This window comes from Volucribacter psittacicida, from assembly GCF_004339025.1.
Classification (GTDB): domain Bacteria; phylum Pseudomonadota; class Gammaproteobacteria; order Enterobacterales; family Pasteurellaceae; genus Volucribacter; species Volucribacter psittacicida.
Genome location: NZ_SMFT01000003.1, coordinates 171,793 through 229,463 on the forward strand (window position 1 = coordinate 171,793; position 57,671 = coordinate 229,463).

The following is a 57,671-nucleotide window of genomic DNA, read 5'->3' on the forward strand; positions in this document are numbered from 1 at the left end:
ATTTGCATTCTGGAACTTATCAAGTTCATATCAGAAAAGGGTTTACCTTAATTGAATTAATGATTGTGGTGGCGATTATTGCCATTTTAGCCACTATTGCCATTCCCTCATATCAAAATCATACCAAAAAAGCCGCAATATCTGAGTTATTACAAGCGGTTGCCCCTTATCGCTCCGAGGTGGAGCTTTGTGTTTATACCACTAATGATGTGAAAAAATGTACCGCAGGGCAAAATGGCATTCAAGCTAATTTAACGGAAAGTAAAAGCCGTTATTTATCGAGTATTACAGTGAATGGAGGTACAATTACCGTAGAGGGTAAGGGAAGTCTGGAAGGCATTGGATATACCTTAACTGTCCAAGGCGATTTAAGTAAAGGTATTGCTTGGACAACAGCTTGTCAAGGCGATAAAAGTTTATTTCCAACGGGCTTTTGTGGCGATTAATATCTCGTTTTTGGAGGAAATATGCACTATCCAGAGGTTAGGGAATACCCGAAAAAACTCCCTGTTATAATCAGCGTTGATGGAAAACAGTTTGAAATTTCAGCTGAACAATGGCAACAAAATAAACAGCAACACGCCTTATTATTACGTTATCTTGCCTTGCCATTACAGCAAGATGAACGTTGTTTATGGTTAGCCATTGATAATTTGACGAATTTATCTGCTTGTGAAGCCTTTTCTTTTTTGAGTGGGAAAATGGTTGAGCCTGTGTTACTAACCCCAACACAATTAAAAGCATTATTGCAACAATTAACACCACAACAGCAAATTGCGGAAAGTCATCAGGCTCAACTCACTTATCATCTCAACAAAGATGATGAACATACCGCAGCACAGGAAGGCCCCGTTATTCGCTTATTAGAAACCTTGTTACAACAAGCCATTGAACAAAAAGCCTCAGATATTCATATTGAACCCCAAGCGGATTGTTTACGCATACGTTTTCGTATTGATGGTGTCTTGCAAACACAACCCAATTTACCCTTGAATTTTGCTAATCAAATGATTTCTCGCTTAAAATTATTGGCAAAATTAGATATTAGTGAAACACGTTTACCTCAGGACGGTAGGTTTCACTTTGATAGTGCATTTGTGGATAAATTAGATTTACGTTTATCCACCTTGCCAACCTGCCTAGGGGAAAAAATCGTATTACGTTTACAACAAAATAAACCGACACATTTTTCCTTTGCAGAATTGGGGATGAATTATTCTCAGCAACAGCAATTTGAACAAGCCTTATCGCAACCGCAAGGTCTTATTTTGGTAACAGGCCCAACGGGCAGTGGCAAAAGTCTTTCTTTATATAGTGCGTTACAATGGCTTAATCAGAGTGAAAAACACATTCTCACTGCCGAAGATCCTATTGAAATCGTACTTGATGGGATCATTCAAACACAAATTAATCCATTGATCGGATTAACTTTCAGTAAATTATTACGCACCTTTTTGCGTCAAGATCCTGATGTTATTATGTTAGGTGAGATTCGTGATGAAGAAAGTGCAGCGATGGCTATAAGAGCCGCACAAACAGGGCATTTGGTTCTTTCTACCTTACATACTAATGATGCCCCCTCTGCCATTGCCCGTTTACGTCAACTTGGTATAAAGCCCTATGAAATCAGCCATAGCCTTTTATTGATCGTTGCTCAACGTCTTATCCGTAAACGTTGTGGGGTATGTGAACAAACAAGCGCTTCAGCTTGCCATTGTTATCAAGGATATGATGGACGAACAGGAATTTATCAATTTTTAGTTCCTAAAAAACAATCAACACAAACCATTGATTATCAATTAGATTTTGAAACATTAAGGCAGAGTGGATTAGCCAAAGTAAAACAAGGTATCACAGATTTAGCCGAGTTAAATCGTGTGTTAGGGGAGGACTATGTCTAAAGAAAAATTGTTTTATTGGCGAGGGAAAAACCGATTACAACGGCAACAACGGGGGATCATTATTGCTGAAACCGCCCAAATGGCGGAGCAAATACTCTTCCAACGAGGAATACAGCAGATTAAATTACAACGTAATTGGCAACTCAGACATCGCATTAATCATAAAGAAATTTGTGCTTTATTAACACAATTAGCCACCTTATTAAAAGCCACTATTCCACTTAACCAAAGTTTACATTTATTATGGCAATATTGTGAAAATTTGGCATTATATCGCTGGCTAAAATTGATTATTAACGATATAGAAAATGGTTATTCCTTTTCACAAGCCCTATCTCAACATCAATCTTATTTTACCGTCCAAGAACAACAATTAATTAAAGCTGGCGAAATGACAGGACAGCTAGTAGATGTTTGCCAACAAATTGCCTTGCAACGCCAGCAACAGCTGAGATTGCAACAAAAAATGCAGAAAATCTTACTTTATCCAATGGTAGTGCTATTACTTTCTTTATCATTAACCTTATTGCTCTTATGGTTTATCGTGCCACAATTTGCCCAAATGTATGGAGAACAAGCCGAATTACCCCTATTTACACAGTTACTTTTAGCGGTTTCTCATTATTTACAACAATATGGTTTGATCAGTTTATTGCTCATCTTGCAATTAGGGGCATTAGCCCATAATGTTTTAAAATCCTCTTTATGGTTTTACCATAAGAAAATGATCTTTTTATCCTCTATACCTTTGCTAAATCATCTATTGTCATTAGTAAGAACCATCAATTTTTGCCATGCCTTGGGATTAATGCTACAAGCAGGTATTCCTATTCAACAAGCATTACAATCTTTCTTACCTTTATCCATAAACACAACAAGCAAGCAAGTCGTCACGCAAAAAGATCCTGTTTTAGCCAATGAAGTACAACATATTTTGCAATCTTTACAGCAAGGGTATTGTTTTTCGGAAAGTATTAACGAAGGATTTTTTCCTCAACAAGCATTAAAAATGTTACAAATTGGCGAGAAAAGTGGCAAGTTGGTATTTATGTTACAACAAATTACCCAACATTATCGTGAACAAATAGAACATAAACTGGATTTACTCGCACAATTACTGGAACCATTATTAATGTTAATTATTGGGAGTATTATCGCCATTATTATGCTGGGTATGTATTTACCGCTATTTAATATGGGGAATATGCTATGAATTTAATCTTTGCGGGGCTTTGGGGTGGCATTATGGGGATTATTATTCATTATTTATGCCAAAGTTTTATGTATCGGCTTAAATATGAACTTTCCCAAAGTTACCAACTGCTTTTTGAACATAAAAATGATTTATCAATACAACATAGATCATTATCGTTTTCCCACTCTTTAAAGTGCGGTCATTTTTGGCTTTATTTTTTCAGTTTTGCTTGTCTCTTTATCTTATTTTTTCTCCTTATCGAACCTTGGCAATATACCATCATTTATTGTTTATTTATTAGCATAACAGGTGCAATCAGTATCATTGATTGGCAACATCGTTTAATTTCTCTTTCTTTATGCCAATGCTTACTTTGGTTGTCACTTATTGTGGCTTGGTTAGAATGGCATTTTCTCTCTCTCGAGCAAGTATTAACCAGTATTATGCTCGGTTTTAGTTGTTGCTATTTACTTTATTATCTCAGCAGATGGATTTGGCAAAAAGAAGCCTTAGGACGGGGAGATTATTGGCTTGTGGCAGGATTGGTAGGTTTTATTCCTTATTCGGAATTACCCTTATTTTTCTTTATAGCAAGTTCTATGGGATTAAGCTATGCTTTTTATCAATACCTCAGAGGCAATAGATTAACAGAAATTCCTTTCGCTCCTTTTTTATCTTTATCGGCAGCATTTTTGTTATTTTTTAAGCTATAGTGATTTCAAGGTGAAACCACAATATTTAGGTATGGCTATAATGAAAAAAGCACGTCAACCTCAGTTATAAAATGAGCTATAGTCGTCCCATTTTAAAATCATACGCTGTTGGTACACTTTGTTTTATTTTAAATTGAAACGACTATATTTTATGAAAGGCCTTTATTTTGTTGATACTTTTCCTATCACAACGGTAATAACTAAAACAACAAAAGCAGGCAGTAACCAAGCTAATCCATTACTATATAAAGGAAAAATAGTTAAATGCTGGTTTACTTCTTCTGAAATAACGCCTAATTGATTTAATGCATCAATCGAACTAAAAATAAAGGTAATGGCAATGACAGATTGATAGCTTAGCTTAATGGAAGGCAAGCGAGAGCGTAATAATTGTAACACCACAAGCATAATTGCCACAGGATAAATCAATAATAACGCTGGAATAGTAATACGTAATAAATTATCTAAACCTGTTTCGGAAATAATGGTTGTCATAATGGTAAAAACAACAACCCAAAACGGATAGGTTAAACGGGCTGAGAATTTAGAAAAATAATCCGCACAAGCACTGGTTACACCAACAAGTGTTGTTAGATTAGCAAGAATAACAATGCCACTCATAATCCATACGCCATAGGTGCCAAATAATGCATCAATGTAACGAGAAAATATTTGCCCACCATTAGTCGCATTAAACGCAACTTGCTCACTGGTTGCCCCTAGGTAAAAGAGAGAGAAGTAAAGCCCGGTGAGCAATAATACAGAAATTGAGCCAGCAATAAGGGTATATTTTAGAATTTTCGTTTTGTCAAAAACCCCTTTTGCCGCTAATGCACGAGCAACGATACCTCCAAAAGCTGTTGCAGCTAATACGTCCATCGTTTGATAACCACTAATTAAACCTGCACTAAAGGCTTTACCTTCCGCATGGCTTGCACTAGGCTCAACAATATCTGATAAGGGAGCACCAATCACGCCAATGGCGACTACAATCAGCAAAATAAGTAGGGCTGGTGTCATATATTTACCAACGGTGGTAATAATTGTGGTACGTTTCAGCATAAAAAACATACCAATAAGATTAAATACCGCTGCAAAAATAAAATGGTTATAATGGGATTGTTCTACAAGATTTAAAGGTTGCCACCCCATTTCATAAGCTACATTGGTTACACGAGGCATAGCAAAAGTAGAACCTATGACTAAATAGAGAATGACCCAAAAGGCAACTTCAACCCATTTCGGTAAATCGTGAGATAAAACTTCACCACGCCCAATCAAGGTTACGACCACAAGGGTAATAAATGGCATAAGTACACCAGTGAGAACAAAGCCTGATGCAGAGGTTAGCCAGTTACCACCAGCTAAAAACCCTTCCATTGGTGGAAAAATAATGTTACCTGCACCGAGAAAGAGGGCAAAAATCATCATGCCCAAAATAAGAATATCTTTACCTGAAAGCATATTGGTTCCTATGTTGTGATTGACAGAAAAATATAATGAATAATTAGAAAATTCCCATACAATAACACAGAGAAAGGGATTTAAATAGAGGAAAATCTGAAAAAAATCTGAATTTTGACTATATTATCTTTTTTCTTAAATAGAGCTGCCACATCAATCCAATATTTACTGCAAACATTGTTTGGTATAAATACAGTGGAGGAATACCAAGAAAGAGTTTATAGTAAAGATGAATTTTATGATGTTTGAGTCAAGAGGATGATTTTTAAATTAAGTGCTCGGTAAACCAAAGTGCGGTCAAAAAATAAAATTTTTTGACCGCACTTTATCTATTGACTAGGGTTAAGCAAAGGGATCACGCAGGATAATGGTCTCTTGGCGATCTGGACCTGTGGAAAGAATATCCACAGGAACTCCCACAATTTCTTCAATACGTTTAATATAGTTTAAAGCCGCTTGAGGTAAGTCTTCACGTTTAGTCACTCGGAAGGTGTTTTCTTTCCAGCCCGGCATGGTTTCATAGATTGGTTCTACCCCTTGCCAATCTTTGGCAGCAAGTGGTGAGCATTCAACAATGTCGCCATTTGGCATTTTATAGCCGACACAAATTTTTAACTCTTCAAAACCGTCAAGTACATCAAGTTTGGTCATACAAAAACCAGAAATTGAGTTGACTTGCACCGCACGACGTACGGCTACGGCATCAAACCAACCGCAACGGCGAGGACGTCCTGTTACCGCACCAAATTCATTACCTTTGCGTGCAATTTCAGCACCAACTTCATCAAATAATTCTGTGGTAAAAGGTCCACTGCCTACGCGAGTACAATAGGCTTTAATAATACCTAATACATAATCAATATTACGCGGCCCAAAACCTGCACCTGTTGCCACGCCACCCGCAGTGGTGTTAGAGCTTGTTACAAAAGGATAGGTACCATAGTCAATATCTAACATGGTTCCCTGTGCCCCTTCAAAGAGAATATTATCACCATTTGCTCGAGCATTATGTAGAATGCTTGCGACATCGGCGGTCATACTTTTGATTAGTTCTGCCACAGAGCGAACTTGTTCAAGGATTTTGTGATAATCTACAGGATCAACTTTATAGTATTGGGTTAATTGAAAATTATAATAATCAACAATGTCTTTTAGTTTTTCAGCAAAGCTGTCTAAATTAAATAAATCTCCCACGCGTAAGCCACGGCGAGCGACTTTATCTTCATAAGCTGGACCGATACCACGTCCTGTTGTACCAATTTTGTTTTTACCTAACGCATTTTCACGAGCATGATCCATTGCCACATGATAAGGCAGGATAAGTGGACAAGCCTCGGAGATAAGTAGGCGGTCACGTACATTAACACCACGACTTTCTAATTCGCCCATTTCTTGCAATAAGGCTTCTGGCGATAATACCACGCCATTGCCGATTAAGCAGGTAACATTATCACGTAAAATACCCGATGGAATTAAACGTAATACGGTTTTTTCTCCATTAATGATTAGCGTATGTCCTGCATTATGCCCACCTTGATAGCGAACAACGTAATTGACACGATCTGTTAGTAAGTCAACGATTTTACCTTTACCCTCATCACCCCATTGTGCACCAAGGATAACGACACTTTTGCCCATAATAAGCCACCTACCTTAATATTGGTTTTATAATCAGAATAAACAGCTTGTTACTTTACTATTTTCCGTTGAGGATCTCAATGTTAAAAAAGAAGTTATTGTCTATATTAAGTATATTATCTTTATTTTTACCTATAAATTTAATTGTATTATAAAAGCATTTCCCTTATGGCTAAAAAAAGGGTACTATTAGCGCCTCATTTTTTAGTGAGTAAGATATACTTAAAAATGGTATATAAAAAAGCTGAAACGCTTTTTTTAATAAGTAGCGAGTCAATGCCCCATGGCATCTTATTGTTTTATCGAATAAGAAAGCTTAGGCTTTCCGCAAGGCAGCGACTTATTTTTTTCACCTCAAATTTAGAAGGTTTGTAAATAATGACAACAACTCCTGTCATGCCAATTAATCAGGCAACTAACGATTATTATTTATCCCGTCAAAACAAAATGGAATCTAATGTGCGTAGTTATCCTCGCAAATTACCTTTAGCTATTGCAAAAGCACAGGGCTGTTGGGTAACAGACGTTGAAGGTAATGAATATCTTGATTGTCTAGCGGGAGCGGGAACTTTAGCGTTAGGGCATAATCATCCTGCCGTTATTCAAGCTATCCAAGATGTATTAGCGAGTGGTTTGCCTTTACATACGCTTGATTTAACAACACCATTAAAAGATGCGTTTACAGAAGAATTATTATCTTTTTTCCCGCAAGATCAATATTGTTTGCAATTCTGCGGTCCATCGGGAGCAGATGGGACAGAAGCGGCAATAAAACTCGCCAAAACTTATACAGGGCGTGGTAATGTTATTGCTTTTTCTGGTGGCTATCATGGTATGACGCAGGGTTCGCTTGCTATGACAGGGAACCTGAATGCAAAAAATGCGGTACAAAATATGATGCCGGGGGTGCAATTTATGCCTTACCCACACGAATACCGTTGTCCTTTAGGTTTAGGCGGTGAAGCGGGCGTTGATGCATTAACCTATTATTTTGAAAACTTTATTGAAGATGTTGAAAGTGGTGTGGTGAAACCTGCTGCGGTGATCCTTGAAGCGATTCAAGGGGAAGGCGGTGTGGTTACTGCGCCTGTGAAATGGTTACAAAAAATTCGTGAAGTAACGAAAAAACACGGCATTGTGTTAATTTTAGATGAGGTTCAAGCAGGTTTTTGCCGTTCAGGTAAAATGTTTGCTTTTGAACACGCTGGCATTGAGCCTGATGTGGTTGTGATGTCAAAAGCGGTTGGTGGTAGTTTACCATTAGCTGTGTTAGCCATTCGTAAAGAATTTGATGCTTGGCTACCTGCAGGGCATACAGGAACCTTCCGTGGCAATCAATTAGCGATGGCGACAGGTTATGCCTCATTAAAAATTATGAAAGAACAAAAATTAGCAGAAAATGCTGAGCAACGTGGTGCTTATTTGAAAACTGAATTACAACAATTAGCAAAACAATATCCTTGTATTGGTAATGTGCGAGGCAAGGGATTAATGTTAGGTATTGAAATTGTTGATGAGCGTCAAGCTGCTGATCGTATAGGGTCATACCCTGCGGACGGTACCTTAGCGGCTGAAATCCAAAAAGCCTGTTTTAATTATAAGCTATTATTAGAACGTGGTGGACGTGGAGGCAATGTGGTGCGTTTGCTTTGTCCATTAATTATCACACAGCAAGAATGTGAAGAAGTGATTAAACGCTTTGCTCAAGCTGTCGCAAGTGCGTTAAAAGCAACAAGAGGCTAATTTATTATCTTATTTGATGAAGTTAAAGGTGGGAGATTCCACCTTTGTTTCTATAGTCGATTCACTTTAAAATAATACGGTGTTGGCACACCTTGCCGTACTTTTGTACTGTCTTCGGTGTGCCGTCTTGTCTGATTTTAAATTGAACGACTATATGTTTCTCCTTTCAATAATGATTTTCACAAGGAAAAGAACAAATGATTGATTTTTCCCAACATAAACAGGCTTTACTTTGTAATGATCCACAATCCATTAGCGATTATGAAAAAGCGATGCAACAAGCAGTTAATGCCGTTAGCCAATGGTTACAAAATGACAAAATGTACACAGGCGGTAGTGTTAGCCAGCTTCGTCAGCAAGTGAAATTTACCCCATCGGCACAAGGTCAAGGGCTAGAACAAGCCTTACAACAATTAACCTCATTATTTTTAAATCAAAGTTTAAAAGTACATCACCCTCATTCCCTCGCTCATTTACATTGCCCAACCATGGTGGCAAGCCAAGTGGCAGAGGTTTTTATTAATGCTACTAACCAATCTATGGATTCTTGGGATCAAAGCCCTGTCGCCTCATTAATGGAAGTGGAGTTAATCCGTTGGTTACGCCAAAAAACAGGTTATGCGGCAGGTGATGCAGGGGTATTTACTTCTGGTGGCACCCAATCAAACCTTATGGGGTTATTATTGGCACGAGATGCTTGTATTGCTAAACATTGGCAAACTGAGGAAGGCAAGGCTTGGTCGGTACAACAAAATGGTATTCCTGCTGAGGCTTTGCAAAAAGTTAAAGTGGTTTGTTCTGAAAATGCCCATTTTTCGGTACAAAAAAATATGGCAATGATGGGAATGGGCTTTCAATCAGTCGTCACTGTGCCAGTTAATCAACAAGCACAAATTGATGTCGTTGCCTTAGAGCAAACCTTACAACAATTACACAATGAAGGAAAAATTGTGGCCTGTGTGGTGGCAACCGCTGGAACAACAGACGCAGGGGCAATAGATCCTATTGGGAAAATTCGTCGAATCACCGATCAATATGGAGCTTGGTTACATATTGATGCGGCTTGGGGAGGCGCATTATTATTATCCCAAAAATACCGCCATTGGCTAGATGGCATCGAATTGGCGGATTCCGTTACCCTTGATTTCCATAAACATTTCTTACAAAGTATTTCCTGCGGTGCATTCTTGCTTAAAGATGGCAATAATTTCCGCTTTATCCATTATGAAGCCGAATACCTAAATTCCGCTTATGATGAAGAATATGGCGTACCTAATTTAGTGGCAAAATCTTTACAAACCACTCGCCGTTTTGACGCCTTAAAATTATGGTTCACCATTCAAGCCCTAGGCGAAGAATTGTATTCTTCCATGATTGAACATGGCATTACGTTATCACAACAAGTCGCAGATTATATCCAGCAAAGTGATGAGCTTGAAATGTTAGTTGAGCCACAATTTGCTTCCGTTTTATTCTGCGTCAAACCTAATGATTACCCTCAACAATGGTTAGATAGCCTTAATCAAAATGTGGCTGACGAATTATTTGCCCGCGGAGAAGCGAATATCGGCGTGACTAAAGTGAATAATCAACAAGCCTTAAAAATGACCTTATTAAGCCCCGTAATTACGCTTGATAATGTTAAAGCCCTACTTGCTCAAGTAAGCGATGAAGCCAATCGGATAAAAGATAGTATTGCGGCTGGCACTTATACGCCACCAATTGCTTAGTGGCTTATAGCTTTTATTAATAAAAGTGCGGTGGTTTTTACAATGTTTTGTTTAGCCACCGTTTTAAGTTGTATAGCCATCCTATTTTAAAGTGAGACAACCACATTTTATTAAACAGGATAATGCAGATAACCAAGTTGTTGTGAAACGGTTTTGCCTGCTTGATGAAGCAGGTGGACTAAATCGCTAAGTTGGGTTTGGTCAAAACGTACGGTTGGAAGAGAAATAGAAATACCAGCGATAATCTTGCCGAAGCGATCATAAATAGGCACAGCAATACATTTAATGCCTTGTTCTTGTTCTTCATTATCTAGTGCATAATGTTGAATTCTCACTTGATCGAGTTCTTGTTGTAATTGATCAATATTGGCCAATGTGTTTGGTGTATGTGGAATAAATTCAACCCCTTTGAGTTTTTCTACTACTTTTTGATTGCTATATTGCGAAAGTAAGATTTTACCAATGGCGGTGCTGTAAGCGGGATTTCGGCGACCAATACGCGAATACATACGCAAATTATAGTTTGAATCAATTTTATGTAGATAAATAATTTCCTGCCCATCTAGTGTTCCTAAGTGTAAGGTTTCGTTGGTTTGTTTGGCAATAATATTCATTGCTTGATGAGCAAGTTCAATTAAATCGGTATATTCTAAGGCTTTTGAGCCTAATTCAAACAGTTTTAAAGTTAAACCATATTTTTCATTATCATCAGTTTGGCGAACAACACCAAGATTTTTCATGGTTTGTAAAAATCGGTAGGTGGTGCTTTTTGACATCATTAATTTGGTAGCTAAATCGGTAATGCCGATTTCCTTCTGTTCTGCAAGAATTTCTAAAATATTAAAGACTTTAAGTACAGCTGCGACATTTTCTGGCTGGGTGGTTTTTTCCATTATGGGATCCTATCTCATCATTAATTATGTGAAATATTATAAAGATAAATAAACTAAAAGCATAATTCAATATTAGAATTATTTTTTATTAATAATGAAAAAGTATTTTATTTTTATATTGAAAAGTATAAATAATTTGCTATAGTGTTGATAAATCTACAGGGCATACATAAAAGGAGAATACAATAAATGACCGACAAAATCATTATCATCGGCGAATGTATGGTAGAGCTACAAAAACAAGGAGAGCTTTATCGACAAGGCTTTGGTGGGGATACTTTAAATACCGCCCTTTATTTATCACGTTTAACAAAGCATTTGCCTTTCACTGTTCGTTATGCCACAGGATTAGGGGTTGATGAATTTAGTCAGCAAATGCTAACACAGTGGCAGAAAGAGGGAATTGATACTTCGTTAGTGTTTCAATCTCAAACCCGTTTACCGGGTCTATATAGCATTTTTACTCAGCCTAATGGAGAGCGGCATTTTTATTATTGGCGTAATGACTCGGCGGCGAAATATTGGTTGAGTGAAGTGGATCTTGATTGCTTACAACTACAATTTTGTCAGGCAAAATGGCTTTATTTAAGTGGTATTAGTTTAGCGATTTTACCTGATAAAGAGCGAGAGATTTTATTTGATTTATTGCAAAAAGCCAAACAAGGCGGCACAAAAATTGCCTTTGACAATAATTATCGTCCAATTCTTTGGCAATCCAAAACCTTAACGCAACAGATTTATCAACGTATTTTATCTTTAACGGATATTGCTTTTTTAACCTTTGATGATGAAATTTTATTATATGGCGAACATCATATTGACGCTTGTATTCAGCGTACCCAAGGCTATGGTGTCCCTGAAATTGTGATAAAACGTGGCGCTGAACCTTGTATTGTCGTTACCGATCAATATCAACAATTAGCAGCCAATAAAATTGATAAGGTCGTGGATACCACTGCGGCAGGCGATTCTTTTAGTGCAGGTTATTTAGCCAAACGTTTAGCTGGCGGTTCTGTTTTGCAAGCCATTGCACAAGGGCATCAGTTAGCAGGTTTAGTTATTCAACATAAAGGGGCGATCATTGAACGCCCAGTTATGCAACATCTTATTGAACAGAAATAAAGGAAACAAACGATGACATATTCTATTGAACAACTGAATGAAAAACTACGCGAGATTAAACTTGTTCCCGTTATTGCTTTGGAGCAAGCGGAGGATATTTTGCCATTAGCTGATGCATTAGCTGAAAATGGTTTACCTGTGGCAGAAATTACTTTTCGTTCATCAGCTGCGGCAAAAGCTATTCAATTATTGCGTTCACATCGAACAGATATTTTAATTGCAGCAGGTACGGTTTTAACTCCGCAACAAGTAGTTGATGCCCAACAAGCGGGAGCTGATTTTATCGTTAGTCCGGGCTTTAATCCAAACATTGTGAAACTTTGCCAACAACTTGCTCTTCCTATTACTCCAGGTGTAAATAATCCAAGTGCTATTGAACAGGCGTTAGAAATGGGGATCAATACAGTAAAATTTTTCCCTGCCGAGGCATCAGGTGGTGTGAATATGATTAAGGCATTATTAGGGCCTTATGGACAATTACAAATTATGCCAACAGGGGGGATTAATTTAACCAATATCCATAATTATTTAGCCATTCCTAATGTGGTTGCTTGTGGTGGTTCTTGGTTTGTGAGCAATGAACTTATAAAAGCAAAAAATTGGCAAAAAATAGGCCAATTGACTAGACAAGCAGTTGAGTTGGTGAATAACCATTAATTCTATAATTGTCTATTTTAAAATAATATGAGTTGGCACGCTTTGCCGTTCAGCGTGCTGCCTTGCTTTATTTTACATTTGAACCACTATAAATACAGAAATTCCTCGATTTTTGACCGCACTTTTTGAAGGATATCTTATTGTTTTAAGGGAATGACAATCGCAGGATCATCAGGTTTATCAATCTGTTGAATTTGTTGTTGTAAACCATAATCGCTAGGATCATTTTGATTATCAAAGAGATTAAAACGTGGATCAACTTGAGGATTAATGATACCTATCCAGTTAGCCAGTGCTTCGGTAAAGTTTAAGCCAGATTTCATACTTTGATAGATTTGACGTTGTTTATCATCACTCGCAATTTTGAATAACGGCACATCATAATGACGTTTACTTTTGCCACTACTGTTGTGAATACTAATATTATTTTCTTGAATATCATGGGCTAAACCGTGATCCGCAAAATAAATCATGGAAAAAGTGCGGTGACTTTTTTGTTTGTTTTTTTGTAATATCTTATAAATTTGCTGGAGTATTTCATCTGTCTTGTTAATCGAGGAAATATAGCAATTAATATTAAAATATTTTGCTTCAATATCTTGCTCGGCAAAGATTTTAGGATAATCGGTTAAACGATCGCAACTAATTGGGTGTGAACCGTATAAATGTAATACAATAAAACGCTTATGTTGGCTATTGTCTTGCATTAATTGCTGAAATTTTTCCAATAATAAAAAATCGCTGGTGTTCTGGCTAAAGGCATCGCCAGATTTTAAAAAGAAACGGTAATCACTTTGGTTGGCAAGGGCGGAAATCGGTGTATCAAATTGCCCTAAATAACCATGATTTGATAGCCAATAAGTTTGTATGCCAGCCGATTTGACTAAATCAATAAGATTTAGCGCATAATTTCCCTCATGATTTATTTTATCGGGCTTTGTGAGCATTAATTTTAAAGAGGCAATGGTATTTGTTCCTCCTGCGGTAAGACCGTCAATTAAAATTCCCTTTGCTTGGCTCATAAAAGGTGTATTTTCAATGGGGTAGCCATAGGCGTGATGATAATCCTTGCGTGCACTTTCGCCGATAACCAAAATATAATCATCATACCCTCCCGTTTTGAGTGTAGATTTTCCCCATTGGCTAGTAATTTTTAATTGATTAAGTTGGCGTAATTCATCAATAACTTTATGAATAGCTTGATAGCTTTCTTGGATAAATCTCAACGGTGCTTGTTGCCATAGGATAATTAAGATAACCATCGCCAAGAAAAAGGGCTTATTATAAAAATGAAATGGGCTTTTTAAGCTAAAAAAGCGATATAAGCCTAGAGCAACAATAATGCTTATGGAGAAAAGGTAGTTTTTAATGGGAATTTGCGCAAAAAACTCTTTGCTTTCTTGTAAATCTGTTGCAAATACTGAAGCCACATATTGGTATGAGGGCGGTCCAAAAACAAGTCCTATGGGAGTATATAACACATTGATCAAAATAAAAGGTAATAACAAAAAATAGAATAATTTTGTTGAGCGGTTTAAGACACTAATTAATATTGCCATGGAGGTAATTTGCATTAATGTAGGTTCAGGATAAAAGCCTGATCCCATTAGCAAGTTATCACTAACCCAGTATAAGCAGAGTAGGGAAAGGAGTAGGTAAAAACTTGGTTTAAGAAATTTAGTATTATTTGCTAGCATAGTGAATTTAACATATAGTGCAGGGTTGGTACACTTTATCTGATTTATACTATTTTTGATGTGCCATTTGCTTATTTTAAATTTAAATAGCTAGCTATACAATCAAAATGAAACTTAACCTGATTTATCAATAAAAAAGCCTACTTAAACGATGTGCTAGTAGGCTTTAAAAGGATTAAAAAGTTAGCGACTACGGAAAATAATCCGCCCCTTACTTAAATCATAAGGTGTCATTTCTACAGTAACTTTATCGCCGGTTAAAATACGAATATAGTTTTTACGCATTTTTCCTGAGATGTGAGCTGTAACCACATGCCCATTTTCGAGTTCTACACGAAACATCGTGTTTGGCAAGGTTTCTAAAATTGTGCCTTGCATTTCAATACAATCTTCTTTAGCCATTTATTCCTCTGATGATTTAATAAAAAACTGGGCTATTATAACAATAATATCTGTAATGAAAAGCCCAAGTTTCTATGATTTTAATTATTCTATCTGCTTAATTTTATAGTTGCCCCATTTTAAAGCGATACAGTGTTGGTACGCTTTGTCGTACTATTTGTACTCTATTCCCTATATTGCCTTGTTTTATATGGAGCCAATAAATTTGGCTCCTTCATTAATTTATATATTCAAATAAGCCTCTAATTAAGATAAGTTTTTTAATTTCTGTTGTAGCATTGCATAAAATACAATAATTAAGAAGAAATAAAATACTGTACCAGAATTATGCACTAAGAAACCTTGGCTAATAAAATAAAAAGCAACGGAAATAATATGTACACAACCTAACAAGGCGATTGTTGTTTGTTCTAAATTTTCTTTATTTATTGATTTGATAAAAATGCTAAAAGGGATAAGTAAAACGGCTAATAATGCGATTAATCCAATAATCCCTCTTTTAGAAAGGTCATCTAAATATTGATTATGAGCATGGCTAAATTGAGAGGCATATTCACTAATAATGCCTTGTTTTCCTAATTCCAATCGATTTTCCATAACACCTTGTAAGCCCCAACCTAGAATAGGCTTTTGTTGAGCTTGTAATAATGCACTTTTCCACATATCAAAACGTGCACCAACAGAGGTTGAGCCATTTCCTTTATCAAAATAAGCGATAATTTCATGGGTAGCTTGATGAAAACGATGACTAATTGAAGTATTAGGCACTAAACTTGCGCCACCAATAATTATAGCGATAATTGCTATAAATCCCATAATTGTTTTTTTAGGCAAATATTGACGATAAACAAAGAAAATAAATAATAAAATAAAAGGTAAACCAATCCAAGCACCTCGAGCTGTAGATAAAAAGCCAGCTAAAATTCCCATGAGTGAAAAGAAAGTATAAAGTGCGGTTAATTTATATTGTTTTTTGATTGCAAAATACAAAGTAGCAATAATGGAAAACATAGCCACCGACATTGCGATATCGCCACCTTGAATATGCATATGGGTATAAAATGCTTGTTCTTTATGTAAAATAAACCGTTGATAAATTGCAACTAAACCAGCAATAAAAGCGCCAAAAGGTATAGTATGTAAAATAATATGAGTTTTTATTGGGAATTTTTTGAACAATAATAATAAAGGTAAGAATAATAATATTTTAGCTGGATTATCTAAAACTTTAGCTTTATCACTATGTATGATAACAGAGGGTAGAAAAGTAAGAAAATAGAAAATATAACTATAAATGATAAGTTTATCTAGCTTAGGGACTTGAATCTTATTTTTCTTAATCAGAAAATGAATTAAATAAATAACACTGATTATTGATAGAATAAAAGGAGAGTAGTTATAACCTTTAGCAAATAATAATACAGCGAGAAAAAAGAATGAAACTAAAATTGTTGTAAAGTGGGTTAGGTTATATTTCTTTAACATAGTTATACCTTAGATAAGATAATATTTAAATTAATCAAAAAATACGGCTTCTTTAAATAATTTTCCATTAGTATCTTTATTTGATAAACTCGGCTTATTTATTAATGGCCAATCAATTCCGATTGTTGTATCATTCCAAAGCAAAGAATGTTCGGCTGTGGGATTATAATAATCTGTACATTTGTATACAAACTCCGCTTCATCACTTAATACATAAAAGCCATGAGCAAATCCCTCAGGCACCCATAATTGGCGTTTATTTTCTTCAGATAATATTTCTCCAACCCATTGTCCAAAAGTAGAAGAACTACGACGTAAATCTACGGCAACGTCAAAAACTTCGCCAGAAATTACTCTAACTAATTTACCTTGTGTGTTTTTAGTTTGATAATGTAATCCTCTTAATACACCTTTTATGGATTTTGAATGATTTTCTTGCACAAAATTCCTATTAGCAACCTGAGTTTTAAACCACTCATCTCGGAAAGTTTCCATAAAGAAACCTCTTTCATCACCGAATACTTTAGGTTCTAGGATTTTTACATCGGGGATGGTCGTGTCTATAATTTTCATTGATATAATTTCCCTTTATATGTAATGTTTAATATTTTTTAATGCCTCTTGCCAATCACTAGGAGAGATATTAAAAACTTTATGAATTTTATTTAGATCTAAACAAGAATATGAAGGCCGTTTAGCAGGAGTTGGATAATCCATTGTTGTTATAGGAAATATTTCTGGTAAATTTGGGAGTATATTATCAATATTTGCTTGTTCTAAAATAATATTGGCAAATTCAAACCAGCTAACATACGGATAACCAGTAAAATGATAAAGGCCAAAATCTTTGAAGTAATTATGAGTAATAAATAGTGACATTTTTATTAAGGCGTTTGCTATATCGCCGGCGTAGGTTGGACCACCAATTTGATCATTCACAATAGATAATCGATCTCGCTCTTTAGATAAACGTAATATAGTTTTAACAAAATTATTCCCTTGTTCACCAAAAACCCAAGATGTTCTTAAAATAATAGATCGAGGGCATTCTTCTAAAACAGCGATCTCCCCATTTAATTTTGTTTGACCATAAATATTTTGAGGATTAGTTATATTTTCTTCTTTGTATGGTATTGATGAGCTTCCATCAAATACGTAATCAGTAGAAATATGTAACATAATAGCATTATTTTTATTTGCGGCTTGAGCAAGATATCTTGCCCCTTTAACATTGATCGCTTCGGCAATTTCTTTTTCTTGTTCAGCACGATCTACAGCTGTGTAAGCTGCAGCATTAATAATAATGTCTGGTTGAAATTGATTTACTATTTCTATAACGGCTTGTTTGTTAGTTATATCTAATTTAGCTTTATCTAAGGCTAAATATTTATGTTTTCCTTGTAATTGTCGTATAATTGCGGAACCTACTTGTCCATTTGCACCAGTAATTAGAAATTTAGTCATTATTTTTCCTTTTTACTAAAGATAATAGGTATTGCCCATAAGAATTTTTTGACATTGAATTAGCTATGCGGATTAACTCCTCATCAGTTAACCAAGAATTTCTCCAAGCAATTTCTTCTAAACAAGCAACTTGAAGATTTTGTATATTTTCGATTGTTCTAACAAATGATGCCGCTTCGTGTAAACTTTCATGAGTTCCCGTATCTAACCAGGCAAAACCCCTTCCAAGTAATTGCACTTGTAAGGTAGCATCTTTTAAATACATTTCATTTATGCTTGTTATTTCTAATTCACCACGTTCAGATGGTTGCACTTGTTTTGCGAATTCAATAACTCTATTGTCGTAAAAATATAAACCTGTCACAGCCCAATCTGATTTTGGGTTTAAAGGTTTTTCTTCAATAGACACTGCTTGATTATTGCTATCAAATTCCACAACACCAAAACGTTCAGGATCTTTTACTTGATAACCGAATATTGTCGCTTTTCCGTTATTAGCATTTTCTACAGCATCCTTTAAAGATTGGCTAAAATGTTGTCCGTAAAAAATATTATCTCCTAAAACAAGGCAAACATTATCCTTACCAATAAATTTTTCACCAATTAAGAATGCTTGAGCTAAACCATCTGGGCTAGGTTGGATCGCATAATTAATCTTTATACCAAAATGGTTTCCGTTTCCTAATAAACGCTGGAAACTACTATTATCTTCAGGGGTAGTAATAATTAGAACATCACGAATACCTGCAAGCATTAAAACAGATAATGGATAATAAATCATGGGCTTATTATAAACAGGTAACAACTGTTTTGATACACCATGAGTTATTGGATAAAGTCGGGTTCCTGATCCTCCAGCTAAAATAATTCCCCTCATACTATTTCACTCCTAATCTTTCTAGATTATAAGAACCATCTAATACAGATTTCCACCATTTTTCATTATTTAAATACCATTGCACAGTTTTTCGAATACCGCTTTCAAAGGTTTCTTGTGGTTTCCAGCCTAATTCTTTTTCAATTTTACTTGCATCTATGGCATAACGTAAATCATGACCTGGTCTATCTGGCACATAAGTAATTAACTCAGAATATGAGGTTATATTATTAGGTTTATTAGGAATTAACTCATCTAATAATTGGCAAATTGTAGTGACAACTTCGATATTAGTTTTTTCATTATGTCCACCAATATTATAAGTTTCTCCAATTTTTCCTTTAGTTACGACTTGGTATAAGGCTCTGGCATGATCTTCTACAAATAACCAATCACGAATTTGTTGTCCATTACCATAAACAGGCAAGGATTTACCAGCTAAAGCATTTAAAATCATTAATGGAATTAATTTTTCAGGAAAATGATAAGGTCCATAATTATTGGAACAATTAGTAACAATGGTTGGTAATCCATAAGTTCTATGCCAAGCTCTTACTAAATGATCGCTTGAGGCTTTTGAAGCAGAATAAGGGCTACTTGGAGAATAAGCCGTTTTTTCTGTAAATAAATTGTTAGTACCAGCTAAGTCGCCATATACCTCGTCAGTAGAAATATGATGAAAACGAAAGGCTAACTTGTTTTGTTCTGATAATGAATTCCAATAATTTCTTGCAACCTCTAATAAAGTATAAGTGCCGATAATATTGGTTTCAATAAATGCCTTTGGTCCATCAATAGAACGATCTACATGACTTTCCGCAGCTAAGTGCATAATGGCATCAGGTTTATGCTTTTGAAATACTTCTATTAATTTTGCTTTATCACAAATATCTATTTTCTCAAAAGAGTAACGTGAACTATTTTCAATATTAGCTAAAGATTGTAGATTTCCAGCATAAGTTAATTTATCAACATTAATTACTGAGTCTTGAGTATGCTCAATAATATAACGAATTAGTGCAGATCCAATAAAGCCTGCGCCACCTGTAATAAGAATTTTCATATATTTATCCTTTCTTTATAAACAAAAATAATTACTAATAAGCACCTTTTCTTTTTAAAACAATTTCTATGGTTTTAAATAAAATGGCTATGTCATTCCATAAAGACCAATTTTTTACATACCAAGCATCAAAGTAAACTCTCATTTCATAATCAACATCATTACGGCCACTTACTTGCCATAATCCCGTCATTCCTGGCTTTGCCATAAAATAGTAATCTATATCTTGTTGGTAACGCTCTAATTCTTCTTTCACAATAGGTCTTGGTCCAACTAAACTCATTTCTCCCTTTAACACGTTAAATAATTGTGGTAATTCATCTAAACTTGTTTTTCTCAAAAAATGTCCTATGGGGGTGATTCTTGGATCATTTTTTAATTTAAAATCTTTCTCCCACTCTGCTTTAGCAATAGGATCTGTTGCTAATAAATGTTCTAATACCTCTTTAGAATTTACTACCATAGATCTAAATTTTAAACAGCTAAATGCTTTTCCATTGCGCCCTATTCTAGTATGCCCATAAATGGCATTTCCACCGTCCTTTTTGATTATAAAATAAATCATTAATAACAAAGGAGATAATAAAGTAATAATCGTTATAGAGCCAATAATATCCATTGTTCTTTTTAAAATGCGAGAGGATAATTTCGCAAGGTTATTATTAATTCTCAGTAACATTACCTCATAGCTAAAAATAAAAGTCATATCCGTACTATAGAGTGGTAATCCCCTTAATGTTGGAATAACAGATACTGAGCGACAATTCTTTCTTGCTAATTCTCTTAGCCAAAAATCTAGGCTATCATTTTCATTATTTTCCAATGCGAGGATAAATTGAAAATCTTTCTCTTGACTAATAAGATTCCAAATTTGATTATCCTTTCCCTCAATAATTGGAATATTTAAATGGCTTATATGTTTATGCTCATCATTGTTAGATGTAATAAAATATTTAATATTAAGCCCTAAGTAAGGCTCACTTGTAATGGCATTATAAGCATCTAACGCATTTTTTCCATTACCAATAATTATAGTTTCTTTTATATACCAACCTAACTTTATCAATAGATACTTAACAAAAATTCGCCCGAAAGGTACAAGAATAACTGCACAAATCCAAGTTATTCCCCATAAATAGCGAGAAAAATAGGATTTAGAAAAAGCTATAATAGACAATTCTATTATAGAAAAAATAATTAAAGTAAAAATAATTTCCTTTAGTTCATACCAAAGAGGTTTTCGATAAGTATAATGTCTAAGTTTTATCCAAAAATAAATAACAGTTAAACAACTTAATGAAAAATGAATTAAAACTCTATCATCTATTTGATTATTTGGCAAATAACTTGTTATTTCTCCTATAAAATAATTTATTATATTTATAGATAAAATAAAAGAAATAAATATCAGGAAAAAATCTGAAAAAATAAGTAAGATCTTAGATATATTCTGTTTATTCATTAGTATTCCACCATTTATTATGCATACTACATTTTTTTATAATCCATTTAGGTAAATACTCGTAATTCATACCTAATTTATACCCAATAAGCTTCATACTATTACGGATAAACCATTCAGGTATAAGGTAATATGCTTTATTTTTTAGTAAAAAAGATAATTCTGAACGAATATATTTCACACCCTCTCCCTCAGCTTTAGCTAAATTTTGAATAATCCAGTTTTCATTTTTATGGAAAACACCAATGTCAAAATAGCGTTTAAAATCTTCTAAAATAGAGTAGCTATGTGAATGATACACTTTAGCATTTGCAGTATAAGCCAATGTATAACCTGCTAAAATAAATTTGGTTCCAATATAAACATCTTCTCCTAAAATAAGATTATTGCTAAAATTTCCTTGTTCAATTAATTTATCTTTCCGATATGCACAAAAAGAATTTGATAATTGCGCAGTTTTTATCCCATATTTTGTAATATCAGATTTATTACGGTATAAACTTTCTTCTGGATAATTAAAGTATCTTAGGTGTTTTCCAAATAAATTGGTATTTTCATAGGGAATTTGTCGTCCATATGCTGCAACAATATTTTCATCTTTAAATACTGATAATATTTCTTCCACGCAATAATTGTCATAAGGCAACGCATCTTGAGTAAAAAATATTAAAATATCCCCAGTAGCTATTTCAGCAGCTTTTGCTCTAGTGCCACCATGATCAAATTCATTGGTTGGAATAATAATAATTTTATCAGTATAATTTTTTGCTATATTAACAGTATTATCTTTTGATGATGAATCGATTATTATTAGTTCATCATATCTATTTGTCTGGCTTATTAATGTATTTAAAAGTGTAGATAAACACTTTTCTGCATTATAAGTTGGAATAATAACAGATATTTTTAACATTTTATCGTCTAATAATAAATAAAGGTATATAAACTAAATTCCTAAAAAATCCAAATTTTCTATATCCTTTAAAAATTAATTTTATTCTATTTATAAAAGATATTTTGTAGAAAGTGGTATATTTTTTTAAGTTCTCTTTTTCTGATTCATTTATTTTTGAATTAAAATCATTTAAGAATAAATTTGCCTGTTCAATAACTTTATTTTGAGATATTATAGCATTGTTGTAATTTTTCTTTATGTTTATTAATTTTTTAATAATCTGTTTAATATTATATTTTTTAGCTCCCACTTCGTTTTGGCTATGCTGTCTATATAATATTGTAGGAACATCAATAAAATATATTTTTCCTAATGATGATGCTATTAACCCTAAATACCAATCATGCATAATAGATTTCTCTATATTACTATTTCTAGCTAACATTAATAACTGTTTATTAATAGCTGTAACACAACCGGTAATAGAATTCTGAACAATAAGGTTACTAAAAGTTGGATATTTGTTTAATTTTTGAAATTTAAACATTGAGCTTGATATTAAAAAAAGTTTATCATTAACTACAGAAAGATCTGAATGTATTAATGTGGGAATGTCATTGTCTATTTTCTCAAATAACTGTAAAAATTCTAACATTTTATTTGGTAACCAAAAATCATCTTGATCACTAAAAAAGATAAAATCATAAATAGGATCTATATTCTTTATTAAATATGAGAAATTATTAAGAGCAGACCCTTTTTTACTATTATCTAAAAGTAAAATTGGGTAGTCTTTTTGGAACTTATCAATAAGATTTAGAGTATTATCGTTAGATGAGTCATCAGAAATAATAATAGTTACTTTGTAAATAGGATCTAATTTATAAATATTATTTATTATTGAATACAGTTGATCTTTTAAGAAATTTTTTCCATTATAGGTAGCCAACAATATTGCGATATTCATAGTCATATATACCAGTTTAATATGTAAAAGTTTAAAATATTATTTCCATAAATTCTTATTATAGATAGTAATACACCTGAAAATAAAAATAATAGATTCAGTAATGATTACTGTTATTGCTATATTATAAATTGTAATGGAATTAAATGCTAGTAAAATTAGTAAGCTTAAGAAATGTATCATAGAAGCATAAATGATACCTTTATTAACACTATTATAGAAACCTAATGCGCCTAGAAATGGATAGCCAATAAGAGCTGATGGTAATGCTATTATATTTGCAATCAATAATATATGAAATACATGAACACTTTGTTCAGAGAATTTATTAGAGAATAGAATTTTAAATATATATATATCTAAACTATAAATAATGCTCACCGCTATTATATTAATTGGTACTAATATATAAATTAATTTCTTTATTATATTTTTATTTTTATATTTTGATATATAAGGATATAATGCTTGAGATATAGGTGAATATAATAGCTGTATTGCTTGATATAATTTTTCTGCCATTGCATAATAACCAACAATAATAGAGTTATAAAACAGACCAAGAAAAAAAACATTAATAGATGTGAATAAGGTTACAGATATTCTAGACAAGAAATATTGAAAATTGTTTTTTAAGTATAATAGCAATATCCTTCTATTTATTAGTTTAAAACCTTGATTAAATATATTTTTTATTATGTAGAAAGAAATAGTAGTTCCAAGTAAAGTTCCCATACTATTCAGAATAGGTACTAAAATATAATCATCTTCTTGTTTAACTAGAATAAATATTAATATACTAAAAATTAATCTAGATATAATATTGATTATTGTGATATATTTCATTTTTTCCATTCCCTGAAAATACCAGGTTGGAAACATTCCCATCCCTATAACCCATAAGAATGAAAAATAGTATAAGCTCTTATAATTAGTAAATTTATCAAAACAGAAAATAATAATATTTAATATTATAAAAGAAAAAATAATTAAATATATTTTTATTAAAATTACACTACTAAAAATTTCTGTTATTTTATTTTTATTATCTCTATTAATAGCTATATCTCTAGTAGCAGATAAATCAAAACCATAATCAATCATTAATAAAAAAAATGTCATTAAAGCTTGAGAAAATATAATTAAACCAAAGTACTCTATATTTAGAACCCTAACTAAATAAGGAAAAGTAATAAACGGCAATATGTAGCTAAATATTTGTAAGCTAAATAGTGAAAAAAAGTTAGATAAAAGTACTCTATTATTTATATTTATTTTTCCATATATTTTCATATTAAATTTATTTGTTATATTCTAATTATAAAGAGTGATTAAGATATAAAAATTCTTTGTTATTTTGTATTTAATGTAATTTAAAATTAGCAATTAAATTTTCTTAATTTTATTCTTACTAATCTCCCTACTCCCCAATTCACCAACAACAGCAACGAAAGGATATACAACGGCCTATTACCAAATAAAGCATAAGGTGTTGTGCCTGTTACTGGGGAAAGTTTATGGGTTAGGGTTGTTTGTTCAAATTGTGGGGCTTGGGCGATGATGTTGCCTTGTGCGTTAATAAATGCGGTAATGCCTGTATTGGTTGCTCGGATAACGGGTTTTCCTAATTCTAAGGCGCGCATTCTTGCCATTTGTAGATGTTGCCAAGGTCCGATAGAGTTGCCAAACCAAGCGTCATTTGAAATAGTGAGAATAAAATCGGTATTTTTTTTCAAATTATTTCTGACTTGTTCGCCTAAAATAATTTCGTAACAAATCGCTGGGGTAAAGTAATATCCTTTACTGGTTAATGGCGATTGTAATTTGTCGCCTGCTTGAAAAGCTGACATCGGTAAATTAAAAATACTGCCTAAGGGGCGTAATAATTGTTCCAGTGGAACATATTCGCCAAAAGGCACTAAATGATGTTTGTTGTAACGATTTGGATTGTTATCAAGCTGATAAGGTTGTTGTGAATTTGCCAATACAATCATTGAATTAAAGAGTTTTCCGATATTTTCATCGGCGTAAACGGTGCCGATAATGATTTCTGTGCCTTTCGCTTGTGCGGTATGCTGTAACTCCATCAGTAATGGGGTAATATGGTTCTCTGTAATGGGAAATGCCGATTCTGGTAGGATAATAACATCAGATTTGCCTAAATGCTGATAAATTTGTTGCCAATAGATATCCAATGTATTTTGTAAATGTTTTGGATCCCATTTTAGGTTTTGTTCAATATTACCTTGTGCTAGGGTAATGGTTAGCGAACGCTCATGTTGAGGTTGCGTATAGATTTTTTGCCCTGCAAGATAACTGAGCCCTGCCACGATAACCAGCATAAGACTATGGCTGATGATTAGGTGCAATGAACGTGGGGATTTAAAAAGTGCAAGAATAAGACTAAGAAGTACGGCACTTGCCCACATGGTAAAAAAGGTTAGTCCTGTTACGCCAAAAAGGGGGGCAAGCCCCGAAAAAGGGCTGTCTATTTGACTATAACCAAATTGTAACCAAGGAAAACCTGTTAATACCCAGCCTCGTAGAAATTCGGTGAACGTCCATATCACTGGAAACATTGCTAATTTTTCAATGTTAAAACGTCGGATAAGGTAGGTAAATAAGACGGGGTAAAGTGCAAGATATGCCGAGAGAACAATGACGAGTAAATAGCTGATAATCAGTGGCGCTCCGCCAAATTGGTGGATACTTACATGTAACCAGTTTACCCCTAAGCTAAAAAAACTGATACCCCAACAAAATGTAGCCCAAAGGGCGGTCTTTTTTTGCGGAATTTTTGCCACAAAAAGTAAGCCAATTAAGGAAATATAAGCAAATCCCCATAGATCAAAGGGAGAAAAGGCTAAAACGCCTACGGCACCTGTTAAAAGTGCGGTTAAATAATAAAAAATATTTTTCATTATTCTTCGCTCATGGTTTCTTTTAATTTATCCATTTCGGCTAATTGTTGATCGGAAACGGTAACACGTAATTGAATAATACGGCGGCTATCCGCTGAAGTGACTTTAAAATTCATATTTTCTAGGGTGATTTCTTCGCCTTTGACAGGTAAGTAGCCAAAGGCTTGCATTACCAATCCTCCAATGGTATCCACTTCTTCATCGGCAAAATGGCTGGCAAATTGTTGATTAAAGTCTTCAATATCTGTTAAGGCTCGTACGGCATAGGTGTGTCGTGATAATTGACGAATATCCGCAATATCTTCTTCATCAAATTCATCTTCAATATCGCCAACAATTTGTTCTAAAATATCTTCAATGGTAACCACACCTGATATTCCGCCAAATTCGTCAACCACGATTGCCATATGGAAACGTTCAGCACGAAAATCCTTTAACATACGATCAACACGTTTACTTTCTGGCACAATCACCGCAGGGCGTAAGAGGCTTTTTAGGTTAAATTCTTCGGCATTAGAACGTAAAAATTTCAATAAATCTTTAGCAAGTAAAAGTCCCTCGACATTATCTCGTTCATCACTGACAACAGGGAAACGTGAATGTGCTGAATCAATAATGATGTCAAGGCAAGCATCAAGATCTTGATCAGATTTAATAAAAACAATTTGTGAACGAGGGATCATAATATCTCGTACACGCAATTCAGCAATCTCAATCACGCCCTCGATCATTTCTCTGGTATTTTGATCGATTAATTCATTTTGTTCCGAATCTCGAATAACTTCCACCAGATCTTTTCGATCCTTTAATTCGCCTTGGAAAAAACGGCTAAAGAGGGTTTGAAAAAAACTTTTTTTACTCGGGGTTTCTGTTTGGTTTGTACTCGTATTTTGTTCTTCGTTATGCATAAATTTACTATTTATTTTTCACTCCAATTAACAACCTCGCAAGCTATCATATTTTTTATAACAGATCTAGCTTTTCTCGAGGTAAAGGTGTTAAATAAGGCTTATATTATCCTCCCGCTTTAAAATGAGCGGAAGTTGATTGATCTTGTCCTTAAAAGTGCGGTAGAAAATTGAATTATTTTTTGAAAAGCCATTGTTGTGAGAGGTTTTCCCTATCTGTGATGGAGATCACAAATCTGAATTATTCCATTTAACTTTAATTGACATCGTTATCCCCTCATCGCTATGATAACAATAAATCATTTTTTATTTAAATTTTGTAGTTTTACTTCATTTTTAAATAAATGATGAGCCAAATGTTTATAGTCATTTCAATTTAAAATAAGCCAAGGCATAGCATAGCAACGCCCTATTATTTTAAAGGAAAATGGCTATATTCTTAAAAACTGTAAAAATTCAACTGGAATGCGTTATACCACTGAAAAGCAGTTATTCACCTCTGTTAATTAGGAGTTAAATATGACTAAAAATCTCTTTTCACAAGATATTAACCATCTACAAAACAAATCTCGCCGTCACTTTATGAAAATTGTTGCGGGCGTAGGCGCAGGTCTTGCATTTAGTGGTAGTTTGGGAACATTTACCCCTAACGCCCTTGCAGCAAGTATAAAAGGAAAAACCATTGAAGCAGGTATTGCTTATCCTCTTTCTACAGGCTTTGATCCATTGACTGCCAGTGGTGCCTCTTCTTATGCGGCAAATTTACATATTTTTGAAGGTTTAGTTGATCTCCACCCCGCTACACGCAAGCCTTACCTCGCACTTGCTGCTAAAGAGCCAGAACAAGTTGATGATTTAACTTGGCGTATTGTCTTGCGTGATGGGGCAACTTTCCACGATGGCTCGCCAGTTACCACTGAAGATGTGGTGTATTCTTTTGAGCGAGTTTTAGATCCAGAGAAAAAATCACTGTTTGCTATGTTTATTCCATTTATTGCTAAAGTGAGTGCATTAGATGAAAAAACAGTAGAATTTAAACTTAAATATCCATTTGCGTTATTTACCCAACGTTTAACCATTGTGAAAATTGTGCCGAAACATATTGTGGAAAAAGGACAATCTCAATTTGATGCAAATCCAGTGGGTTCTGGGCCATTTAAATTTGTTTCTGCCGTAAAAGATGACAAAATCGTCTTTGAGGCTTATGAAGCCTATAACGGACAATATCCTGCGCAAGTGGAAAAAATGTCTTGGTTATTATTATCTGATGCGGCAGCTCGTGTTACGGCACAAGAATCTAAACGTACTCAAGCGATGGAGTCTGTGCCATATATTGATATTGCCCGTTTGAAAAATAGAAAACAAACCGTAGAATCCGTGCAATCTTTCGGGTTACTTTTCTTAATGTTCAACTGTGAAAAAGCACCATTTAATAATCCTAAAGTGCGTCAAGCCTTACACTTTGGTATAGATACCGATAAATTAATTGATATTGTTTTTGATGGTAATGCTGAAGCGGCAAGTTCTTATGTGCAAACCACTCACCCTGACTACGTTAAAGCTACCTCACAATATCCTTATGATGTGAAAAAAGCGGAAGCCTTACTCAAAGAGGCGGGCGTAACGCAATTACATTTCCAAGTATTAGCCACTGACCACGACTGGGTGAAAGAAAGTGCGCCATTAATTCTTGAAGCATGGAATAAGATCCCGGGCGTAAAAGTAACCTTACAACATCTTCAATCAGGTGCTTTATATAATAACCATGTTGATCCAGGTACTTATGAAGTGGCGATTGCCCCAGGCGATCCTTCTGTCTTTGGTAATGACTTAGATCTCTTATTAAGTTGGTGGTATCGCGGTGATGTATGGCCAAAACGCCGTTTCCGTTGGGCAAATACACCAGAATTTGCCAAAGTACAGGCATTGCTTGATGAGGCGGCGAAAGCCAAAGATCACAATGAGGCAAGAAAATCTTGGTCTGAAGCCATTAACATTATTGCCGAATATGTGCCACTTTATCCGATTGTGCATCGTAAATTACCATCTGCTTGGGATAGCAGTGCATTGGAGAACTATCAACCATTACCGACAACAGGGGTTTCTTTCCTTGGGGTTGGTCGTAAATAATTATTAATCATAAAGGGCGTATTAAACGCCCTTTATCAATAAAAAAATCATTGTTTGATTTCATCACACATTGAGTTCAGCAAGATTTCTAAGAGGTTTATAGGAGAAAAGAATGGATATTATCCTTCGTTTGCTGTTACGCCGTTTAATGGCTTTACCCGTTATGATTATTGGGGTAACTGCACTTGTTTTTGTCGTTTTACAATTTACCCCCGGCGATCCTGCCACTGTCGCCCTTGGCGAAAGTGCCAGCGAAGCGGCGAAAGAATTATATCGAGAAAGTCGTGGATTAAATGATCCCTTATTGGTGCAATATTTTCGCTTTTTAGGTAACCTTTTTGTCCTTGATTTTGGTATGACTATGCCACCAGAGCTACCTATTAGCGCAATGATTGCCAAGGCGTTCCCGATTACGTTGCAACTGACCTTTATTGGGGTAATTTTTGCGGCGATTGTTTCTTTTTCTCTTGGCGTTCTTGCCGCACTTTACCGTGATCGTTGGGTAGATCAAGTCATTCGTCTTATTTCTGTGGCTGCGGTTGCAACGCCATCATTTTGGTTAGGGATCTTATTAATTCAATGGTTCTCCCTTGAGCTAAATTGGTTACCTTCTGGTGGATATATTCCTTTAAGTGAAAGTGTCAGTGGTTATATTCAATCGATGATTTTACCTTCTCTCGCCTTAGCTGTTCCTGTTTGTGCTTCATTAATTCGTGTGGTGCGTACCACTATGGTAGAAGAAATGGATAAAGATTATGTGCGTACCGCCATTGGTAATGGGGTGCCTTACTCCACCGTAATTCGCCATAATGTTTTACGCAATGCCCTTATTACCCCTGTTACCGTTCTTGGTTTGCGTGTCGGTTATTTATTAGGTGGTGCGGTCGTTATTGAGCAAATTTTTGATTTACCGGGAATGGGGAAATTGATCTTTAACGGTATTGTTAATCACGATTTAAATTTAGTACAGGGTGTGGTGCTGACGATTGCCTTTACCTTTGTAGTCGTCAACATTATTGTTGATATTTTGTATTTATTAATTAATCCTAAAATTCGGAGTCTATAATGTTTCGACAAGGTTTAGCAAAACGTTTAGCCGCAGGCGGTGCAAGATTCCAAGCGCTTTCTGGGGCATCAAAAATCTCTTTGATTTTTCTATTATTCGTGGCTTTAGTGGCAATCTTTGCGCCGCTTATTGCCAGTTATGATCCGCTTTCCTCTATTGCCCGTATGCGTCCGCCAAGTGAAGAATTTTTATTTGGTACAGACCGTTTAGGGCGTGATATTTTTTCTCGTATTGTCTATGGAGCAAGAACCTCATTATTTATCGGTTTAGGGGCTGTAGGCTGTGCCATTATTTTCGGTAGTATTTTAGGGGCAACCGCCGCTACCGCAGATAAATGGGGTAATGAAATTATTATGCGTCTTATGGACATTTTAATGGCATTCCCAGGTATCGCATTAGCAGCAGTATTACTGGCAACTTTTGGTAACTCAGTACCTATTATTATTCTTACTATCGCCATTGTTTATACGCCACAATTAGCTCGTGTGGTGCGTGCTAATGTGGTGTCCCAATGGGACGAAGATTATGTGCGAGCTGAACGTGTGATCGGAGGAAGTAGAACCTATATTTTATTAAAACACGTTGTCCGCAATACAGCCGCACCTGTGTTAGTTTTTGCTACCGTTATGGTGGCGGATGCTATTGTTTTTGAGGCTTCTCTCTCTTTCTTAGGCGCTGGCGTTCAACCTCCTTACCCATCATGGGGGAATATTTTATCGGAAGGACGTAATATTGTTCTCAATGGTGCATGGTGGGCAACAACCTTTGCAGGATTAATGATTTTATTAACGGTATTATCGTTAAATATTTTGGCGGAAGGCTTAACCGATGCGTTAGTTAATCCAAAATTAAAAGGCAGCAAAAAATCAACCAGTAAACCAGAAGAACGTTTAAGTACCGATGTACAAGAAGCCTTAGCAGAAAGTTTAGCCCTTAAACGTTATTTACTAAAATTACACCAAAAAGAACAAAGCCGTACGGATCGTATGCAAATTAATCCAAATGCCAAACCGATCTTACAGGTCAAAAACCTTTCTATCCGTTTCCCAAATCGTTATGGTGAAACGCCGTTAGTAGATAATATCAGTTTTACTGTCCATGAAGGCGAAACCATGGGGCTAGTGGGAGAATCGGGTTGTGGTAAATCTATTACGGCTTTCTCCATAATGGGATTATTACCGAAAACAGCAAAAATCACTGGGGAAATTTTATTTACTGACCGCAGTGGAACACAACATAATTTATTAAATTCCAATGAATTGAATAAATTGCGTGGTAATGAAATTTCTATGATTTACCAAGATGCCTTAAGTGCATTAAATCCATCAATGCGGATTAAAGATCAAATGAACCAATTAATTAAGCGTGGTAGCAAACATACGGCTGAAACCTTATTGAAATGGGTACATTTAGATCCTGAAAAAGTATTAATGCGTTATCCTCACGAATTATCAGGTGGACAACGTCAACGTGTTGTTATTGCCATGGCATTAACTCGTGAACCAAAATTATTAATTGCTGATGAGCCAACAACCGCATTAGATGTTACTGTTCAAGCGGAAGTAGTAAAATTACTCAATGAATTGCGTGATAAACTCGGCTTTGCCATGGTATTTGTGAGCCACGATTTAGCGTTAGTGGCACAAATTGCCCACCATATTACCGTAATGTATGCAGGACAAGTGGTAGAAACCGCACCGACTTCGTCATTACTTTCTCAACCAACGCACGAATATACTCGTGGTTTATTAGGCTCTGTACTTTCTACGGAAGCACAAGCGGAGCGTTTATACCAAATCCCAGGCAGTGTGCCTTCCCCTTATGATTTTGCCAAGGGAGATCGCTTCGCAAGCCGTTCATTACGTCCAAATGCGGATCCAAATCAACGCTTAGTGCTTACCCCTGTAGAGGGCGATCCGCAACATTTATGGGCATCGCATTTAACGGATAACAACGCTCAACCAGCCACTCAAGGAGAATCTGCATGAGTAGTATTAAAGTATTAAAACAACAAAATATTATTGATTTAGAAAATATTGTTGTGCAATTTCCTTCACGCGATGGATCATTATTCGGACGGAAAAAATTTACAGCGGTCAATAATATCAGTTTAGGTATTCGAGCAGGGGAAACCATTGGTTTAGTGGGCGAGTCAGGTTGTGGAAAATCCACCCTTGCCAATGTGATTATCGGTTTACAAAAACCTACCAGTGGCGTAGTGAAATTTAATGGCTTAGAAATGCAATATGGTAGTGCGGAAGCTCGCCGTCAATTTGGTCGTCAAGTTTCCGTTATTTTCCAAGATCCCGCCACCGCACTTAATCCACGTATGCGAGTGTTGGATATTTTGCGTGATCCCCTAGATATTCACAACGTCCTCAAACCTCACGAACGAGAAAAACGGGTTTATGAACTGCTCTCTCGTGTTGGTTTGCCTCGTTCTGCGGCATTGGTTGAACCTACCCGTCTATCAGGGGGACAAAAGCAACGGGTCGCTATTGCTCGGGCATTAGCCTTGAACCCTAAATTAATCGTGGCAGACGAGCCAACTTCTGCCTTAGATGTTTCTGTGCGTGCCCAAGTATTAAATTTATTAGCGGATTTAAAGAAAGAATTAAACCTTGCTATGGTGTTTATTTCCCATGATATTCAGACTGTTCGCCAAGTATCAGATCGTATTGTGGTAATGTTTGCAGGGCAAATTATGGAACAAGGTACGACCCAAGAAATTTTTGATAATCCAAATATTGACTATACCAAAAAACTTTTGGGGGCAGCACCGTCATTACTTTAATTTAGTCACTATATTGATTTCCTTACCTTTGCCCTGTAAGGAAATCATCTAAAAACTGACCGCACTTTAAGGGTTATTGAGCAGGGCATAACAAAATAATGAAAATGCTCAAAAATAATGTAATTTCGCTTGTCTTTTTACAATAACAGATTATGCTTAGCAAAGTGAAATTAATCTTCATTTTAATAAAAGATTATTGGAGTTAAAATGTCAAAATTATCTTATGAATCTATCTTGGCAAAGTTAAATAAACAGCTGATTGCCTCTTGCCAGCCTGTGGACGATGGTCCTATGGATCACCCTCATATCGTTGCCGCCATGGCGCAAGCATCGGTCATTGGTGGAGCTGGTGGTATTCGTATTGAGGGGGTAGAGAATTTAAAAGCCACACGTCCTGTTATTAATGTTCCTATTATCGGCTTAGTAAAACGTGATTTATCCGATAGCCCTATTCGTATTACGCCTTTCTTACAAGATGTTGAAGATTTAGCGAAAGCAGGGGCAGATATTATTGCCTTTGACGGCACAAATCGTATACGCCCTGTCAGTATTGAAGATACAGTGAAACGCATCAAAGAATTAGGCTGCTTAGCCATGGCAGATTGTTCTACCTTAGAAGAAGGGAAATATTGTCAAAGCCTAGGCGTTGATATTATTGGTAGTACTATGTCTGGCTATACAGGAGGGGCTATTCCAACAGAGCCTGATTATCAATTAGTCAAAGATCTTAAACAGGCAGGTTGTTGGGTAATGGCTGAAGGACGTTATAACAGCCCTGAGCTAGCCAAAATTGCCATTGAAATTGGTGCCAATGCGGTGACTGTAGGTTCAGCCTTAACCCGCTTAGAACATATTGTGAGTTGGTTTGCTCAAGCGGTGAAATCGGCAAAATAAGGAGAAAATATGCGTTGTTTAGCATTAGATATTGGTGGCACCAAAATTGCTTCGGCATTAGTGATAAACGGACAGCTTGAGCAACGTCAGCAAATTGCCACGCCACAAGACAATGCCGCCAAGGGAATGCACCAAGCCCTAGGACAACTCATCGCAGATTATCAAGGACAGTTTGATTATGTCGCCGTTGCTTCTACGGGCATTATTAACCAAGGTATCCTTACCGCATTAAACCCCAAAAATCTCGGTGGGCTAGCAGAATTTCCATTAAAACAAAGTATTGCACAATATACGGATAAACCTATTGGGCTATTAAACGATGTACAAGCCGCTGCTTGTGCCGAATATAGCCAGCAAGATCCTGAACATATTCAGAATTTTGTTTTTATCACTGTTTCCACAGGTGTCGGTGGGGGAATTATTTTACAAGGCGAATTACTTACTCAACCTTCGGGGCTGGCTGGACATATTGGGCATACCCTCGCTGATCCTAACGGCCCGATGTGTGGTTGTGGACGGCGTGGTTGCATTGAAGCCATTGCCGCAGGACGTGCCATTGAAGCGGAAGCTAGCCTTTGGGAAACCCCTTGTACACCTAAACAAGTTTTTGAATTATTCAGAAAAAATGATCCAAAAGCGACCGCACTTGTACAGCGTTCAGCCCAAGCTATCGCTAATTTAATTGCGGATTTAAAAATTAGCTTAGATATTCAAAAAGTGGTACTTGGCGGCAGTGTGGGATTAGCGGAGGGATATTTACCCCTCGTAGAACAATATCTCAAACAGCTACCTGATTTTTACCATTGTGCCATTGATTTAGCACATTATGCTGGCGATGCTGGTTTAATTGGGGCGGCTTATTGGGTTAAACAGCATATTACAGCGTAAATCTTATTTGACATTCATTAAGGAAAAATTATGTTTATTGGTGATTTAAATCGAGATGATTTTAAACGTGGTTTACCGCGTATTATCGTAGAAATTTGTGAACAATTACAACAAATGGATTTAGCACAACTTAGCGATGGGCGACACGAATTAACTGAAGACATCTATATGAATGTACAAAGTTTGCAAACGGAAGCACCACAACAACGCAAAGCAGAATTTCATCGCAAATATATTGATATTCAACTTCTTATTAGCGGGCAAGAAACGATGCAATATAGCCTTGCTATGCCGAAAGAAGAGGATTATACCCCTTATAATGAACAAGATGATTATCAACTTAGCTTAACCCATTATATTGAGCAAGCGAACAGCCTAACCTTACAACCCAACCAATTTGTTGTTTATTTGCCTTTTGAGGCACATAAACCTTGTTGTAATGTTGGAGAACAAAGTTTTGCAATTAAAAAATTAGTGGTTAAAGTGCCTATTCAACATCTATAAATCTAAGGAGATGATTATGTCCACCAATGGCAAGATTCTTGATACAATCGGTGCATTGCATAACAGTTTAACAAAAACTGAAAAACGCATTGCAGAAACCATTTTATTATCGCCACAATTATTGAATCAATGTTCTTTGTCCGAAATTGCCCAACAACTTGATGTGGGAGAAGCCACATTTATCCGTTTTTGTCGCACACTCGGCTTTAAAGGCTTTACCGATTTCAAATTAGAACTTGCCATTGAGCTTGCCACCAAAGACAAACAAGAACACTCTTTACTGGAAACCGAAATTTCTGCCGAAGATACGGCTGAAAATATCGCCATAAAACTGCAAACCACAATGAAAAAAGTCATTGATGAAACCATTAATTTATTGGATTTCAAAGAGCTAGAAAAAGTCGTCTATATTTTACGCAAAGCAAACCGAATTTTTCTTTTTGGTGTAGGTTCATCAGGGATTACCGCCGAAGATGCTAAAAATAAATTTATGCGGATTGGTTTACAGGTTGATGCCGTCACCAATAATCATTTTATGTATATGCAAGCGGCATTAATGAAAAAAGGCGATGTGGTACTGGGCATTAGCCATTCAGGTGCCTCAAAAGAAACCACACAAGCCTTAAAAATTGCTCAAAAGAATGGGGCTTTAACTGTGGCAATTACCCATAATTTACGTTCACCGATTACTCAAGTGGCTGATTATGTATTGATTAATGGCAATCGCCAAGGTCAATTACAAGGCGACTCTATTGGTACAAAAATTGCTCAACTTTTTGTACTTGATCTGATTTATACCCTCATTGTGCAAGCCGAGGAAGAAACGGCAACGAAAACGAAACAAAAAACAGTGAACGTTATTTTAGAACAACGTATTAAATAACCTTATGCTTTAACCCATAAGGTTACTCAATCAAACAACCTATTAAGGAGAAAATATAATGAAAAATTTAAAAGGCATCTTCAGTGCATTATTAGTGTCATTTAATCAAGATGGCTCAATTAATGAAGCAGGATTACGCCAAATTATCCGTCATAATATTGATAAAATGAAAGTTGATGGATTATATGTAGGGGGAAGCACAGGCGAAAACTTTATGCTTTCTACCGAAGAGAAAAAACAAATTTTCCGCATTGCGAAAGATGAAGCCAAAGATCAAGTGGCATTAATTGCACAAGTGGGCAGTGTCAATCTCAAAGAAGCGGTAGAATTAGGAAAATATGCAACCGAGCTTGGTTATGATAGCTTGTCTGCGGTAACGCCTTTCTATTACAAATTTAATTTTGCTGAAATTAAGCATTACTACGAAACCATCATTGCAGAAACTGGCAATAATATGATTATTTATTCAATTCCCTTCTTAACGGGCGTAAATATGGGGATTGAACAATTTGGCGAACTTTATCAAAATCCAAAAGTCTTGGGGGTTAAATTTACCGCAGGCGATTTCTATTTATTAGAGCGCTTGAAAAAGGCTTATCCAAATCATCTAATTTGGGCAGGTTTTGATGAAATGATGTTACCTGCTGTGGCTTTAGGCGTTGATGGCGCTATTGGTAGCACCTTTAATGTGAATGGCTTGCGTGCTCGCCAAATCTTTGATTTAACTCGTGCAGGTAAACTAGAAGAAGCATTGGCAGTACAACATACCACTAATGATTTAATTGAAGGCATTTTAGCCAACGGTTTATATCTCACCATTAAAGAGATCTTAAAATTACAAGGCGTTGACGCAGGCTATTGCCGCGAACCAATGACCGCTAAAGCCACTGAAGCACAAATAGAAACCGCAAAACAATTAAAACAAAAATTTTTATAAAAAGCACCGCACTTTATAATAAACATCGCCTAGAAAACTAGGCGATGTTTAGTCGTTCACTTAAAATAATACAATGTTAAAATAACTATATTATTCTACTGAACTCGCCTTACGCCGCTTACCAATATTCTTACTGTCTTTATGGCGAACTTTCACTTTTTTCTTATTTTGTTCTTTTTTAAGCTGTTCTCGTTTTTGTTTTAATCTGGCTTTTTGTTTTTTGCTTATTGATTTTACTTCACCGTTTTTGGGGGCTTTAGTGCGAGGTTCAAGCCCTTCAATAATTCTTGCCTTTAATAATTCTTGGGTATAGCGTTTAATTTTCCCTAATAATTTATAATCATGAGCCTCAACTAAACAAATGGCGACACCTTTTTTGCCCGCTCGAGCCGTACGTCCAATGCGATGTAAATAGGTATCAGCACTATAAGGTAAGTCAAAATTAATCACATGACTAATATCTTCAATATCAATACCTCGTGCGGCAACATCAGTGGCGACCAATAAGGTTACAGTTCCCGTTTTTAGCTTATCAATAGCTTGATTACGTTGATATTGTGCCATATCTCCTTCTAAATAAGTACTGCGAATTCCTCGTTTACGCAATGTTTCTGATAATTGCCGCACTTCTTCACGTCGCCGCACAAACACAATGCCTTTGCTCACTTGTTCTTGTTGGACAAAACGTGCGAGCAATTTAATCTTGTGTTCTACATTATCTGCATGGTAAAACCATTGTTGAATTTTCTTGCGTTCACGTCGGCTAGGCTCTGCATCAACTTGTATAGGATCTTGTAATAAACGTTGGGCAAAATCTACCAATAACTCGCCTTCTAAGGTTGCTGAAAATAATAGGGTTTGTTTACGCCAGCGAGTTTCCATAGCAATTTTTTCGGCATCTTGCCCAAAGCCCATTTGTAGCATACGATCCGCTTCATCAAAAATTAAGATTTCCACCGCTCGGCAATCAAAATTTTCTTCTTGAATATATTGCAACAACCGTCCTGGTGTGGCGACAACGAGATCTTGGTTCTTATTAAAGACTTCGCCATGATTTTGATAAGCCACGCCGCCCGTAATGGTAGCGATACTTAATTTACTATATTTAGCCACCATTTCCGCTTGTTCTGCAACTTGCATTGCTAATTCTCGTGTAGGGGTTAAGATTAAGACCCTTGGAGCACCAGGTTTACGGCGAGGATAATCTAATAAATGTTGAATAGCAGGTAATAAGAATGCAAGCGTTTTTCCTGTGCCTGTTGGTGCTGAGCCTAAAACATCTTTGCCTTCCATCGCTGGAGGAATGGCTTCCAGTTGAATTGTGGTGGGACGTTCATAGCCTTTATCTTGTAAGGCGTTTAGTAACTCATTTGAAAAGTCAAAATCCGCAAATTGTGGTAATATCATGGCATATCTCATTGCATTTTTAAAATTGGCAAGAATTATAGCGGATAGCAATATAAATTAAAATCTTATAGTCGTTTCAATTTAAAAGAAGACAATGCGGAAGACAGTACCAAGCGTATGGCGAAGCGAGCTAACACATATTATTTTAAAGGAAACGGCTATTGCTAAAAGAATAAAACATTCATGACAGGTTTTCGTTTTAAACAATTTTTTATTAAACACGATCAATGTGCGATGAAAGTCGGTACAGACGGTATTCTCTTAGGCGCTTGGGCTAAATTAGGCACTTGGGCGACAAAAGAGAAATACCCTCGTATTTTAGATTTAGGAACAGGCTCAGGATTAGTGGCAATTATGTTGGCACAACGTTATCCTCAAGCAAAAATAATAGGCATTGAATTAGATCCTAACGCAGCACAACAAGCAAAAGCCAATGTTAATGCTTGTCCTTGGCAAAAAAATATCCATATTATTGAACAATCCATTGCACAATTTACCACTACTCAGCAATCCTTATGCCAATTTGATCTTATTGTGGCAAATCCTCCCTATTTTGAACAAGGGATTGCTTGTTCATCGCCGACGCGTGGGCTTGCTCGTTATCAACAGCAAAGCCATTTCGCTTGGTTGACAATGGCACAATCTTGTTTGAGTCCACAGGGTAAAATTTGTTTTGTGCTTCCCTTTCATGCCGCAATCCAGCTCAAAACACAAGCAAAACAGACCGCCCTTTATTGCATTGAGCAATGTGAGATTATAACAAAAATAGGGAAAATCCCTCATCGAATGTTGCTGAGCTTTGCTCAACAAGCCTCGCCATTAAACCAAGAGAGGCTTATTATTTATGATAAAAATAATCAATATACCGATGAATTTAAACAATTAACTAAAGACTTTTATCTGAAGTTTTAGAAGGCTGAGATAATTTTAGCCAATTATAATAACCATAAATAGAATTGACTAAATAACCCGCGAACATAATGTACATTGCGGGTGTTTCTGCCCATAAAATAATAGAAAGAATATTTAAGCTAATCCATAAAAGCCATTGTTCACGATAACGTAAAATCATCAATAATTGTGCAGCAAAGGTAATAATGGTGGTTGTGCCATCAAGGCTAGCAGAACTTCCTCCAGCCATTTTCACTGCCTCAATAAAAAAGAAAGATCCAACAGCAATACAGGTTAATAAAATTATCCAGCCTTTCCAATCTAAGGCTTTAACAATAACGGTTTCATTGCCTTTACTATCATTTTGCATATTGGCTTTCCATAAAAAATAGCCAATAAATTGTGCAGGAATATAAACATAGAGAGTGGAATTCATCTCGCCAATATAATTTGCTCCCCAAGCAACATAAAAATAAGTATAAGCAAAAATAAGCCCAAAGAAATAATTACTGATCTTCCCTTTACTCACAAAAATGACACAAAGCAAACCTGCAATACCAGAAATCATCGCCAAAATAGAATCAGGCTCTTGAGCATAAGCCCAAATTTGGGCACCAACAAAAATCACAATCCAAGCCACTTCCCAAGGCTTCCAGCCACCTAAAAATTCTTTACGTGCAAGTTGTAAATAGTGAGTTAATGTCATAGTTTATTCCTTATGTGAAAAACGTTGCTTACTTTTACACTGTTAGTTGATTCGTGTCAAGTATAGACTACCAAATTAGGTGTTTAATTGTAATTAACTTTATTTTTGTAGCAAATAGAAATCTTAACGAGATAATATCAGGAAAGATAAAGCAATTTTATAAGCGTAAAAATAAGTTAAAAACAGACCGCACTTATTGTTATTAAAGAATAGTACAACAGGTATGCTAATCTAACATGAGTATCACAACGATAGTAGCCGACAAAGTAAAAATCCGCTAGAATAGCCGGCTTTGCAAAATGGCTATTCGAATGGAATTTTATGTTATTTAAACTTGGACAACGCTGGATTAGTGAAACAGAAAATAATTTAGGTTTAGGGATTATCGTAGAATGTGATCAACGCACTGTAACGATTTTATTTCCTATTGCCGATGAACAACGCATTTATGCGGTAAATTCAGCGCCTTTGGTGCGTATTTTATTTAATGTGGGCGATATTATTCAACATCATACAGGTTGGCAAGGCAAGGTGTTGGCAGTTGATGAAGGTGAAGATCTTGTGGTTTATCAAGTGGAAACCTTGGAAGATCAGCGTATTTGTGTGATTAAAGAGATTGATTTAGCCCATCAAATTAGCTTTGGTAAACCTCAAGATCGTTTATTTTCTGCTCAAATTGATCGTAATGATCATTTTGTTTTACGTTATCAAGCATTATTACATCAGCAAGATCAATATCTTTCTTCCTTGCGTGGATTGCGTGGCATTCGTGCTTCTTTAATTGCCCATCAGTTACATATTGCCAAAGAAGTGGGGCAACGGGTTTATCCTCGTGTCTTGTTGGCTGATGAAGTGGGATTGGGTAAAACCATTGAGGCTGGTATGATTTTGCAACAGCAACTGTTTCATCACAAAATTACGCGTGCTTTGATTGTTGTGCCAGAAAATCTGCAACATCAGTGGTTAGTGGAAATGCTACGCCGTTTTAATTTAAATTTTGCTTTATTTGATGAAGAACGTTGTGCGGATTTTGATCGTCCTGAAGAGAATGAACCACTTAATCCTTTTGCCAGTGAGAACTTAATCATTTGTGCTTTGGATTGGCTAGTACAATATCCGCAGCGGGTTACTCAATTAAAACAGGCGGAATTTGATATGTTGATTGTGGATGAAGCTCATCATCTTGCTTGGTCAGAACAAGGAGCAAGCCCGGAATATCAATGTATTGAGCAACTTACCCAAAAAATTCCTGCGGTATTATTATTAACCGCAACACCAGAGCAATTAGGTTTAGCCAGCCATTTTGCCCGTTTACGTTTATTAGATCCTGATCGTTTTTATGATTTCCAAGCATTTTGTGCAGAACAAGCTCAATATCAACCCGTTTCACAAGCGGTAGAAAGTTTATTAAGTGAACAAGCATTAACAGAAGAACAAAAACAACATATTGCTTCTTTATTGACCGAGCAGGATTGTGCCACATTATTTGCCCAGCTTGAACAACCAAAGGAACAAAGCCAACAAGCTCGTCAGCGATTAATTGATGATTTAATTGATCGTCATGGTACAAGTCGTGTTTTATTTCGTAATAGCCGTCAAAGCGTACAAGGCTTTCCGCAGCGGATTTACCATCCTATTAGTCTCCCTCAACCGAAACAATATCAGAATGCCATTAAGGTAATGGGATTATTACAACAGAATGAAGAAGAAAATCTCTTTTACCCTGAACAAATTTTCCAGCAGCTTAATCCAGACGCGGCTTGGTGGGATTTTGATCCTCGCATTGAATGGTTAATGGACTTTCTGAAACATCATCGAGAGAACAAAGTACTTGTCATTTGCCAGCAAGCGAATACGGCTATTCAATTAGAACAGGCATTACGAGAAAAAGAGGGGATTCGTTGTGCTTTATTCCACGAAAATATGTCAATCATTGAGCGAGATCGTGCGAGTGCTTATTTTGCTCAACAAGAAGGCGGGGCGCAAGTTTTATTAAGTTCCCATATTGGTTCAGAGGGGCGAAATTTCCAATTTGCTCATCATCTTATTTTATTTAATTTACCTGCTCACCCTGATCGCTTAGAACAATGTATTGGGCGTTTGGATCGTATTGGGCAACAACAAGATATTCATATTTATACTTTGTATTTTGACGACTCCGCACAACAACGTTTGGCACAATGGTATCATCAAGGATTAAATGCCTTTGAGCAAACTTGCCCAACAGGGGCTACGCTTTTTGCCAAGTGCGGTGAGAAATTAGAATATTTTTTACATAATACAAAACCAACACAAGCCTTAGAACAAGATTTCCAACAGTTTTTGTTAAGCACGCAACAGCAGCGTCAAGCATTGCAACAACAATTAGAACAGGGGCGAGATCGTCTATTAGAAATTCATTCTTATGGTGGCATAAAAGGACAGCAATTAGCGGAACAAATTGCTCGTCAAGATAATAGCCAAGAATTAGCACAATTTGCCTATCAACTTTTTGATATTATTGGTTTAGAACAAGAAGATTTAGGCGAAAATTGCTTTACGCTTTCAACAACAGGCAATATGCTCATTCCAGATTTCCCGGGGATAAAAGCGGAAACGACCAGCTTCACATTACAACGGGATTTAGCCCTAGCACGTGAAGATCTTGAGTTTTTAACTTGGGATCATCCGATGATGTGTCATGGTATTGATTTATTAACCAGTGGTGATATTGGTAAAGCCAGTACGGCTTTATTAATCAATAAACATCTTCCAACAGGTACGCTACTACTAGAACTCATTTTTGTGGTGGAAGTACAAGCCCCTAAAATATTGCAATTAGAGCGTTTTTTACCGCCAACCCCAATTCGTTTACTTGTGGATAAAAATGGTAATAATTTAGCCGAAAAAGTGAGCTTTAACCAGCTCAATAAGCAACTTAAGCCAATGAAAAAACAGCTTTCTCATAAAATTGTTAAAGCCGTTCGTTCTGATATTGAGCAAGGATTAGAGCAAGCTAAATCTATGGTTCGTCCTTATGCTGAACAATTCATTGAGCAAGCCAAACAGCAATGTGAGCAAGTGCTGACCCAAGAATTAGATCGTCTTATTGCTTTACAACGGGTTAATAAAAATATCCGAACGGAAGAAATTGAAAAATTACAACAAATTCGCTTACAATCATTGCAAGCATTAAATCAAGCAGACTGGCGTTTAGATAGTCTGCGTGTCATTATGAGTAATAAAGAATAAAATGGCATTACTTGAATATCATCCTCCTATTGAGCCTTGGCTGGATATTATTTACCGCGATGATTATATTATTGTGGTTAATAAACCCAGTGGGCTACTTTCTGTCCCGGGAAGCCAACCGCAATTTTTTGATAGTGCGATGACAAGGGTAAAACAAAAATATGGTTTTTGTGAACCAGCTCATCGTTTAGATATGTCAACCAGTGGATTACTTTTATTCGCCTTAAGCAAACAAGCTGATCGTGAATTAAAACGTCAATTTCGTGAACGTGAACCTAAAAAGCAATATCAAGCCTTGGTATGGGGACATATTCAAGCTGAGCAAGGACGCATTGAGTTACCGCTGATTTGCGATTGGGAAAATCGTCCACGCCAAATGATTTGTTTTGAACGAGGAAAAAAAGCCGTAACCGAGTATCGAGTTTTAGAGAGGCTCGCTAATAATACCACGAGAGTACAACTTAATCCGATTACAGGACGCTCTCATCAGTTACGCTTACACCTTGTTGCCCTTGGACACCCTATTTTAGGCGATAAGTTTTACGCCCCACCGCACGCAAAATCTCTTGAACCACGTTTATGCTTACATGCTGAAACATTACAAATTACCCACCCTATCACAGGAGAAAATATGTTTTTTCAAGCAAAGGTGGATTTTTGACGTTATTTCAATTTGAAATGAGATAAGATGGCACGCCAAAGACGGTACGCCAAAGACGCTACAAAGTTGTAGGGCGAGGCGTGCCAATATGCTATTATTTTAAGCCAGAATCTCTATTGGTTTTTCTCCGATAATAATTTCCCAATATTCACGCCAAGTAAGCCAAGGCTAATCGGATCCATATAATCTTGTAAAAACTTAAATAATTCTTTTAAATCAATAAATTCTTGTTGCAACTCAATATGCTCTTCGATTTTGCGTGTAAAACAATAATGTAATTGTTCCCCTTGCCAATAAGCCTCTAAATCCACATAGGTGGTTTCAAATAAATGGCTATTTGCCCCTTCTTCGCCAGGATCGCCAATACGCACTGTCCAACTATTTGAAAACAAAGGTTGTTTTTCAATACTCATTTTTCTTTCCTTATTTGATTAATACACAACTATCATAAAAAAGCCCGCTCATAAAATCTCTTTTCTCTAAAATTTTATGATCGGGCTTTGCCAAATAATCATTTTTATGTTTTGCCTTACGCTGATAACTTCCTTTCCCTTTACGCTTTCTCTCCACTCGTTGACGAAATAAAGGATCTTTAATCAACGCAAACAATCCATTATCGTGAATATTGCCTTTTTGATGACAATAAACCGTTATTTGTTGCGATGACAACGATGTTTTCTTTGCCATAATTTTACCTCTTTGTGAATAAATAACTCAAAAAAGGGAAAGTTTCCTTTCCCATTGGCTATTCTATAGTGAAGATCTTTGATTTTCAAGCAACCTCATACAACAAAGTGCGGTCTCAATTTCATTAATTTTTATGAAGAGCTCAATATAGCTAATATCGCTTCAGGTGGACGACCAATTTTAGCTTGATTTCCCTTTACCACAATCGGACGTTCTAACAAAATAGGATTTTGGATAATGGCTTGGAATAATGCTTGTTCTGATAAGTTTTCATTGGCTAAATCAAGCTGTTCATAACATTGTTCTTTTACTCTCATCATCTGTCTTACACTGGATAACTGTAACTTTTGCTTTAAATCTTTCAGTTCCTCTAGGCTAAACTGATGAGAGAGATAACAAATAATATCAGGCTCAATGCCTTGCTGTCGCAACAATGCCAAAGTTTGCCTGCTTTTTGAACAGTCTGGATTATGATAAATCAAGGTGCCCATGCTTTTCTCCTTATTTCAGCTTTTTTCTCAATAATAACTTGCTATAATCACAACATTACACAAAACAACAAGATAAAACAAGGAGCTACCCATGTTAGAAATGCTGAAAACTTGGTATTATCGGCGTTTTAGCGACCCTCAAGCCATGGGATTATTCGCCATTTTACTATTTGCTTTTATTGCCATTTATTTTTTTAGCGATTTAATTGCCCCATTATTAATTGCCATTGTACTAGCTTATCTCTTAGAATGGCCGATTCGATTTCTCTCAGAAAAAATCAAGTTACCCTATGGTATCGCTTTATTTATCGTCCTCGGTAGTTTCCTCGCTTTTACCTTATTTACCATTATTGTGCTTATCCCTAATTTATGGAATCAAACCCTCAATTTATTGCGGGACTTACCCAATATGATTAATCAATTTCACGCTTGGGTTTTATCCTTACCCGAAAGCTATCCCGAACTTATTGATTATGCTTTAATTGATTCTTTTTTCACAGCTTCAAGAGATAAAATCTTAACCTTTGCGGAATCCGCCTTAAAACTTTCACTGACCTCCATTATGAGCCTTGTTACCATAGGGATTTATACTTTCTTAGTGCCATTAATGGTCTTTTTTCTCCTTAAAGATAAAGCAGAATTAATCGCAGGGGTCAGCAAATTCCTACCACGTAACCGCCACCTAGCCTCGCAAGTTTGGATAGAAATGAAACAACAAATCGCCAATTATATTCGTGGAAAAATCATAGAAATTATTATTATGACGGTTATCAGTTATGGGATATTTCTCTATTTTGGTCTATATTATCCATTACTCTTAGCCGTTGGTGTCGGCTTATCCGTCTTAATTCCTTATATTGGTGCTGTACTCATCACTATTCCCGTTACAATTATCGCTGTTTCACAATTCGGTATATCCCCTACCTTTTGGTATATTATGATTGCCTATATTGTTAGCCAAATTTTAGACGGCAATTTATTAGTCCCTTTCCTCTTTTCCGAAGCTGTGAATTTACATCCCTTAACCATTATTATTTCCGTACTCATATTTGGCGGTTTATGGGGATTTTGGGGAGTCTTTTTTGCAATTCCCCTAGCAACATTAGTAAAAGCCGTTGTTAATGCTTGGCCTGATGGTGAAGGGGACAAGGGTTGAGGGACATTTTGGCTTACTTTCTTTGTGCAAGCAAAGAAAGTAAGTCGTCCCTTTGTAAAAGAGGGCGAAGCCCGTTAGCAATGACGGAGAAAGAAAAGCAAAAAAATAATTCAAAAAAAGCACCGCACTTTATACTAAAAAAACAAAGTGCGGTGCTTTTTTTATTTATTTTCAATCGCCTGCGGATACGCCAACTCAAGATTGAGTGATATATCGCTTTCTATTATCGGCTTTCTATTCGCGATAAAGAAACGTGAGGCCATCACTTTTTCCCCTTGATTAATAAAAATTTCCAAGACAGATTGATCGAAAAATAGTTCAATTTGTTCAAGTTTATCTACTTGGCAATAACGCTGGCTGCCAAATTGTTGCATGAGTTCTGTTTGCTCCGTATGGCTGCGATCTAAGCATAACATTCCCTCTGCATAGCTTAGGGTTAAATGTTGTTGTTCATTGTTGTTGAATAATTTTATCTTAAAGGGTTGATTGTCCAATTTTAGATTGAGATAGGCACGATCTAATTGGTCAATGTTATGTTGTCCAGCAGGTAAGGTTAAATGCTGTTTTTGGCTTAATGAGTGATAAATTTGAGCGATAGGACGTTGGATTAATTTTCCTTGTTGTACCGAAATAGCTCTTGGTAATGAAAGCATTGAATGCCATTTAAATTTATCCGTAGGATAGGTTAAATCAGGTAACCCCACCCAGCCGAGCATAATGGTTTGTGAGGAATTGTCTAAACCAGCAAAGGTTTGTGGTGCATAAAAGTCAAAACCTTGATCAAGTTCGGCAATATGTTGTGCTTGGAAATGAAGATCTTTTTGCTTGCCAATAGCATAGACAGCGTGGTAATTGTTTTGATATTGACTGTGTTCACGAGCTTTGCCTTGTGGCGACCAAATAAAAATATCTTGTCCAGTCAGTTTGAGCAGATCTGGGCATTCCCACATAAAGACTTGTTGGTTATTAAATTCAGGGAGGGAAAGTTCGCCTAATAAACGTGGCGTATCCTCAATGTTATCCATTTCATAGATAAGGGCTGTTCCCGTGAGATCTTGGCGTTGTGCACCGCAAATAAAACGAATTTTTCCTTGTTCCGTATAGTAAGGTTTAGGATCTCTGACGTGTTCAGTATAGCCTTTAGGGGCTTGCTCTATTAATGCACGTTTACGGATCAATGTGCCATTTTTATGGAAAATCGCAAGATTTTGGAACGGAATACGCTGATTATCGCTGGCTCGTCTTGTGTTGCCTGTATAAAACACGGCAAAATGCGCTTCATCAAGGGGCAATGCACCGCCAGAATAGCAACCATGGGATTCAAATAGTTGATCAGGAATAAGCATTTCTCCCTGTTGATAATGTAAGAAATCGGCAGTAATGAGGTGTTGCCAATGTTTCATACCATGTAAGGCATCAAAGGGAAACCATTGATAGAATATGTGATAATGCTTGCCATCAAAAATAAGCCCATTAGGATCGTTAAGTAAGCCTGTAGGCGGGGCGATATGATAATGGGGGCGAAAATTTTGGTCAGAATCCACCGCACTTTTTATTTGAGCTAATTCTGTAGGTTGGGCAGATAAGATACTGCGATATTTGCCTTGGTTAAAGATATGTTGCATAAATTTCCCTCGCCTTTTTATTTTGCTAAGTAGGTAGCAAGTTGTTGTTGATTTGGTAAGGCGGACATTGCCCCTTTGGCTGTGGTGGCTAAGGCACCGCAAGCATTCGCTTGTTGAATAATTTTTTCTAAGGTATTAATTTCTTGCCAATCTTGGTGTTGGGAAAGTCCTGCTAATAAACCGCCCACGAATGCATCGCCTGCTCCAGTGGTATCAACAGGTTGAATGGCTTTTCCTTTGATAATATTTTGTTGTCCATTGATATGGTATAACGCTCCGTCTTTACCAAGGGTAATAATGATTAATTTATCAGGGTGTAGGGCAATGATTTTGCTAAAGCCTTCTTGTAAATTATCCGTATCGGTTAATAAGGTGAGTTCTTCTTCGGAAAGTTTAATCACATCGGCTAACGCGATGGCTTGATTAACCACATTTTTCATTTCTTCAAAAGAGGACCATAAACTTTCCCGTAAATTTGGATCAAATGAGAAGAAACCGCCTACGGATTTGATACGGCGAATTGCTTCAAAAGTAGCTTCCCTTGAGGGATTATTAATTAAGGCAATAGAGCAACAATGTAGCCATTCATTGGCTTGAAAATTAGGCAAATCTGAAACTTGTAAAAATTGATCCGCACTTGGATTGACCATAAAAGTAAAGCTACGTTCACCATTATCTAACCCAACCACAACGGTAGAGGTACGTTGTTGTGGATCTAAAATAAGATGTTCGGTATTGACCTTTTCTGCTTTTAAGGTATTTCGCATAAATTCGCCAAGGGGATCTTTGCCCACTCGTCCAATAAATGCACTTTGGCAACCTAAACGTGAAACCCCAACCGCCACATTGGCAGGTGCCCCCCCTGCACATTTGAGATAATGTTGTTCGCCATCAGGAATTAAATCTACTACGGCATCGCCTGTTACCCAAATTTTATTCATAAAGCAATCCTTATTTAATAATATGTGAAATCCCCTCTGAATAAAGAGGGGATAGAAGGTTGATGAGAAAGATGTTATGGTCTATGCCACTGTAACTCGAGCAAATTTGCGTTTACCTACTTGATAAACCGCAGTACCCGATTGTGCATTGGCTTTGACATCTTCTACTTTTTCGCCATTAATTTTTACTCCCCCTTGTTGAGCCATACGAATGGCTTCTGAGGTTGAGGCAACTAAACCAGCCTCTTTCAACAAGGTAGCCAAGCCAATCTCGCCAGTAAAGGTAAATTCTGGCATTTCATCAGGCATCGCCCCTTTTTGGAAACGGTTAATAAACTCTTGTTCTGCACTTTCAGCCGCTTCCTCATTATGAAAACGAGCAATAATTTCTTTCGCTAATAAGATTTTGACATCACGCGGATTTTTGCCTTGTGCAACTTCTTGTTTTAATTGCTCAATTTCACTTAATGGACGGAAAGAAAGCAGGTTATACCAATTCCACATTAATTCATCGGAAATGGACATCACTTTACCAAACATTTCTGATGGCGAATCGGTTACTCCAATATAATTGCCTAAGGATTTAGACATTTTTTTCTCGCCATCTAATCCCACTAATAATGGTAGGGTAATGGCAACTTGTGGTTTTTGTCCTGCTGATTTTTGCAGTTCACGTCCCACTAATAAGTTGAATTTTTGGTCTGTTCCGCCTAATTCTACATCGGCTTCTAATGCCACAGAGTCATGCCCTTGCAATAATGGGTAAATAAATTCGTGAATGGCAATAGGTTGATTATTATTAAAACGTTTTTTGAAATCATCACGTTCTAGCATACGTGCCACAGTATAATTACTGGCTAAACGAATCATTCCCTCTGTGCCTAATTGTCCTAACCATTCGGAATTGAACACAATGCGGGTTTTTTGTGGATCAAGGATTTTAAAGATTTGTTGTTTATAAGTTTCCGCATTACGCAAAACATCTTCACGACTGAGTGGTGGACGAGTGGTGTTTTTACCCGAAGGATCGCCCACCATACCAGTAAAATCGCCAATTAGGAAAATGACTTCATGCCCAAATTGTTGAAATTGGCGTAATTTGTTAAGCACAACGGTATGCCCTAAATGAATATCAGGTGCGGTAGGATCAGCACCAAGTTTTATCCGCAACGGACGATTTTCTTTTAATTTTTCCACTAAATCCTGTTCGGAAAGAATTTCATCTACACCGCGCTTGAGTTCCGCGAGAACAACATTGATGTCAGTCATAATTTTTCCTAAGTTGGTTGATTTTTTTAATAAAGCCACATTATAGGGATTGCAATCATAAATGAAAAGGGGATTATGCGGAAAATAAAAAAAGCACCTCTGTTGTGGGGGAAGAGGTGCTGAAATGTTGGAGTGATTATCTATTTATGTTTGTTGTTATTATGGTTATTAATGATAATTATTATCATTAAGTTAAGCAAATTCATTTACAAATATTTACAATATTAACTTATATAAGTACAGGAACAGAATTTGTAAGTTTTAACCCACAAGGAATGTGCTGTTGAAATTCAAACTCTCCTGCATAGCAATAGACTTCAACACCAAGCTCAACAGCCTGTTGTAATAATTGTTGGTATTCAGGATCAATATCTTCGGCGACACGAAAATGATGAAAACCATTATGTAATCCTGCGAAAAAAACTACCGCTCTTTTACCTTGTTGTTTGATAGCCATAAGTTCGCGTAAATGTTTTTGCCCGCGTGTGGTGACAGCATCAGGAAATTGCCCAAGTTCATGGCGTACTAAGGTAACTGATTTGACTTCTACATAGCAATCTACGAGTCCTTTGCCTTTTAGTAAGAAATCAATTCGGCTATTTTCTTTGCCATATTTCACTTCAGGATAAATTTCGTCATATTCGGCAAGTTGGCTAATTTGCTTATTTTGTAATGCTTCTAGGGTAAGTTGATTAGAACGATGCGTGTTGATACAAACAAATTGTTGTTCGTTAAGTTGGGTAAGCTCCCAAGAAAGGGGGTATTTGCGTGTAAGGTTTTTAGAATCAGAATACCAAATTCTATCGCCAGCACTGCCGCAGCCTAGCATTGTGCCTGTATTGGCACAATGAATAGTGGTTGTTTCTCCATTGGGTAATTCAATATCGGCCATAAAGCGTTTATAACGGCGAATCAATTTAGCAGGCTGTAAAGGAGGAAATTGCATAGTAATTTATCCTAAATTAAGGGTGAACGATCTTATTGAATTTGGCATTTTAACGAGAAATTTATGCGATGAAAACTTATTGTTGTGAGCTGTCAGATTAATTGAAAAAAAGTCTTTGTTATTTTGCTCGCTTTAGTGGTAAATTGAGACGATAGCTAAAATCATTGAACGTTCTTATTTAGAGAATGTGTTGGTTTGGCTATAATCTAAATGATGTCGAGTCATAGTTGTGATTTGATATGGGCGGGAAGTTTTCCGAAGTTATTGATTAACCAATTATAAGGAATAAATAATTATGCTAATTGGTGTACCTAGAGAACTGCTTGACAATGAATGTCGTGTGGCGGCAACGCCGAAAACTGTACAGCAGATCTTGAAACTTGGTTTTGACGTGATTGTTGAACATGATGCGGGTTTTAAAGCAAGTTTTGAAGATCAAGCCTTTGTAGAGGCGGGCGCTAAAATTGGTTCGGCACAAGAAGTATGGCAAGCAGATATTATTTTTAAAGTTAATGCACCTACTGATCAGGAAGTTGAATTAATTAAGGACGGCGCAACCTTAGTAAGTTTTATTTGGCCAGCACAAAATCCTCAGTTAATGGAAAAATTGTCAGCTAAAAAAATTAATGTATTAGCTATGGACGCTGTACCTCGTATTTCTCGAGCGCAATCCCTTGATGCTTTAAGTTCAATGGCAAATATCGCAGGTTATCGTGCGGTAGTTGAAGCGGCGCATGAATTTGGTAGCTTTTTTACGGGGCAAATTACAGCGGCTGGTAAAGTACCACCTGCAAAAGTATTGGTTATTGGTGCAGGGGTAGCAGGGCTTGCTGCTATCGGTGCTGCCAATAGCTTAGGGGCGATCGTGCGTGCCTTTGATTCTCGTCCAGAAGTAAAAGAACAAGTGGAATCAATGGGCGCCAGTTTCCTTGAGATTGATTTTAAAGAAGAAGGTGGATCAGGCGATGGTTATGCCAAAGTGATGTCTGAAGAATTTAATCGCCGAGCGTTAGAATTATATGCGGAACAAGCGAAAGAGGTAGATATTATTATTACCACCGCATTAATCCCTGGAAAACCTGCGCCACGCCTAATTACCAAAGAAATGGTTGAGTCAATGAAACCAGGTTCAGTGATTGTGGATTTAGCCGCCGCCACAGGTGGTAACTGTGAATTATCAAAAGCAGGCGAAGTAGTGACTACCGAAAATCAGGTAAAAATTATTGGTTATACCGATTTACCAAGCCGTTTACCAACTCAGTCATCACAACTTTACGGCACTAATTTAGTGAATTTACTCAAATTATTATGTAAAGAAAAAGACGGTAATATCAACATTGATTTTGATGATGTCGTCCTTCGTGGTGTTACAGTGATTAAAAATGGTGAAGTTACTTGGCCAGCTCCACCAATTCAAGTCTCTGCTCAACCTAAAGCAAAACCTGCGGTAGAAGCAGTGAAAGTGGAAGAAAAACCAACTAATCCTAAAGTGAAGTATGGCATTATGGCGATTGTTGCCTTGTTATATTTATGGGTAGCCTCTGTTACTCCAACCTCTTTCCTTTCTCATTTTACCGTCTTTGTTTTAGCCTGTGTGGTGGGATATTATGTGGTATGGAATGTCAGCCACGCCTTACATACTCCACTTATGGCGGTAACTAATGCCATTTCAGGCATTATTATTGTGGGAGCATTGTTACAAATTGGGCAGGGCAGTTTCTTTATCAGTTTACTTGCCTTTATTGCGATTTTAGTCGCTAGTATTAATATCTTTGGGGGCTTTAAAGTTACCCAACGTATGCTTTCGATGTTTAGAAAAGGTTAAGGAGGAAAGCAATGTCTGAAGGTTTAGTTCAAGCAGCTTATATTGTTGCAGCACTGCTTTTCATTATGAGTCTAGCAGGGCTTTCTAAGCACGAAACAGCCAAAGCTGGTTGTTGGTATGGTATCGTGGGTATGGCGATTGCTTTAGTTGCCACCATTTTCGGCCCAGCGGTAAAAGGACAATTTTGGATCTTATTATCAATGGCAATAGGGGCGGCGATTGGTATTCGCCAAGCCTTAAAAGTTGAAATGACCGAAATGCCTGAATTAGTGGCGATTTTACATAGCTTTGTGGGATTAGCTGCCGTATTAGTCGGCTTTAATAGTTATGGCTTACATCACGCCGCAGAAGTTCCTGCTTATTTAGATGAAGCGGGTAAAGCGGTTTTCTTAGCAGAGCAAGCCGTATTAGCTAATATCCATAATGTGGAAGTTTTCTTAGGCATCTTTATTGGTGCAGTAACCTTTACAGGTTCTGTGGTTGCCTTTGGTAAATTACGTGGAATCATTAACTCCAAAGCCTTAATGTTACCTCATCGCCATAAACTTAATTTAGCGGCGTTAGTGGTATCAGCATTATTAATGATTGCTTTCTTAAATTCACCAGAAAATATTTTCCCTGTTCTCTTAATGACCGCCATTGCCCTTGCTTTCGGATGGCACTTAGTGGCTTCAATCGGTGGGGCTGATATGCCGGTTGTGGTATCAATGCTTAACTCTTATTCTGGTTGGGCAGCCGCAGCAGCGGGCTTTATGTTGAGCAATGATTTATTAATTGTTACAGGGGCATTAGTTGGCTCATCGGGGGCAATTTTATCTTACATTATGTGTAAAGCCATGAACCGTTCATTTATTAGCGTTATTGCAGGTGGTTTTGGTAATGATGTACAAGCCTCAGATGATCAGGATTATGGCGAGCATCGTGAAACCAGTGCCGAAGAAGTGGCTGAAATGTTAAAAAATGCCAACTCTGTCATTATTACCCCAGGATATGGTATGGCTGTAGCACAAGCACAATATCCAGTGGCTGAAATCACTCAAAAATTGCGTGAGCGAGGTGTAAATGTACGCTTTGGTATTCACCCTGTTGCAGGACGCCTACCAGGACATATGAACGTATTATTAGCCGAAGCCAAAGTGCCTTATGACGTGGTGTTAGAAATGGACGAAATTAACGAAGATTTCCCAGACACCGATGTGGTTTTAGTAATTGGTGCGAATGATACCGTAAACCCAGCGGCAATGGACGATCCATCTAGCCCAATTGCAGGTATGCCAGTATTAGAAGTGTGGAAAGCACAAAATGTGATCGTGTTTAAACGCTCTATGGGCGTTGGCTATGCAGGCGTGCAAAACCCATTGTTCTTTAAAGATAATACACAAATGTTACTGGGCGATGCCAAAGAAAGTGTTGACGCGATTTTGCGTGCTTTGTAATCGCTTAATAATAAAATAAGTATAAATTAAACCGCACTTTTTAAAGTGCGGTTATTTTTTATAAAATTTTAAATTTACGAGAAAGATCAAAGAAAGTTGCCCTAATTTATGTTTATATACCTCTTATTATTTAACTAAATAAGGGTGTTTTTTATGGCAGATTCGCTTTATTCATCATTAAAAAAACTGACACATTATCCATTAGCCCTCGCACGAAAAAGGAAAGTGTTTTATTTTTTATTATCCCTAGTGATCGGTTGGGGATTAATGTTATTAGCCTCGGATCCTACCTTCACTCAAACTCAAAATTACGTTCTCTTCTTACTATTTTTTGCCATTTCGCTCTGGGTAACTGAGGCGATTCCACCATTTTCTGTCGGCATTTTAATTATTGGTTTTTTAGTATTTATTATGGGACGCAGTGATGCGGAAAATGCCATTCAGTATTTGCAAACTTGGTCGGATAGCGTAATTTGGTTATTTTTAGGCGGCTTTTTCCTAGCGGAAGCCATGAAAAAAACAGAATTAGATGTGGCATTACTAAAAACAATGTTACCCAAATTTGGCACTAACCCTAAAAATGTATTATGGGGAGTTATGCTAATTACAGGTGCAATATCAATGTTAATGAGTAACACTGCTACAACAGCATGATGATAGCCACATTTGCCCCATTATTTGCTTCTCTTGATAAAAAATCTAATTTATCCCGTGCATTATTATTAGGTATCCCCGCCGCTGCTTCTATTGGCGGAATTGGAACAATTATTGGTTCAGCCCCTAATGCTATTGCGGTAGGAGCTTTAGAAAATATGGGATATCATATTTCTTTCTTGGAATGGATGTTGGTTGGTACGCCTTTAGCCTTTATTCTATTATTTATTTTTTGGCGCGTATTATTAGTACGCTATCGCATTAATAAACAGGCAAGTTTAGATTTTTCCTTTTTACAGCAACAGCCTAAAACAGTGACGGTAGAGCAAAAAACACAAAAAAGTATTGTATTGGTTATTTTGGCGGTTACACTTTTCTTTTGGTTAACCGCCAAATGGTTTTCTATTCCTGTGGCTGCTGCATCAGGTATTCCTATTGTTGGACTAACAATGCTTGGTATTATTGATGCAGAAGATGTACGTAAATTACCTTGGGATACCTTAATGTTAGTGGCTGGCGGACTTGCATTGGGGTTAGCCATTGAAGAACAACAAATTGCTAGTCATTTTGTTCAACAATTAAGCCATATTAATATTAGTTTTATGGCATTATTGATTATGTTTAGCTTCATTACGGTATTACTTTCTAATTTTATGAGTAATACGGCGGCTACTACGATTCTTATTCCTGTGGCTTTATCTTTATTAAAAATGTTTGGTGGCGAAATTAATCCAATTATTCTGCCATTGGCGATTGGTATATGTGCTTCTTGTGCTTTATTTTTACCTGTTTCTACGCCGCCAAATGCTATCGCTTTCAGCACAGGACTAATTAAACAATCAGAATTTCGTCTTGGTGGTATTGTTATTGGCTTACTTGGGCCTATTTTGACAATATTCTGGGTATTGTTTGTGGTATATTTGTTGTATTAGTAAGAGTGAAAAACTTGGTTTAATGGACAAAAATGTGGGATTTTGTCCATTTTTCTACTTAATCCTTTATGTTTATAAGGTGTAATGGACAAAATAGTTGCTAATCTGCCCATTATGCTTTCAAGTGGACAAAATAGTTGCTAATAATAATTTTCTCAAGTTGTTAGTAACTCTTTTTATTTAAAAAATCCTTTATAAACATAATCTTACGCTTTCTGCTTAATCCATTGTGATTAATTAATTTCCGCTTAAGTTCACTAAATAAACCTTCTAACCGATTTGTTGTTTTTTCAATATTTAATTCCGTATACTTTTCAAAGGTAAATAAATATTTTTCATAATATTTAATACTCGCTAATGCCCCTCTTAATCCTTTATGTTTATAAGGAAAATAACCTTTCTCATTGCATTTCTCTGAGCGTTCATTCAAATAATCTTGATGTTTTAAATACCAATAATGCAAACGACGAAAGAAATCATGTTTTTGGCTTTCCTTTAAAGTTTTCACAATGATTTTTAATTCCTTTCCAGCCTGAGATTGATGCTTTTTTCTTAATTTTCTCATCACCATTGCCACTAGATGAAAATGGCACATTTGAGCAGGCGTATTGAATATCTCTTTTAATAGTCCACGACGACCATCGCAGGTAATTGATTGAATAATATAGCCTTTTTCTATTAATTTGTTTAAAGCGAGTTGATAATAAATAGCCTTTTCTGTTTTTACAATTTGATGATAAATCACTTTTTCTGTCAGGCTATCCATTAACACTAACACACCAAAATCTCGCTTAAAGAAAGTGGTATCCATAATAATATTTAAATGTATTGATAGAGGAAGTTTTAAAGCTGTTTTAGGCGCTTTATCAATATATCTTTGAATTGTTTTAACAAGAACATTGATATTTAATGGCAAGCTCTTTATACGTCTGTTTTCCTTGAGAATAATGAAACCAAATTTCTGTGGGATTTAATTTGTTTTGAAAGGTAAACGTTTTATTACAATGATTGCATTTATAGCGTTGAATATGATTTTGAGTGCCATGTTTCTTAATATTCAGATTTAAGCAAAAAGGACAAGTTTTTTGTTCATTTTCAAAAAAGTAGGTTAAAGCCTTGTACTATAAGGCTTCAAGCCACTTTTTAGCAACTATTTTGTCCATTACACCGTTTATAAAGAAAATAACTTTTTCATTGCATTTATCTGAGCGTTCATTTTTTAAAACCTTTTACTTAACTCAAGATAAAGCCGATTTTTATCATATTGATAAAGTGGATGATTGCTTGTGTATTTTTGGTATTGCCAAGTGAGTCTTGGGGTTACGCCAAAAAAATGAATATTACGATGCCAAAGGCTAATTTGCATTGCATATTCATTATTTTTTTGTTGAATATTAAAAAAATCAGCGGCTTTATATTTTCGTCTCGCATAATTGAAAGAAGCAAAGCTAGAAATTCCCCATTTCCATTCTTGCCCCCAACCAAGTCGCAAGGATTTACGATCAAAAGCGTTATCTTTA

The 57,671-nt window shown here is 36.2% G+C and carries 51 protein-coding genes and 1 pseudogene (2 of these 52 only partly in view); 24 read left to right on the plus strand and 28 right to left on the minus strand.

Annotated features, from left to right (window positions below; genetic code table 11):
- The 4 genes in view from ppdD to EV694_RS07650 are tightly spaced (at most 21 nt apart) and all read left to right on the plus strand, a layout consistent with a single transcriptional unit that may run on beyond the window.
- Window positions 1-446 carry the 3' portion of a prepilin peptidase-dependent pilin gene (gene ppdD / locus EV694_RS07635; RefSeq protein ID WP_132691172.1) on the plus strand. The gene continues 10 nt to the left of window position 1, outside the view, so 446 of the gene's 456 nt are visible here — the last part of the coding sequence; the start codon falls outside the window, past its left edge; the stop codon is at window positions 444-446.
- A 21-nt stretch (window positions 447-467) separates the two neighbouring features.
- The gene (locus EV694_RS07640; RefSeq protein WP_132691174.1) at window positions 468-1,901 is read left to right on the plus strand and encodes a GspE/PulE family protein; all 1,434 of its coding nucleotides are present in this window, start codon (window positions 468-470) and stop codon (window positions 1,899-1,901) included.
- Window positions 1,894-3,114 (plus strand): type II secretion system F family protein, encoded by a 1,221-nt coding sequence (locus tag EV694_RS07645; RefSeq protein WP_132691176.1) that lies wholly within the window; start codon window positions 1,894-1,896, stop codon window positions 3,112-3,114. The genes EV694_RS07640 and EV694_RS07645 overlap by 8 nt, the downstream gene beginning before the upstream one ends.
- The gene (locus tag EV694_RS07650) at window positions 3,111-3,809 is read left to right on the plus strand and encodes a prepilin peptidase (RefSeq protein WP_132691178.1); all 699 of its coding nucleotides are present in this window, start codon (window positions 3,111-3,113) and stop codon (window positions 3,807-3,809) included. Before EV694_RS07645 ends, EV694_RS07650 begins: the two co-directional genes overlap by 4 nt.
- 162 nt (window positions 3,810-3,971) lie before the next feature.
- On the opposite strand, the gene brnQ is transcribed toward EV694_RS07650, so the two are convergent.
- A complete protein-coding gene (gene brnQ / locus EV694_RS07655; RefSeq protein WP_132691180.1) occupies window positions 3,972-5,273 on the minus strand; it encodes a branched-chain amino acid transport system II carrier protein in 1,302 nt (433 codons plus the stop codon).
- Window positions 5,274-5,615: 342 nt separating this feature from the next.
- A complete protein-coding gene (locus EV694_RS07660; protein ID WP_132691182.1) occupies window positions 5,616-6,911 on the minus strand; it encodes an adenylosuccinate synthase in 1,296 nt (431 codons plus the stop codon).
- 378 nt (window positions 6,912-7,289) lie between these two features.
- Here EV694_RS07660 and EV694_RS07665 point away from each other — a divergent pair, with 378 nt between their 5' ends.
- Window positions 7,290-8,654, plus strand: coding sequence for a diaminobutyrate--2-oxoglutarate transaminase (locus tag EV694_RS07665; RefSeq protein ID WP_132691184.1), 1,365 nt, complete (start codon window positions 7,290-7,292; stop codon window positions 8,652-8,654).
- Window positions 8,655-8,851: 197 nt separating this feature from the next.
- A complete protein-coding gene (locus EV694_RS07670) occupies window positions 8,852-10,384 on the plus strand; it encodes a pyridoxal phosphate-dependent decarboxylase family protein (protein WP_132691186.1) in 1,533 nt (510 codons plus the stop codon).
- A gap of 110 nt (window positions 10,385-10,494) precedes the next feature.
- Here EV694_RS07670 and kdgR read toward each other — a convergent pair whose 3' ends face one another.
- A complete protein-coding gene (kdgR, locus tag EV694_RS07675; RefSeq protein WP_132691188.1) occupies window positions 10,495-11,277 on the minus strand; it encodes a DNA-binding transcriptional regulator KdgR in 783 nt (260 codons plus the stop codon).
- Between the two features lie 189 nt (window positions 11,278-11,466).
- Here kdgR and kdgK point away from each other — a divergent pair, with 189 nt between their 5' ends.
- Together kdgK and EV694_RS07685 are read left to right on the plus strand one after the other, a co-directional pair.
- Window positions 11,467-12,399, plus strand: a complete 933-nt coding sequence (gene kdgK / locus EV694_RS07680; RefSeq protein WP_132691190.1) for a 2-dehydro-3-deoxygluconokinase — start codon at window positions 11,467-11,469, stop codon at window positions 12,397-12,399.
- A gap of 12 nt (window positions 12,400-12,411) precedes the next feature.
- Window positions 12,412-13,056, plus strand: a complete 645-nt coding sequence (locus tag EV694_RS07685) for a bifunctional 4-hydroxy-2-oxoglutarate aldolase/2-dehydro-3-deoxy-phosphogluconate aldolase (protein WP_132691192.1) — start codon at window positions 12,412-12,414, stop codon at window positions 13,054-13,056.
- A 137-nt stretch (window positions 13,057-13,193) separates the two neighbouring features.
- Here EV694_RS07685 and EV694_RS07690 read toward each other — a convergent pair whose 3' ends face one another.
- From EV694_RS07690 to corC, 13 genes are all read right to left on the minus strand, one after another.
- A complete protein-coding gene (locus tag EV694_RS07690; RefSeq protein WP_132691194.1) occupies window positions 13,194-14,753 on the minus strand; it encodes a phosphoethanolamine transferase in 1,560 nt (519 codons plus the stop codon).
- 183 nt (window positions 14,754-14,936) lie between these two features.
- A complete protein-coding gene (gene infA / locus EV694_RS07695; RefSeq protein ID WP_005627617.1) occupies window positions 14,937-15,155 on the minus strand; it encodes a translation initiation factor IF-1 in 219 nt (72 codons plus the stop codon).
- 246 nt (window positions 15,156-15,401) lie between these two features.
- Window positions 15,402-16,640 (minus strand): O-antigen ligase family protein, encoded by a 1,239-nt coding sequence (locus EV694_RS07700; protein ID WP_132691196.1) that lies wholly within the window; start codon window positions 16,638-16,640, stop codon window positions 15,402-15,404.
- Between the two features lie 30 nt (window positions 16,641-16,670).
- Window positions 16,671-17,213, minus strand: a complete 543-nt coding sequence (gene rfbC, locus EV694_RS07705; protein WP_132691198.1) for a dTDP-4-dehydrorhamnose 3,5-epimerase — start codon at window positions 17,211-17,213, stop codon at window positions 16,671-16,673.
- A 15-nt stretch (window positions 17,214-17,228) separates the two neighbouring features.
- Window positions 17,229-18,104 carry a dTDP-4-dehydrorhamnose reductase gene (rfbD, locus tag EV694_RS07710; protein ID WP_132691200.1) on the minus strand — a complete coding sequence of 292 codons (876 nt, stop codon included), beginning with the start codon at window positions 18,102-18,104 and terminating at the stop codon, window positions 17,229-17,231.
- Complete coding sequence (rfbA, locus tag EV694_RS07715) at window positions 18,097-18,981, minus strand: glucose-1-phosphate thymidylyltransferase RfbA (RefSeq protein ID WP_132691202.1); 885 nt, start codon at window positions 18,979-18,981, stop codon at window positions 18,097-18,099. Before rfbA ends, rfbD begins: the two co-directional genes overlap by 8 nt.
- Before the next feature lies 1 nt (window position 18,982).
- A complete protein-coding gene (gene rfbB / locus EV694_RS07720; protein WP_132691204.1) occupies window positions 18,983-20,044 on the minus strand; it encodes a dTDP-glucose 4,6-dehydratase in 1,062 nt (353 codons plus the stop codon).
- A gap of 34 nt (window positions 20,045-20,078) precedes the next feature.
- Entirely contained in the window at window positions 20,079-21,506 is a 1,428-nt protein-coding gene (gene wbaP / locus EV694_RS07725) for an undecaprenyl-phosphate galactose phosphotransferase WbaP (protein ID WP_132691206.1), read from the minus strand.
- Window positions 21,499-22,419, minus strand: coding sequence for a glycosyltransferase family 2 protein (locus EV694_RS07730; RefSeq protein WP_132691208.1), 921 nt, complete (start codon window positions 22,417-22,419; stop codon window positions 21,499-21,501). Before EV694_RS07730 ends, wbaP begins: the two co-directional genes overlap by 8 nt.
- Window position 22,420: 1 nt before the next feature.
- Window positions 22,421-23,374 (minus strand): glycosyltransferase family 2 protein, encoded by a 954-nt coding sequence (locus EV694_RS07735; protein ID WP_132691210.1) that lies wholly within the window; start codon window positions 23,372-23,374, stop codon window positions 22,421-22,423.
- Window positions 23,375-23,407: 33 nt separating this feature from the next.
- Window positions 23,408-24,661 carry an oligosaccharide flippase family protein gene (locus tag EV694_RS07740; RefSeq protein ID WP_207859803.1) on the minus strand — a complete coding sequence of 418 codons (1,254 nt, stop codon included), beginning with the start codon at window positions 24,659-24,661 and terminating at the stop codon, window positions 23,408-23,410.
- 86 nt (window positions 24,662-24,747) lie between these two features.
- Window positions 24,748-26,289, minus strand: a complete 1,542-nt coding sequence (lnt, locus tag EV694_RS07745; protein WP_243646006.1) for an apolipoprotein N-acyltransferase — start codon at window positions 26,287-26,289, stop codon at window positions 24,748-24,750.
- Window positions 26,289-27,197 (minus strand): CNNM family magnesium/cobalt transport protein CorC, encoded by a 909-nt coding sequence (corC, locus tag EV694_RS07750; protein ID WP_132691214.1) that lies wholly within the window; start codon window positions 27,195-27,197, stop codon window positions 26,289-26,291. Before corC ends, lnt begins: the two co-directional genes overlap by 1 nt.
- 582 nt (window positions 27,198-27,779) lie before the next feature.
- Here corC and EV694_RS07755 point away from each other — a divergent pair.
- From EV694_RS07755 to nanA, 9 genes are all read left to right on the plus strand, one after another.
- On the plus strand, window positions 27,780-29,327 hold the full coding sequence (locus EV694_RS07755; protein ID WP_243646008.1) for an ABC transporter substrate-binding protein: 1,548 nt from the start codon (window positions 27,780-27,782) through the stop codon (window positions 29,325-29,327).
- Window positions 29,328-29,439: 112 nt separating this feature from the next.
- Window positions 29,440-30,393: an ABC transporter permease gene (locus tag EV694_RS07760; RefSeq protein ID WP_132691218.1), complete on the plus strand. Its 954-nt coding sequence runs from the start codon at window positions 29,440-29,442 to the stop codon at window positions 30,391-30,393.
- On the plus strand, window positions 30,393-32,381 hold the full coding sequence (locus EV694_RS07765) for a dipeptide/oligopeptide/nickel ABC transporter permease/ATP-binding protein (protein WP_132691220.1): 1,989 nt from the start codon (window positions 30,393-30,395) through the stop codon (window positions 32,379-32,381). The genes EV694_RS07760 and EV694_RS07765 overlap by 1 nt, the downstream gene beginning before the upstream one ends.
- Window positions 32,378-33,187, plus strand: a complete 810-nt coding sequence (locus EV694_RS07770; protein WP_132691222.1) for an ATP-binding cassette domain-containing protein — start codon at window positions 32,378-32,380, stop codon at window positions 33,185-33,187. Before EV694_RS07765 ends, EV694_RS07770 begins: the two co-directional genes overlap by 4 nt.
- A 207-nt stretch (window positions 33,188-33,394) precedes the next feature.
- On the plus strand, window positions 33,395-34,081 hold the full coding sequence (locus EV694_RS07775; RefSeq protein ID WP_132691224.1) for an N-acetylmannosamine-6-phosphate 2-epimerase: 687 nt from the start codon (window positions 33,395-33,397) through the stop codon (window positions 34,079-34,081).
- A 9-nt stretch (window positions 34,082-34,090) separates the two neighbouring features.
- On the plus strand, window positions 34,091-34,969 hold the full coding sequence (locus tag EV694_RS07780) for an N-acetylmannosamine kinase (protein WP_132691226.1): 879 nt from the start codon (window positions 34,091-34,093) through the stop codon (window positions 34,967-34,969).
- Between the two features lie 30 nt (window positions 34,970-34,999).
- On the plus strand, window positions 35,000-35,473 hold the full coding sequence (nanQ, locus tag EV694_RS07785) for an N-acetylneuraminate anomerase (RefSeq protein WP_132691228.1): 474 nt from the start codon (window positions 35,000-35,002) through the stop codon (window positions 35,471-35,473).
- A gap of 16 nt (window positions 35,474-35,489) precedes the next feature.
- Window positions 35,490-36,356, plus strand: a complete 867-nt coding sequence (locus tag EV694_RS07790) for a MurR/RpiR family transcriptional regulator (RefSeq protein ID WP_132691230.1) — start codon at window positions 35,490-35,492, stop codon at window positions 36,354-36,356.
- Between the two features lie 58 nt (window positions 36,357-36,414).
- On the plus strand, window positions 36,415-37,293 hold the full coding sequence (nanA, locus tag EV694_RS07795) for an N-acetylneuraminate lyase (RefSeq protein ID WP_132691232.1): 879 nt from the start codon (window positions 36,415-36,417) through the stop codon (window positions 37,291-37,293).
- Between the two features lie 90 nt (window positions 37,294-37,383).
- Here nanA and srmB read toward each other — a convergent pair whose 3' ends face one another.
- The gene (srmB, locus tag EV694_RS07800; protein ID WP_132691234.1) at window positions 37,384-38,700 is read right to left on the minus strand and encodes an ATP-dependent RNA helicase SrmB; all 1,317 of its coding nucleotides are present in this window, start codon (window positions 38,698-38,700) and stop codon (window positions 37,384-37,386) included.
- A 183-nt stretch (window positions 38,701-38,883) separates the two neighbouring features.
- On the opposite strand from srmB, the gene EV694_RS07805 reads away from it, so the two are divergent.
- Window positions 38,884-39,612, plus strand: coding sequence for a tRNA1(Val) (adenine(37)-N6)-methyltransferase (locus EV694_RS07805; protein ID WP_132691236.1), 729 nt, complete (start codon window positions 38,884-38,886; stop codon window positions 39,610-39,612).
- On the opposite strand, the gene pnuC is transcribed toward EV694_RS07805, so the two are convergent.
- On the minus strand, window positions 39,587-40,297 hold the full coding sequence (gene pnuC / locus EV694_RS07810) for a nicotinamide riboside transporter PnuC (protein WP_132691238.1): 711 nt from the start codon (window positions 40,295-40,297) through the stop codon (window positions 39,587-39,589). The two genes, EV694_RS07805 and pnuC, sit on opposite strands and share 26 nt — an antisense overlap.
- Before the next feature lie 321 nt (window positions 40,298-40,618).
- Between pnuC and rapA the strand changes: the two genes are divergently transcribed.
- Together rapA and rluA are read left to right on the plus strand one after the other, a co-directional pair.
- Complete coding sequence (gene rapA / locus EV694_RS07815; protein WP_132691240.1) at window positions 40,619-43,528, plus strand: RNA polymerase-associated protein RapA; 2,910 nt, start codon at window positions 40,619-40,621, stop codon at window positions 43,526-43,528.
- A 1-nt stretch (window position 43,529) separates the two neighbouring features.
- Window positions 43,530-44,189 (plus strand): bifunctional tRNA pseudouridine(32) synthase/23S rRNA pseudouridine(746) synthase RluA, encoded by a 660-nt coding sequence (rluA, locus tag EV694_RS07820; RefSeq protein WP_132691242.1) that lies wholly within the window; start codon window positions 43,530-43,532, stop codon window positions 44,187-44,189.
- 113 nt (window positions 44,190-44,302) lie between these two features.
- Here rluA and EV694_RS07825 read toward each other — a convergent pair whose 3' ends face one another.
- The 3 genes from EV694_RS07825 to arsC all read right to left on the minus strand — a co-directional run bounded on the left by EV694_RS07825 (window position 44,303) and on the right by arsC (window position 45,367).
- On the minus strand, window positions 44,303-44,602 hold the full coding sequence (locus EV694_RS07825; protein ID WP_132691244.1) for a DUF5377 family protein: 300 nt from the start codon (window positions 44,600-44,602) through the stop codon (window positions 44,303-44,305).
- 10 nt (window positions 44,603-44,612) lie between these two features.
- Window positions 44,613-44,876, minus strand: a complete 264-nt coding sequence (locus EV694_RS07830) for an alternative ribosome-rescue factor A (RefSeq protein ID WP_132691246.1) — start codon at window positions 44,874-44,876, stop codon at window positions 44,613-44,615.
- 131 nt (window positions 44,877-45,007) lie between these two features.
- The gene (gene arsC / locus EV694_RS07835) at window positions 45,008-45,367 is read right to left on the minus strand and encodes an arsenate reductase (glutaredoxin) (protein WP_132691248.1); all 360 of its coding nucleotides are present in this window, start codon (window positions 45,365-45,367) and stop codon (window positions 45,008-45,010) included.
- 91 nt (window positions 45,368-45,458) lie between these two features.
- Here arsC and EV694_RS07840 point away from each other — a divergent pair, with 91 nt between their 5' ends.
- Window positions 45,459-46,523, plus strand: coding sequence for an AI-2E family transporter (locus EV694_RS07840; protein ID WP_132691250.1), 1,065 nt, complete (start codon window positions 45,459-45,461; stop codon window positions 46,521-46,523).
- A 161-nt stretch (window positions 46,524-46,684) separates the two neighbouring features.
- On the opposite strand, the gene EV694_RS07845 is transcribed toward EV694_RS07840, so the two are convergent.
- The 4 genes from EV694_RS07845 to sfsA form a co-directional block, all read right to left on the minus strand.
- Entirely contained in the window at window positions 46,685-48,148 is a 1,464-nt protein-coding gene (locus EV694_RS07845) for a glycoside hydrolase family 32 protein (RefSeq protein ID WP_132691252.1), read from the minus strand.
- Window positions 48,149-48,165: 17 nt separating this feature from the next.
- Window positions 48,166-49,089 (minus strand): aminoimidazole riboside kinase, encoded by a 924-nt coding sequence (locus EV694_RS07850; RefSeq protein WP_132691254.1) that lies wholly within the window; start codon window positions 49,087-49,089, stop codon window positions 48,166-48,168.
- An 81-nt stretch (window positions 49,090-49,170) separates the two neighbouring features.
- Window positions 49,171-50,358, minus strand: a complete 1,188-nt coding sequence (gene tyrS / locus EV694_RS07855) for a tyrosine--tRNA ligase (protein WP_132691256.1) — start codon at window positions 50,356-50,358, stop codon at window positions 49,171-49,173.
- A gap of 229 nt (window positions 50,359-50,587) precedes the next feature.
- Window positions 50,588-51,304 carry a DNA/RNA nuclease SfsA gene (sfsA, locus tag EV694_RS07860; protein ID WP_132691258.1) on the minus strand — a complete coding sequence of 239 codons (717 nt, stop codon included), beginning with the start codon at window positions 51,302-51,304 and terminating at the stop codon, window positions 50,588-50,590.
- 295 nt (window positions 51,305-51,599) lie between these two features.
- Here sfsA and pntA point away from each other — a divergent pair, with 295 nt between their 5' ends.
- The 3 genes and pseudogenes from pntA to EV694_RS07875 all read left to right on the plus strand — a co-directional run bounded on the left by pntA (window position 51,600) and on the right by EV694_RS07875 (window position 56,151).
- Window positions 51,600-53,129: a Re/Si-specific NAD(P)(+) transhydrogenase subunit alpha gene (gene pntA / locus EV694_RS07865; protein WP_132691260.1), complete on the plus strand. Its 1,530-nt coding sequence runs from the start codon at window positions 51,600-51,602 to the stop codon at window positions 53,127-53,129.
- A gap of 11 nt (window positions 53,130-53,140) precedes the next feature.
- A complete protein-coding gene (pntB, locus tag EV694_RS07870; protein ID WP_132691262.1) occupies window positions 53,141-54,565 on the plus strand; it encodes a Re/Si-specific NAD(P)(+) transhydrogenase subunit beta in 1,425 nt (474 codons plus the stop codon).
- A gap of 267 nt (window positions 54,566-54,832) precedes the next feature.
- Window positions 54,833-56,151: pseudogene (locus tag EV694_RS07875) on the plus strand (SLC13 family permease).
- 163 nt (window positions 56,152-56,314) lie between these two features.
- Here EV694_RS07875 and EV694_RS07880 read toward each other — a convergent pair.
- The 3 genes from EV694_RS07880 to EV694_RS07885 form a co-directional block, all read right to left on the minus strand.
- Window positions 56,315-57,067: an IS256 family transposase, variant Zn-binding type gene (locus EV694_RS07880; RefSeq protein WP_424580053.1), complete on the minus strand. Its 753-nt coding sequence runs from the start codon at window positions 57,065-57,067 to the stop codon at window positions 56,315-56,317.
- Entirely contained in the window at window positions 57,039-57,212 is a 174-nt protein-coding gene (locus EV694_RS11120; protein WP_424580056.1) for an IS1/IS1595 family N-terminal zinc-binding domain-containing protein, read from the minus strand. The genes EV694_RS07880 and EV694_RS11120 overlap by 29 nt, the downstream gene beginning before the upstream one ends.
- Window positions 57,213-57,370: 158 nt before the next feature.
- Window positions 57,371-57,671 carry the 3' portion of a surface lipoprotein assembly modifier gene (locus EV694_RS07885; RefSeq protein WP_132691306.1) on the minus strand. The gene runs 1,142 nt beyond the window's last position, so 301 of the gene's 1,443 nt are visible here — the last part of the coding sequence; its start codon lies beyond the right edge, outside the window — the gene reads right to left on this strand; the stop codon is at window positions 57,371-57,373.

What these genes read in the sequence shown, in the direction of transcription:
- EV694_RS07640 (WP_132691174.1), top strand. Translation starts at nt 468, where the DNA reads ATGCACTATCCAGAGGTTAGGGAATACCCGAAAAAACTCCCTGTTATA.
- EV694_RS07645 (WP_132691176.1), top strand. Translation starts at nt 1,894, where the DNA reads ATGTCTAAAGAAAAATTGTTTTATTGGCGAGGGAAAAACCGATTACAA.
- EV694_RS07650 (WP_132691178.1), top strand. Translation starts at nt 3,111, where the DNA reads ATGAATTTAATCTTTGCGGGGCTTTGGGGTGGCATTATGGGGATTATT.
- brnQ (WP_132691180.1), bottom strand. Translation starts at nt 5,273, where the DNA reads ATGCTTTCAGGTAAAGATATTCTTATTTTGGGCATGATGATTTTTGCC.
- EV694_RS07660 (WP_132691182.1), bottom strand. Translation starts at nt 6,911, where the DNA reads ATGGGCAAAAGTGTCGTTATCCTTGGTGCACAATGGGGTGATGAGGGT.
- EV694_RS07665 (WP_132691184.1), top strand. Translation starts at nt 7,290, where the DNA reads ATGACAACAACTCCTGTCATGCCAATTAATCAGGCAACTAACGATTAT.
- EV694_RS07670 (WP_132691186.1), top strand. Translation starts at nt 8,852, where the DNA reads ATGATTGATTTTTCCCAACATAAACAGGCTTTACTTTGTAATGATCCA.
- kdgR (WP_132691188.1), bottom strand. Translation starts at nt 11,277, where the DNA reads ATGGAAAAAACCACCCAGCCAGAAAATGTCGCAGCTGTACTTAAAGTC.
- kdgK (WP_132691190.1), top strand. Translation starts at nt 11,467, where the DNA reads ATGACCGACAAAATCATTATCATCGGCGAATGTATGGTAGAGCTACAA.
- EV694_RS07685 (WP_132691192.1), top strand. Translation starts at nt 12,412, where the DNA reads ATGACATATTCTATTGAACAACTGAATGAAAAACTACGCGAGATTAAA.
- EV694_RS07690 (WP_132691194.1), bottom strand. Translation starts at nt 14,753, where the DNA reads ATGCTAGCAAATAATACTAAATTTCTTAAACCAAGTTTTTACCTACTC.
- infA (WP_005627617.1), bottom strand. Translation starts at nt 15,155, where the DNA reads ATGGCTAAAGAAGATTGTATTGAAATGCAAGGCACAATTTTAGAAACC.
- EV694_RS07700 (WP_132691196.1), bottom strand. Translation starts at nt 16,640, where the DNA reads ATGTTAAAGAAATATAACCTAACCCACTTTACAACAATTTTAGTTTCA.
- rfbC (WP_132691198.1), bottom strand. Translation starts at nt 17,213, where the DNA reads ATGAAAATTATAGACACGACCATCCCCGATGTAAAAATCCTAGAACCT.
- rfbD (WP_132691200.1), bottom strand. Translation starts at nt 18,104, where the DNA reads ATGACTAAATTTCTAATTACTGGTGCAAATGGACAAGTAGGTTCCGCA.
- rfbA (WP_132691202.1), bottom strand. Translation starts at nt 18,981, where the DNA reads ATGAGGGGAATTATTTTAGCTGGAGGATCAGGAACCCGACTTTATCCA.
- rfbB (WP_132691204.1), bottom strand. Translation starts at nt 20,044, where the DNA reads ATGAAAATTCTTATTACAGGTGGCGCAGGCTTTATTGGATCTGCACTA.
- wbaP (WP_132691206.1), bottom strand. Translation starts at nt 21,506, where the DNA reads ATGAATAAACAGAATATATCTAAGATCTTACTTATTTTTTCAGATTTT.
- EV694_RS07730 (WP_132691208.1), bottom strand. Translation starts at nt 22,419, where the DNA reads ATGTTAAAAATATCTGTTATTATTCCAACTTATAATGCAGAAAAGTGT.
- EV694_RS07735 (WP_132691210.1), bottom strand. Translation starts at nt 23,374, where the DNA reads ATGACTATGAATATCGCAATATTGTTGGCTACCTATAATGGAAAAAAT.
- EV694_RS07740 (WP_207859803.1), bottom strand. Translation starts at nt 24,661, where the DNA reads ATGAAAATATATGGAAAAATAAATATAAATAATAGAGTACTTTTATCT.
- lnt (WP_243646006.1), bottom strand. Translation starts at nt 26,289, where the DNA reads ATGAAAAATATTTTTTATTATTTAACCGCACTTTTAACAGGTGCCGTA.
- corC (WP_132691214.1), bottom strand. Translation starts at nt 27,197, where the DNA reads ATGCATAACGAAGAACAAAATACGAGTACAAACCAAACAGAAACCCCG.
- EV694_RS07755 (WP_243646008.1), top strand. Translation starts at nt 27,780, where the DNA reads ATGAAAATTGTTGCGGGCGTAGGCGCAGGTCTTGCATTTAGTGGTAGT.
- EV694_RS07760 (WP_132691218.1), top strand. Translation starts at nt 29,440, where the DNA reads ATGGATATTATCCTTCGTTTGCTGTTACGCCGTTTAATGGCTTTACCC.
- EV694_RS07765 (WP_132691220.1), top strand. Translation starts at nt 30,393, where the DNA reads ATGTTTCGACAAGGTTTAGCAAAACGTTTAGCCGCAGGCGGTGCAAGA.
- EV694_RS07770 (WP_132691222.1), top strand. Translation starts at nt 32,378, where the DNA reads ATGAGTAGTATTAAAGTATTAAAACAACAAAATATTATTGATTTAGAA.
- EV694_RS07775 (WP_132691224.1), top strand. Translation starts at nt 33,395, where the DNA reads ATGTCAAAATTATCTTATGAATCTATCTTGGCAAAGTTAAATAAACAG.
- EV694_RS07780 (WP_132691226.1), top strand. Translation starts at nt 34,091, where the DNA reads ATGCGTTGTTTAGCATTAGATATTGGTGGCACCAAAATTGCTTCGGCA.
- nanQ (WP_132691228.1), top strand. Translation starts at nt 35,000, where the DNA reads ATGTTTATTGGTGATTTAAATCGAGATGATTTTAAACGTGGTTTACCG.
- EV694_RS07790 (WP_132691230.1), top strand. Translation starts at nt 35,490, where the DNA reads ATGTCCACCAATGGCAAGATTCTTGATACAATCGGTGCATTGCATAAC.
- nanA (WP_132691232.1), top strand. Translation starts at nt 36,415, where the DNA reads ATGAAAAATTTAAAAGGCATCTTCAGTGCATTATTAGTGTCATTTAAT.
- srmB (WP_132691234.1), bottom strand. Translation starts at nt 38,700, where the DNA reads ATGATATTACCACAATTTGCGGATTTTGACTTTTCAAATGAGTTACTA.
- EV694_RS07805 (WP_132691236.1), top strand. Translation starts at nt 38,884, where the DNA reads ATGACAGGTTTTCGTTTTAAACAATTTTTTATTAAACACGATCAATGT.
- pnuC (WP_132691238.1), bottom strand. Translation starts at nt 40,297, where the DNA reads ATGACATTAACTCACTATTTACAACTTGCACGTAAAGAATTTTTAGGT.
- rapA (WP_132691240.1), top strand. Translation starts at nt 40,619, where the DNA reads ATGTTATTTAAACTTGGACAACGCTGGATTAGTGAAACAGAAAATAAT.
- rluA (WP_132691242.1), top strand. Translation starts at nt 43,530, where the DNA reads ATGGCATTACTTGAATATCATCCTCCTATTGAGCCTTGGCTGGATATT.
- EV694_RS07825 (WP_132691244.1), bottom strand. Translation starts at nt 44,602, where the DNA reads ATGAGTATTGAAAAACAACCTTTGTTTTCAAATAGTTGGACAGTGCGT.
- EV694_RS07830 (WP_132691246.1), bottom strand. Translation starts at nt 44,876, where the DNA reads ATGGCAAAGAAAACATCGTTGTCATCGCAACAAATAACGGTTTATTGT.
- arsC (WP_132691248.1), bottom strand. Translation starts at nt 45,367, where the DNA reads ATGGGCACCTTGATTTATCATAATCCAGACTGTTCAAAAAGCAGGCAA.
- EV694_RS07840 (WP_132691250.1), top strand. Translation starts at nt 45,459, where the DNA reads ATGTTAGAAATGCTGAAAACTTGGTATTATCGGCGTTTTAGCGACCCT.
- EV694_RS07845 (WP_132691252.1), bottom strand. Translation starts at nt 48,148, where the DNA reads ATGCAACATATCTTTAACCAAGGCAAATATCGCAGTATCTTATCTGCC.
- EV694_RS07850 (WP_132691254.1), bottom strand. Translation starts at nt 49,089, where the DNA reads ATGAATAAAATTTGGGTAACAGGCGATGCCGTAGTAGATTTAATTCCT.
- tyrS (WP_132691256.1), bottom strand. Translation starts at nt 50,358, where the DNA reads ATGACTGACATCAATGTTGTTCTCGCGGAACTCAAGCGCGGTGTAGAT.
- sfsA (WP_132691258.1), bottom strand. Translation starts at nt 51,304, where the DNA reads ATGCAATTTCCTCCTTTACAGCCTGCTAAATTGATTCGCCGTTATAAA.
- pntA (WP_132691260.1), top strand. Translation starts at nt 51,600, where the DNA reads ATGCTAATTGGTGTACCTAGAGAACTGCTTGACAATGAATGTCGTGTG.
- pntB (WP_132691262.1), top strand. Translation starts at nt 53,141, where the DNA reads ATGTCTGAAGGTTTAGTTCAAGCAGCTTATATTGTTGCAGCACTGCTT.